The sequence below is a fragment of the Cylindrospermopsis sp. CR12 genome (genome assembly GCF_001432185.1).
Classification (GTDB): domain Bacteria; phylum Cyanobacteriota; class Cyanobacteriia; order Cyanobacteriales; family Nostocaceae; genus Raphidiopsis; species Raphidiopsis raciborskii.
This window is the reverse complement of the sequence record NZ_LMVE01000052.1, coordinates 1-55782: the sequence shown is the minus strand read 5'-3', so window position 1 is coordinate 55782 and position 55782 is coordinate 1. Positions and strand designations below refer to the sequence as shown.

Here is a 55782-nt window from a genome sequence, read left to right as displayed (position 1 = left end):
TTAATAGTGGCATCTTTGTTTCTTCCTCAAAGTTCTTCATATCATGTTTCATATGATTTTCATCAATTTCATCTAATGCTTTGGTTAGAGTTTCTCTAATCCACTTATTTCTATTCGCTCCGAAGGTATTGTTAAGCCTAGTCAAAAGAGATTTAGTAACCCACAAGCGAAGTTGAGCATTATTAGGTTCCCCTTCACTAGAAAATTGATATTTTTTGAGTTCAGGGTTTCCACCAGGTCTAGCCATATTTTTATCCTTGTTAGTTTTGGGATTAAATTGAAACTCCCCACTTCCCAATTATTTTAACTAGTTTGCTTCTCTAATGACAAACTTCTTAGCCTATCAATAAAGGTATTATATTCCTTATTGAGTTTTCACCTTATATATTGAGAATATATTGAGAGAAGTGGGTGATTGTTGATATGGAAATCGTTCTCAAGTAACTAGCGTCCTAATTAACTTGGCTACAGCTATATTATGCCTGGGGATCAAGAAAACGATTGTAGTAGACAAAACGATAATATTTTTCTTCTTTGACACCTGCTTTATTAAATGTGTATAAAGTCAATAAATAATTATGCCTTAGAGCAACTTGGCGATTGTGCCTGAGGGTAACCCCATTAACTGCGATCGCGTGGAAAAATTCACTATCAGGAATCAAGTTAGCAGCTCTTTTTTGTATTTCAATATCGGCAATGTGGGGAGGTAATCCAGGAATGGTAATATCTGTATTAATGCTATCAGATCCTATTCTGATTTTTCCTCTAGCAGGTAGTTGAATAGATAAACCTTCTTGAATCTCATTAGTTTCTTCCACATTGTTAACAAATGACAGTTGATGGCTATTAATCAATGGATAGGAAGGAACATCTTGGGTATCTTCTTTAAAGTCTTTATACTCAAAACCCTTACCTGCTCGTAAAGCTGCAATATAACTAGGAGAATTAGTCACACTAAAAACTGCACCCAATAATAAGCCTAAAATGCTGAAACCAATGATGTCTTCTATACTCTTCAAATCTGGTGGCATTTTACCGATAGTCAAACGAAGTATTTCAAATAAAACTGCTGCCATTAAACTTGCTCCACTTGCAGCAATAACACTAATTTTCAGTCTTTGTTGCAGGCGTTTTTTTCCTGATGCTTCCATGCTGTGCCAACGCCAAGTTAAACCCTCCGCTAAACCGACGGAAACTCCAATTAATAACCATCCTAGAGTTCTAACAATAGGAGTAGGTACGCGAATCACTGGCCAAAACAGAATTTGCGATATAATGCCAGCCACTAAGCCAGAAATAATACCTAATCCGGTGGCAATTAATAGAGGTTGTTTAGCAGTCTCAAAACTGCGTTTCACTCTAGTAGGATTACTGATGAATATCTCGTTCATCACCATACTACAGGAAAGGGAAACCGCTATACAGGGAAACAGAATAATTTCTGGATATTGGGGAAACAAACCTAGGTCAGTGATGAAAAACTGTCCTATATTCCAACCCAGCAAAGCGGAACTGATACCAGCTAAAAGATAAAGGTAAAGTTTCATAATACATGTAATCGCAGGAGTTTACCGCTATTATTGCCTAAGCTTTTTGTGCTCATCATATAGACTACTCTAGTTTGCAGATCTATATGATGAGCAATTATATCACTACTCCTGGTTAATAATTTTGCCTCGAAATACTACGTAGTTATAAACGTTGTAAAATAAAACTACGGGGATAAGAAAACCGATAAATGTCAACATAAACACCAAAGAACTTGGTGCTGCTGCTGCTTGATAAATGGTCACACTGGGAGGAATGATGTTCGGAAAAATTACAAAACCTAGCCCAATAAAGGAAAGACAAAAAACTAGGAATGTGTATACCAAAGGAGTATTTTCTTGACGCTGGTATAGACTTCGCAATAGTAATCCTATGAATAGGATCCCCAAAACGGGTATTAAACCAAAGATGTAAATCAGGGGAGCTGCAAATAATTGGGTTCGTGCCTCCCCAGAAATTATAGGGGTGCTAATAGTAATAAATAGTGCACCCACTAAAGTTGTCCAGGTAGCTATGGTGGCAGTCTTGTAGTAAGTTTTCTGTAAATCTCCAGTGGTTTTCAAGATTAAATAAGTAGATCCAATGAGAACATACCCTTGAATTAGAGTTAGAGCAACCACTACTGATCGCCAGGTTAACCAGTCCCAAACGCCACCGGCAAAATGTCCAGCTTGGTCAACCTTGATACCCTCAAAAACACTTCCCAAGGCAAATCCTTGTCCTAGGGCGGCCAGAAAACTGCCTACACCAAAGGCAATATTCCAAACTAATTTGTTATCAGCGTTTTCTCTAAACTCAAAGGAAACTGCTCTGAGAATTAAACCTACAACCATTACTACCGCAGGTAGATAGAGGGCGTTTAAAATGGTGGCGTATGCCAAGGGAAAAGCTCCAAATAGAGAACCCCCCATTAAAATCAACCAAGTTTCGTTGGCATCCCAAACATTACCTAAACTGGTCATCAAAATACTACGACGTTCCTCGCTAGAAGCGGTTAGGGATAGAATGCCAACTCCTAAATCAAATCCATCTAATAAAATATAAAGGAACAAAAACAGACCTAAAATGAAAAACCAAACTTGAGGCAAAAAGTGTTGTAACGGCTCTAATGGTTCCATAAAATACCTTCTTACTAACTTATCCTCTTACTGTTGTGCTTCTGCTGGACGACGATCTACTCCATGTTGAGCAGGCTCAATATCAATAGCTGGTTTAATTATTGTACGCGGTGCTGGTAATTCTAAGTTGGGTCCCTTACGAATAATACGACTGCCAAAATAAAGGGCAGCAACGAAAAACACCGCATACATACTCATCAACCCTACTAGAGAGAATAAAACTTCTCCTGGGGGAATATGGGATGCAGCATCAACGGTTCTTAGTTCCCCATACACAATCCAAGGCTGTCTACCTACACAACGAACAATCCACCCGGTTTCAACCGCTATATAACCCAGAGGACCGGCAAAGATCCATGCTCTCATTAACCACTTTTGCTGGGTGATGGTTGTGGTGGATAGTTTGCCACTTAGCCATTGTATAACTGTAATCAGCATTAACCCAGCCAAAAATAGTCCAATCCCTACCATGATTCGGAAGGAATAGTAGATCAGTCCTACCATTTGGGGTCGATTTTTGGGTTCCCATTCTTTGAGCCCCTTAACCGGTTGGTCAAGTTTAGATTTGAGTTCTAATAGGTAGCTCAACGCCCCCGGAACTTTGATTTCCCACTCATTTTTCTCAACTTTATTGTTGGGTACAGCCAACAGACTCCAATCCGCAGGTTCTCCCGCAGGAACTGTTTCCCACTGAGCTTCCATTGCTGCAAGTTTCGCCGGTTGATAGTGGTAAACTTGTTCCGCACTCAGGTGTCCTATAAAGACTTGTAGAGGTGCAATTACAATGGCGATCGCCAGTATAACTTTGAAGGAACGGAGGAAGAATTCCGTGCGACGTTGATTGATAATATACCAGGCACTAATACCACCAATCACAAACAAGGAGGTTTCTAAAGTGGCAAAGAATGTATGGAGAAAACTATTCACCATAAATGGATTGGCGATCGCTTGGAAGTAGTCTTGAACAACAAACTTACCGGCGATAAATTCACCGCCTGCTGGGGTTTGTAGCCAAGAATTTGCTGATAGAATCCAGAAGGTGGAGAGATTAGCTCCAAAAGCCACTAGAATGGTGGATATCCAATGAATAACTGGTGGGACTCGATCCCAGCCAAATAGCATAATGCCCAGGAAACTAGCTTCTAGCATAAATGCCATTGTGCCTTCAAAACCCAGGACGGTACCAAAAAAATCTCCCACTGACTCGGAGAAGGGTGCCCAGTTCAGACCAAATTGGAATGCCATCGGTAACCCAGATGCAACACCAATGCCAAAGTTGAGAACATATAATTTAGACCAGAAGCGGGCGTGGTGGTAGTATTCTAGGTTGTGAGTTTTTAACCACAATCCCTCGATTACCACTAAGTATATGGCCATACCAGTTGTTAGCACTGGCCAGAGCATGTGGAATATTGCGGTTAGTGCAAACTGTATTCGTGACAATGTTACCGTGTTTGAGATGAGTTCTTCCATTGCTGTAGTTAAAATGATGTTAATTGCTGTCAGTTTGCATTGTTTAGTGTTATAGCTAAAGCTATAATTACAATTAGAACTATTACCACCATAGTTTTAGTTTATGCAAGCGACACTATGTCAAAATTCATAGAAATTACAGATTTTCTTTGGGATCGTCAGTTTTAACCTAATTTTGTGGGTATCACCATTTATGAATTTACTCTGGGAAAGATTTACACTATCCTCCTTACCCCTAAAAGAATATGTCAATACTAGCTATCTACATAGGTTGGTGGGTATTGTAAGTCCTTGGCGCCAAACCAGCTGGCTGATGCAATGGGGAGATATGCTCTCTGCTGCTTTAATCAGCCTAATTTACGGATTGTCACCCTTTGTGTCTAGCACTTTAACTGGAATATTGCTACTAGCAGCTGCAGCATTATGGTTAATATTAACTATATCAGATGACACTAATCTATCTAAAATTTCCTTTACCCCAATTCATCTGGTAGTTCTGCTCTATTGGTTTATTGCTGTGGTTTCAGCAGGCTTATCCCCTGTCAAAAAGGCAGCTTTTAGTGATTTGGTAACTTTAACACTCTATTTACTACTTTTTGCTCTGTGTGCTAGATCCCTGAGAATTCACCGCGTTCGCTCCTGGTTAATTACCCTGTACTTACATGTATCCCTCCTTGTTAGTGTATATGGCATTCGACAATGGTTTTTCGGGGCTAAGGCCTTGGCTACCTGGGTTGATCCAGAATCAACTCTATCTAAAACCACTAGGGTCTACAGTTATCTAGGTAATCCGAACTTATTGGCTGGGTATCTGATCCCCGCAGTGGCTTTAAGTTTAGTGGCTATTTTCGCCTGGCACGGTTGGATTAGAAAGTCTCTAGCTGTAATTATGTTAGCCGCAAACGCTTCTTGTTTGGTTTTAACTTTTAGTCGCGGTGGCTGGATTGGTATGCTAATCGCTATTTTGGCTGCTATGGTGTTGTTAGCTTATTGGTGGAGTGTACAACTGTCTCTATTTTGGCGCACTTGGTTATTGCCAATTATATTGGGAACTTTTATCGGCGCTCTTCTGCTAGCAGTAATTTTTGTTGAGCCAGTTAGATTGCGATTGGTTAGTATTTTTGCTGACCGTCAAGATAGTAGTAATAATTTTCGCCGTAATGTCTGGGATGCAGTTTTGGAAATGATTCGCGATCGCCCAATTATTGGTATTGGTCCAGGACATAATTCTTTTAATAAAATCTATCCCCTTTACCAACGTCCCCGCTATAGTGCTTTGAGTGCCTATTCAATTTTCCTAGAAACAGCTGTAGAAAGTGGTTTTGTTGGTTTGTCTTGTTTTATCTGGTTGATTATTGTCATTATCAACTCAGGACTGGTTCAAATGCGCCAGTTTCTCAAGGTGAGAAATCAGGATGGACTTTGGTTAATAGGAGCGATCGCGGCTATATTTGGTATGCTAGGTCATGGTACTGTAGATACTGTATGGTATCGTCCAGAAGTGAATACTCTTTGGTGGTTAATGGTGGCCATAGTGGCTAGCTACTGGAATCCCTTGACCGAAAACCGTGGAGAAATAAATTAGGACGGAGCATAACTACTTATGAACTCTGAAGTTCCTCCTAAATACGAACAAGACTTTTATGGTTGGATTCAATGGCAACTCAGAGCAATTTCCCAAAGACAAGTATCTCAACTGGACTGGGAAAATTTGCAGACGGAGTTAGAAGGGTTGGGAAGACAGGAATATCGGGAACTAGTTAGTCGTCTTACGGTTTTGTTGGGACACCTGCTCAAGTGGGAATACCAACCGGAGAATCGTTGTCGCAGTTGGTTTCTAACTATTAGAGAACAGCGCCGTGCTATCCATCGTCATTTTCAACGTAATCCCACCTTAGAATCCCGTATCCCCTACGCTTTGGAGGATGCTTTTGAAGGGGGAGTTGATTTAGCTCTACGAGAAACTAACCTACCATTGAGAACTTTTCCCCAAGTTTGTCCCTACCAGTTTGAACAAGCGATTTCCCATGGATTTATGTGCGATACTAGTCAAGATTGGCAATAAGAAAAACAAGGTGGAAAACTATCCACTCAATTAGTACAATTAGTAATTCTTCATCGCCCGCTGAATATCACGCTGATCTTGACGACGCTTTAAATCTTCCCGTTTATCATGGACTTTCTTCCCTCTGCATAAACCAATGCTGATCTTTACCCAGCCCCTTTTGAAGTACATTTTTAATGGAATCAAGGTTAAACCTTGTTGTTCCACTTTACCTATCAACTTACGAATTTCTAATCCGTGTAAAAGCAATTTTCGGGTGCGTCTGGGCTCATGATTGAAATATTGTCCACTGGCTGTGTAAGGGGAAATATGAGCGTTTATTAGCCATGCTTCTCCATCACGCAACAAAGCATAACCATCCTGTAAGTTGACTTTACCCGCTCGTATTGATTTCACTTCCGTACCAGTGAGCTGAATTCCTGCTTCGTAGGTTTCTAGGATTTCATATAAATAACGGGCTTGTCTATTATCACTAATAATCTTGTAACCTTCGTTTTTGTCACTCATTGAAAATTTTACTTTTGTACTGTAAACAAAATATACTTAGACAAATATGTGTAAATAATGGTCATTTTTTTAATTTTCATTTGCCTAATTTGCCTGGTAAGACCAATATGAGTTTAAACCACCAATATAACATAATGTTTCATTATATTTTCAAATGGTGTTGGCGTAAAGTAATTATATCTTTGAATATGCTATTACAGCGTCTTTCTCGAGAATGGCATTAATTTCCTAAAAGTGGTAAGTTTAGATATATATTACTGTTCAATTATTATTTTTAAATATTCCGTAATAAAAATACTGGGGATCTGGTTTTAATGCCCTTAAAAATCCTTGTGGTCGATGATGACATTGGCACTAGTCTCTCGATTAGTGATTATCTGGAACTGTGTGGTTATTCTGTACTGACAGCTGATGATGGTGAAAACGCCCTATCTATTATACAACAAGAACACCTGGATTTGATGGTGACGGACATTATTATGCCACGAATGAACGGTTATGAGTTGGTCCGTCGAGTACGTCAAAACATTGAGTTTCGCTTGCTACCTGTTATTCTCTTGACTGCTAGAACCAAAACTCAAGAGAGGATTCTCGGTTATCAGTCGGGATGTGATTTATATTTACCTAAGCCTTTTGAACTAGAGGAGTTATCCGCTGCTGTTCGTAACTTGTTAGAGCGATCGCAAATTATTCAATCGGAATATTGTTTATCCAGTCAGATCAGTGGCAGTTTTCCCCCTGATGACAAAACCAGACCTGTTTCCCCATCTATTCCTAGGACTGAGACTTTAAACCATCCCGACTCTCACATACTCATGTCCATAAGTACCAGAGAACGAGAGGTTCTGGAGTTGTTGACTCATGGGCTATCTAATGCAGAAATTGGCAGTAAATTATATTTGAGTCCACGTACAGTAGAGAAATATGTCAGTAGCTTATTGAGAAAAACTTCTAGTAATAACAGAGCTGAACTGGTAAGATTTGCTATAAAGCATGGTATAGTAGACTAGCTCGAGGAATAGTATTATTGATTTTTTATATGTTTTAACAGTCCATTACAAGCATCCATAAGTAAATCTATTACTTGATTAAATCCCTCCGGTCCTCCATAATAGGGATCAGGGACTTCCTGGAAACTGTGTTCAGAGCAAAAGTCGCACATAAGACGAACCTTGGGATGATACCTTCCTGAAGAGTCCAGAGAGAGAATATCTCGATAGTTATCCTTATCCATAGCCAAAATCAAGTCAAAATCCTCAAAGTCAGATATTTGGAACTGACGGGCTTTTCCAAGTAGGTCAATACCCAATTTAGCAGATGCGGCCGCGCTCATTCTTCTATCGGGTGGACTGCCAATGTGATAGTTGGAAGTACCAGCGGAATCGCAATGAATTTCATTACTTAAATTTGCTTTATCGATTAGATAATTCATAATATTCTCCGCTGATGGAGAACGACAAATATTGCCAAGACAGACAAAAAGTAACTTATATGACATGATTTAGGAATTTAGCAACAGCACCATAGTACCACCAGATGGGCAAATTTAGCAAAAAACTAGAGTAAGTAGCCAATAGCAGCACCAATAGTTTCCGCTAAAATGCTGATAAGACGATACAGTGCGATCGCGCTAATTAGGATAGCAGGTGGGAAAACATCGTCTAGAACCAGAATAGCAGTGGCTTCAAATACACCTATACCACCTGGAGCACCGGGGATGACTAGACCCAAAACCCAGGCCAGACTAAAAGCACCCATTAATATGGGGATTTGGTTGATATCCACATTACTAACAGCAGAAATAGTTAAAATAAACCCTGTTCCCCGTAAGTATACAAATATGAGTTCACCCACCAGAGGTAATAGGGGATAGTGGTCAAGAATTAAATTATTAATGGGCTGAATCGGGGAATTTACTGTAGGGGAGGTTTTTCCAGGGAACTTAACTTTGCTTTTTATCTGATATAGTATATCCAGCCCAGGATTTAGGACTGCTGGGTGCATGGCACTTAGCAGTAGACACAAACTGATGAATTGTAGAATTTGAGGAATGTACCTAAAGGTAAGAAATAATTGATTAGGGAGTAAAATAATATTAAATAAAGCTGCTGTAGCCATGAGTAGGGGTTCTAACAGGACACTCAAGGTGGCTACCAGTGTGGGAATATTGGTATTTTTAGCTGTTAGTATTCTTCCATAATAATGCCAAACATTTCCAGGCAAATATTTAGCGACATTAGTTTTTAAATACACTCGGATAAATAGACCAGTAGGTACAGACTGATTTAAATCTTTCAGAATCCATGTCCATACCCACCCCGCCCAAGTGTGTGCAAGTAATGTCACTATGGTGGCTAGAATCAAAGTTTTCCACTTAATTGTAACTAGACTCAGAGAGTTCACTTCCAACCAATGGTCTTGGAGAGTTTTGGCTAAAAAAAGCAAAGTCACTCCAAAAACAACCCAGCGCGAGAATTTCGCCATAATCCTAATATTATCTACAATCTTCTTTTGCAGTTACTTGTTAGTCAACGGAATTCAACTTAATGTCCTATACTATAAGGTACTTAGGTCAAGAAATTGAGTTAGATTTTATGGATGATTTAACCGCAAATTCAAAATCTCCCTCCGGAGGAGGAATACCTGTAATTCAATACTGGGTAGAAAAAACCCTCACCCCCCAAGGACCTAAATTATGGCAAACCCTGAATCATAAAAGTGCCTGTTTATCCTGCGCCTGGGGAACTGGTGGACAAAAAGGCGGATTTGTTAATGAGTCGGGAGAATACTTACAACGTTGTGCTAAAAGTGTAGAGGCGATCGCTGCTGAATTGCAACCGGGAATCAAACTAGAATTTTTTGAGCAGTACACTATTAACGAATTACAACAACTTACTTCCCAACAATGCGACAAATTGGGTAGATTAACCTATCCACTTATTCTCAGATCTGGAGCATCCCACTATCAACCTATCAGCTGGTCAGAGGTTTATCAAATTGCTCGAAAATCTTTCAGTATCACACCACAGAGAATTGCCAGTTACAGCTCTGGGCGTTCTTCTAACGAAGCAGCTTACCTGTTGCAATTATTCATGCGATCGCTGGGGAGTAATAATTTAGCTGACTGTTCAGATTTGTGTCACGCTCCTTCAACCGTGGGGTTAAAGCAAGTTTTTGGTTCTGGCACTTCCATGGTCAGTTTAGAGAGCTTAAAACACAGTGACTGCATAGTTTTAGTTGGATCTAATGCGCCTGCTAATCATCCAAGATTAATGAACGAGTTAATCAAATTACGGGACAGGGGAGGTAAGATAATTATTATCAATCCCCAGATAGAAGTTGGCTTGGTCAAATTTGGTTCTCCTGCTTTTCCCATCAAATTACTACTCACTGGTGGTTCGGATATATCAACTTTATATTTACAGCCTATTCCTGGTAGTGATGTTGCCCTATTTGTTGGTTTGCAAAAATCCCTAATTGAGCAAAATTTAATTCAAAATAACTACCTACAATCTCACACAAAAAATTGGCAAGAAATCCTAGATTATGCCCAACACACATCTTGGGAAGAAATTACTAAAACCTGCGGATTATCTCAGGAAGAAATTAGTGCAGCAGCTTATTTAATTGGTAAATCAAAAAACGTAGTTTTTGCCTGGGCAATGGGTATAACCCAACATAAGAACGCAGTCGAGAACATATTCAGCATTGCAAATACTGCCTTGATGACAGGTAATGCTGGTAAAATCGGAGCGGGAACAATGCCCATTCGGGGCCATTCCAATGTTCAAGGATTTGGCTCTATGGGTGTAACTGTAAACTTGCGGGAAGAAGTTAGGGAAGCACTATCCCAATTGCTGGGAAAACCCCTCAATAATACCCCTGGCTATCATACCCGTGATTTAATCACAGCAGCAGAAAAAGGTCGGGTAGATACCCTGTTTTGTTTGGGAGGCAATTTATATGCAGCTAATCCAGATTTACAACAGGCTAAAAAGGCATTATCTGAAATAGAAACTATATTTTATGTGGGGACAAAACCCAATCTAGGACATTTTCATGGATTGGCAAAGGTTAAGACCCTAATCTTACCAGTTTTTAACAGATTTGAAAATCCCCACCAGACCACTACGGAATCGGGAAACAATTTTGTGCGATTAAATGATGCAGGTAGAACACATCTATCTTCCCGGGAGTCTGATTTAATTTCAGAAGTAGAGTTAATTACAGAAATTGCCCATATTTCCCATCAAGAAGGTCCAATCAATTGGCGTAAATTGCAAGATCCAATCTATATCAGAGAACTTATCGCCAAAACCATTCCCGGTTATCAAAAAATTGGGCAGATTGACCAAACTCAAGAAGAATTTACCATTGATGGGCGAGTCTTTTCAGAACCAAAATTTAATACTCCCGATGGTAAAGCACAAATGTTTGTCACAACCCTACCACAATTATCTTTACCAAATAAATCCTATTTTGGAGTTCCAGAAAATCATCCGGGAACTGTTTTAATACTGGGAACTGGACGCAGTTATGGTCAGCATAATACCGTGGTATATCGTGATGAAGATAAGTATAGAAATATGCCCCATCGCCATTGTATTTTGATGAATGCTGAGGATATTGCCGCAGCAGGATTCAAAGAAAATGATCGGGTCACAGTTAAAGGTAATGCGGGGGAACTAAATAGCATTGAAGTTATTTGTGGTAGAATTCGTCAAGGCGTGGCATTTATGTTTTATCCAGAGGCAAATCTGTTATTTAAAGCAGAAATTGATATAAATAGCGGTACACCTGCATATAAAAGAGTGCCTGTGCTAGTTTATGGTGCTTATCGCTCTTAACAGATGGCTACGTCTACACGTAAGGTAAAATCAGGTAATAGTTAAGAAAAGATAAAATACCCTTGCTATCAGACCAAAGTTTGTAGTTTTATAAAGTATAATTAACAAAAAGATAAACTAACCTAGGTAATAAAAACCGCCCTATGATGGCTAATATTGCCTGGAAATGGGTGATTGGCAATTATTTTATGGGATATCTAAATCCCATGAAAAGGGGCAATATACCCACGTAAACAGTTAGTAAATAAAAGCTCAAATTCCCAGTTGTAGAGGCAAAGACGTGGGTCATTACCAACCTGCTCAATTAAAGCAGTACAATCCAGAAGCGATCGCAAGTTATTATCGTTACCGTCCCTGGTTAGCTTTAGCAAGACTGTTGAGAATCCTATTTTCTTTTGCGGTCTTTATATTCAGCCTTCAGTGGGATGAATGGCGAAATCAGGTTGAGCAAAATAGGGGAAAAAGAGCCACCCAGTTGCGAAAACTGTTAACCAACCTAGGTCCAACATTCATCAAAGTTGGTCAAGCTCTATCCACTCGACCAGACTTAATCCGTAAGGACTTTTTGGAGGAACTGGTAAAACTGCAAGACCAGTTACCACCGTTTGACCACGATATAGCCCTAAGTATTATAGAAACTGAGCTCAATAGGTCCATTGATGAGATATTTACCAAACTATCACCCCAACCAGTAGCAGCAGCTAGTTTGGGTCAGGTATATAGGGGAACTTTAGTGACAGGTGAAGAAATCGCTGTAAAAGTACAACGCCCTAACCTGAGACCAATCATCACAAAAGACCTGTACTTAATGCGATGGGCAGCTACTTGGTTAAGTCCCTGGTTACCTCTCAATCTTGGTCATGACCTAACACTAATTGTGGATGAATTTGGCACCAAATTATTTGAAGAAATAGACTACATGAATGAAGGGCGTAATGCAGAGAAATTCGCCCACAATTTTCGCAACAACCCCCAGGTAAAAGTACCAGTTATTTACTGGAGTTATAGTAGTCATCGAGTTTTAACCCTGGAATGGATCAATGGTTATAAACTCACGGATACCGAAAGGATTCGTCAAGCTGGTTTAAATCCTGAAGGTATGATTCAAATTGGGGTTACTTCTGGTTTACAACAGCTATTAGAATATGGCTTTTTCCATGCGGATCCCCATCCGGGTAATTTGTTTGCGGTGGATGATGGTCGCATGGCTTACATTGACTTTGGCATGATGGATCAGTTGGAGGAAACTACTAAGGAAACTTTAGTGGATGCGCTGGTGCATCTTGTGAATAAGGATTACGCCGATCTAGCGGAAGATTTTGTCAGTTTGGGTTTTTTAGCCCCCGGGACAAATATTAGTCCTATTATTCCAGCGTTAGAAGCGGTTTTAGGGAATGCCATTGGTAAGAATGTTGGGGATTTTAACTTTAAAACTATCACCGATGAATTTTCGGAATTAATGTATGATTACCCCTTCCGAGTTCCTGCCAAATTTGCTTTGATTATTCGCTCCCTGGTAACCCAGGAAGGGATTGCGTTGAGTCTTAACCGCAATTTTAAAATTGTGGAGGTTGGCTATCCATACATAGCACGTCGTCTACTCACTGGTGAATCACCTGCGTTAAGAAGACGGTTATTGAACGTGCTATTTAAAAATGGTAAGTTCCAATGGCAAAGGTTGGAAAATTTGATTTCCATTGCTCGTACAGATGGGGAGTTTGATATGGTTCCCACGGCGAAAATGGGTTTACAGTATTTACTTTCTGAAGAGGGTAAATTCTTGCGTCGTCAATTGGTTTTAGCGTTGACTGAAGACGACCGTTTGCATACTGATGAGGTACAAAGATTATGGGAGTTAGTCAAAGATGATTTACCCCCCAATCGTTTACTCAACGTAGCTCTCAATATGTTGACCGAGTTCTCTCGGGAAAGTGTAGCAGCTATTTTACCCAGAGCAGGTTCTTTTCTTTCCTCTGTTATAGCTGAATAATAGCCTATTTTGTTTTTGTTGGTTAGTTTTTTAAAATCAGGAGTTTTCATGTATTACTATCCTCTTCAACCACCTTATATTTTACTACTGGTAGGTTTTCTGGCCGCATTAACTTCTGGTTTTGCTTTGTCTGGTACCTTAAAGGTAATTGTGCAGAAGTGGCCAGCTAATCAGATAGAACCCATTAAATCATCCGGTTCTTTAAAACAATTGTTATTGCCATTTATAGGAATTACAGGGGGCGTTTGTTTATTTATGTCTTCTGGATTGGAAATATTTGGTTTTCCCTCCCCCCTCGCTTTGGGTATAGGTCTACCATTGAGTCTGGCAACTTGTTTGTTTGTCTGGTTCCAACTGGGTAGTTTACTAGAGTTTGTTAGTAATCGTGGGATGCAATCTCTTGATTTAGATTCTTGGTCTTGAAGGTAAGTAGGGAGGCACAATTATTTGTAGGATGGCTTAGTGGTAGGGTAACCCGTGGGGGCGTTGGGTTTCGTTCCTCAACCCAACCTACGTTCATCTTATGTTTAATTCCACTCACCCACTTACTCAAGAATCTTTGTTAAATCTCTCTTCTTAAAGTAGAGAGATTTGATAATTTTTATTTATATAAATGAGGTAAAAATAATGCAAATCATTCAATTATCAGCACTGTCTGATAACTATATATTTCTCCTATACGATTCATATCATAATATTGCTGCTGTTGTCGATCCCGCTCAACCAGAACCGGTTATGGAAAAACTTACAGAATTACAATGCAATTTGGTCGCTATTTTTAATACCCATCATCATCATGACCATGTGGGAGGTAATCAGAAATTAATTGAAAAATTTCCCCAGGTGACCATATATGCTGGTATTCAAGACCGAGGAAGAATTCCTGGACAGCAGGTGTTCCTACAAGCAAATGATATTGTTAAATTTGGCGATCGCCAGGCAATAGTATTATTTATACCTGGTCATACTCGTGCTCATATTGCCTATTATTTCCCCCCTGTCACACCCGGTGACACAGGAGAGTTATTTTGTGGTGACACTCTTTTTGCTGGTGGTTGTGGTCGTCTATTTGAAGGTACACCAGCACAAATGGTGGAGTCTTTGACTCAACTGAGAGCTTTACCTGATAACACCCGGGTTTGGTGCGCCCATGAGTACACCTGGAATAACCTACGCTTTGCGCTAACAGTAGATAGTGAAAACCAAGAATTACAAAAACGTTTGACAGAAGTAACAGCTCTTCGTCAACTTCAGCAACCTACAGTTCCCTCTCTCCTGGGTACAGAAAAATTAACAAATCCCTTTTTACGTTGGGATCAACCCTCATTACAATTAGCTGTCAACAGTAGTGACCCCATACAAACCTTCGCTAAAATTCGGGGAATGAAAGATAAATACTAAAGCAAGGACATTTTTCCTAAACACTGCTTTCTCCATTGAGCATCCCTTTTTCTGTTGGTGGGAATTTCTAAAACCCTAATTCCCTGACTGGGCAAAATTCTCAATCTTTCTTCTAACTGATGCCAAGAACTAATTAGTTCATAGTCAACACCATAGGTAACACACAAATCGGCAAAGTTAATATTTTGGGGGGTGGCAAAAAAATCTTCAAAGGGCGGATCAAAATTGGCAATGGGCAACATTTCAAAAATACCACCACCATTATTATTGATTAACACGATGGTCAAATGTCCTAGGAACTTATTTCTGAGCAAAAAACCATTGGTGTCATGTAATAGAGCTAGGTCTCCTGTGAGCATTACACCACCAAGACTTGTGTGATGTTGATGGACTATTCCCAAAGCGGTGGAAAGACTACCGTCAATACCATTAGCACCTCGATTAAAGTAGGGTTTGATTCTTAAACTGTTGGGTTTCCAAAAGAATTCTACATCCCGTACTGGCATACTATTAGCAATAAATAATGGAGTGTTTTCTGGGAGTAGCTGAGAAATCAACCAAGCAGCTTTACTTTCGGTTAACTCTTCAGTTTTTAAAAACATATCATCAATATTTTTTCTCACTGCTGCTTCCATGGCACACCATTGTTGTAAATACTGTTGTGAACATAAACTCGCCATGCTATGCCACACTCCCCCAAAGTCTAAATCCTCTACAGATATTTTCAGGTGTACCGTTTTTCCATGCAGGGGGTCTATATTTTCAAAAGAATTATCAATGACAAAACGCTGAGCATTGACATCCACTAACCAATGGCGTAATTCTTTGCTAGTGGGCATTTCCCCAATTTGAATTATTATTTGTGGAGTTAATTCCTGACGCAGTTGTGGATTACGTAAAATCAGATCGTATGTGGAAATTAAATAAGGACATAAATCCGCGTAATTCCTCACCGGAGAAAGTCCTTCTGCGAGAACTGGCCATTGTAAGGTTCGAGAAAGACAAGAAATGGCCTGACAATATTTTTCCGGGTCTTGAGGTTGTGCTACTCCTGCAATAATAATACCCCGTTCATATTTTTTCCATTCTAAGGGTAATGGGTAATTGACAGTTGGTAAGGGGGTGGGAATGATTCCCCTGAAAAATTCTTCTGTGTCCAATATAAAATCAGTTCCATCAGCAACTGGTGCAAGAGGATCACGAAAGGGTATATTCAAGTGTACAACTCCTCCCCTAGGAAACTGACAACGTTTCCAAGCATGAATTATGGTTTGTCGCAAATAACCTAACATTTGTATTTCAGCAAGGGGAGTTGCTAACTCCGTTTGCCAATTGGGATAATTACCATATAATTTGACCTGGTCAATAGTTTGTCCAGAATGACAATCTCGTAATTCTGGTGGTCTATCAGCAGTTAGGAGTAACAGGGGTACACAACTTTCCTTGGCTTCGATTACTGCAGGGTAAAAATTTGCCCCCGCTGTTCCAGAAGTGCACACTAGCACTACGGGTTTTCTCGTAGCTTTCGCCCTTCCCAGGGCAAAAAAAGCCCCTGAACGTTCGTCCAGAATTGGCATAGGTTCAATATCTGATCCTTCTTGACAAAATGCCAAAGTTAAGGGAGTGGAACGGGAACCAGGACATAAAACAGCAAAATCTAACCCCAAATGCTTTAGGGTGGAGACTACCACATAGGACCACAACTGATTGACATTTTTAAAAACCAAGTGCATTAAAGGAATTCTAGAACCGGAAGATTTTTATGGACTGTATTAATTTAACAGGTATTCGCAGTTATGGCTATATTGGGTACTTACCAGAAGAAAAGATTTTAGGACAATGGTTTGAGGTGGATTTAAAATTGTGGATGGATCTTTCCCAAGCTGCGGTTACTGATAATATACATCATACTGTGGACTACCGCAGTGTGATTGATTTGGTACAAAATTTGGTAAAAGCGTCTAGTTTTGATTTGTTGGAGCGTTTAGCGGGAGCTATTGCTCATGAGATTCTTGAGTACAATGATATGATTAGTCAGGTGCAAGTTACGGTTATTAAACCTACAGCACCTATTCCTGACTTTAGTGGTAGAATCAGCGTACAAATTACTAAGTGTAAGGACGAAAAAGGATTATAAATGACTATTCAAACCCTCTATGAAAAAGACTTTCATCTTTGGATAGAACAAACTATCAATTCCCTTCAAAATGGAGACCTAACCAACCTAGACCGAGAAAACTTAATCGAAGAAATCAAATCCATGGGGAATAGTGAAAAACGGGAAACGTTCAGTCGTTTGAAAATATTAGTCTTGCACCTATTAAAATGGAAATATCAGCCCCAAAAAAGAACTTCTAGCTGGTTGAATACTATTGATGAACAAAGAGAACAATTGGAATTAATTCTGAAAGATAGTCCCAGTTTAAAACCTTACTTGCAAACAATTTTGTCCAATTGTTATCAAAAAGCTGTTCGGGCCACTGTTAATGAAACTAATCTTTCCCATAACACTTTTCCCTGTGAATGTCCCTTTACCCCAGAACAAATCCTAGATGCTGACTATTTTCCCAATTAAGTAGGGAGGCACAATTATTTGTAGGATGGGTTAGTGGTGGCTTAACCCATGCAGGTGTTGGGTTTCATACTTCAACCCAACCTACGTTCATATTATGTTTAATTCCACCCACCCAATTAAAAGGTGACCCCAGCTATTCCTTCTGGTCTAGGACAAAATTCACCAGCTTACCGGGAACAACAATGACCTTTTTGACTTCTTTCCCCTCAATATAACGTTTTGCCACCTCTGATTCCCGCGCATATTTTTCCAAGGCCATTTTATCTATTTGGGAAGGAACTTGAATTGCACCACGGGTTTTCCCCATAATTTGAATTACTAGGGTAATTTCATCAGCTATCAAAGCTCCTGGGTCAAAACTTGGCCAACCTTGCTGATGTACTGAACCCTTATTCCCCAGTGAACTCCATAACTCATCAGCAATATGGGGTGCAAAAGGAGCTAACATAATCACTAAATTTTTAATCCCTTCTGCATAAATTGGTGAATTATGACATTTTCCATCAGTGAGAGCATTGCTCAATTTCATGAGTTCTGAAATTGCTGTGTTAAACTGATATTCGTCTTCTACATCTTCCGTAATTGCTTTAATAGCTAAGTGAGTTGTCCTTCTTAAATCTTTCTCTTCCTTTGTCAATTTCTCTAAATCAACTTTTTTTCCACAGACTCCCATATTGGCATAATCATTCACCAATCTCCAAACACGATTTAAAAATCGAAATTGTCCTTCAACATCAGCTTCATCCCATTCCAAATCTTTCTCAGGTGGTGCTTTGAATAAAATAAACATCCGCGCTGTGTCAACACCATACTTAGAAATTACGTCTTCTGGTGCTACCCCATTACCTTTTGATTTAGACATGGTTGCATAAACACGTTGTAAAGGTTCCCTTGTTTGAGGATCCACAGGATGATTAGCATCAACTAAATGGGAAGGAACCCATTTGTCTTTACCACTTTTGTTGGGGTTCATATATGTTAAACCCTGTACCATTCCCTGGGTTAATAACCTTTGAAATGGTTCATCAAAATTCAATAAACCCCTATCTCTTAACACCTTGGTGAAGAAACGAGAATACAACAAATGCAAAATGGCATGCTCAATACCACCCACATATTGATCCACTGGCATCCAATCATTTACCCGACTGCTATCAAAAATTTGTTGAGCATTTTTGGCATCAGTATAACGTAAGAAATACCAAGAAGAATCGATAAAAGTATCCATAGTGTCCGTCTCTCTTTTGGCTGGAGTACCACAATTAGGACAGGGTACATTCAACCAACTTTCTAACTGAGCTAAGGGCGATCCACCACGACCGGTAAATTCCACTTCTTCTGGTAATTCTACGGGTAAATCCGCTTCTGGTACTGGAACCATACCACATTCAGGACAATGAATCACTGGAATAGGCGCACCCCAATAACGTTGACGAGAAATTAACCAATCTCGTAGGCGATATTGAACTTTCTGGCTACCAAAACCCTGCTCTTGAGCATATTCAATAATTGCCTTTTTGCCGTCTGCTGAATTCATGCCATTAAACTGACCGGAGTTAACTAAAACTCCCCCTTCTGTATAGGCTTTAGTTAGGGTTTCCTGATTACCAATTTCTGGTACAATTACTACCTTAATCTCTAAATTTTGCTCCCGGGCAAATTTGAAATCCCGTGCATCATGAGCAGGTACACCCATCACCGCACCAGTCCCATACTCATAAAGTACGTAGTCGGCAATCCAGATGGGTACTTCCTGTTGGGTGAAAGGGTTGATAGCCTTCCCACCAGTAGGAATACCCCGCTTAGGTTTGTCCTCTGCAGTCCTTTCTAACTCACTTTGACTACTTACTTCTGCAATAAACGCTTCCACCGCTGCTTTTTGTTCCGCATTGGTTACCATTTTAGTTAAGGGGTGCTCGGGAGCTAATACAATATAACTCACTCCATAAACCGTATCGGGACGAGTGGTATAAACACCAATTTTTTCCCTTAACCCCACAATAGGAAATTCTAAATATGCACCTGTAGATTTGCCAATCCAGTTGGCCTGCATTATCTTTACCCGTTCGGGCCAACCGGGTAAATGTTCTAGATCATTTAATAGTTCCTCCGCATAGGCTGTAATTTTGAGAAACCATTGACGCAACATCTTACGTTCTACGATCGCACCACTACGCCAAGATCTTCCTTCAGCATCTACTTGTTCATTAGCTAATACAGTTTGGTCTATAGGATCCCAATTAACAGCCGCCTCTTTTTGATAGGCTAAACCAGCTGCTAAAAATTGCAGAAAAATCCATTGTGTCCAGCGATAATAATCGGATGAGCAAGTAGCAACTTCAGCTTCCCAGTCTAAGGATAAACCCAGACGTTTTAATTGTTGTCTCATCTGGTCAATATTTTGGTATGTCCACTTCGCTGGAGGAACACCCCTATCAATAGCTGCATTTTCTGCTGGCAATCCAAAGGCATCCCAACCCATTGGATGTAATACACGATACCCTTGCATTCTTTTCAGGCGAGCGATCACATCTGTAATCGTGTAGTTACGCACATGACCCATATGCAAGCTACCTGAAGGGTAGGGGAACATAGAAAGGGCGTAGAATTTTGGTTGGTTTTTGTCTTGAGGTGTTTTATCCAAACCTAGTTCTGACCATAACTGTTGCCATTTTTCTTCAATTGCTGCTGGGTCGTATAATGTTTTGGACTCCACAAATAAAACTCCTAATGTTTTTTTTCGCTATTGTGGCATAATCCAGACTTGTGCAATTTTACAGCTAATCAAAAGGATTAAAATTGATTAACCATCCCATCGGTCAATTCTGGTAAGCCAGAAAGCACGATTGTATCATAGCTTCCGGCAAAGCTACCGAAAGATGAAAGAAAATATCGTGCATATCTTAACACTAATTACTGTTGATTAGCTTTTAAGCTTACTATAAACATAACGACTAAAACTGCCCTCATTTAAATTGTTCCAAGCATAAACTCGATCCCTAAAAGGCTTCCACTCGTCATAAATGGCCTTGAAATCCGCATCTTTGGCAGCAAATTCATCATACAGGGCAAAAGATTCTTTTTCCGCAACTGCTAAAATCTCCTGACTGTAAGCACGAACCTCCGTACCACCCTTTAACAATCTTTCTAGTGCTTGATTATTTTTGGCATCGTAACGAGCCAACATTGTTAGGTTGGATTGATATGCTGCGGTTTCTAAAGCTGCTTGATATTGAGGTGGTAATTTCTTCCACTCATCTAAATTAATTTGCACTTCTAAAGTTGGACCTGGTTCCCACCAACCGGGATAATAGTAATACTTAGCAACTTTATTTAAACCCAACTTCTCGTCGTCGTAGGGTCCTACCCACTCAGCAGCATCAATAGCACCAGTTTGTAATGCCTGAAATATCTCCCCCCCAGGAACATTTTGTACTGTCACCCCCAGTTTAGCCATTACCTGTCCACCTAAACCAGGAATACGCATTTTCAATCCTTTTAGATCATTAATGGTTTTGATTTCTCGGCGAAACCACCCCCCCATCTGTGTACCTGTGTTACCAGCAGGAAATTGAATGACATTGAATTTACGGGCGTAAAGCTCTTGTAATTTAGCTAGACCGCCACCTTCGTATAACCAGGCATTTTGCTGTTGTGCATTCAATCCAAAAGGTACTGATGTACCAAAAGCTAGGGCTGGGGTTTTGCCAATATAGTAGTAGGATCCCGTATGTCCTGACTGTACCGCACCCTGGGAAACCACATTCAACACTTCCAAACCAGGAGCTATGTCTCCAGCGGGACGAGGTTCTATGATAAATTTCCCATTAGTAAGGGCTTTTACCCTATCAGCTAAAACCTGTGCTCCACCAAAAATAATTTCTAAGGACAAAGGCCAACTGGTGGCCATTTGCCACTTTACCGTTGGTAGTTTATCTGTATTAAATCCACTTGCTTCTTGGTTTTGAGCTTTTTGACAACCTCCAACAATTGCTACCCCTGTAGCGCCAATGGCACTTTGAGATAATCTCGTAACAAGGTCTCGACGTTTCATAAATAAAACCTGACTTGGATAATTTTTAAAAAGTATTTGCCATTGAGCTGAAAATACCACCACACTCTACCATATTGTTTAGGGAAAAAATATGAATAATTAAAAATAAGTATAAAGAAGTATAACGAAATTTCTATAATATCTTCTATCAGTCCTAGTTTAGTGTAGTGTGGGGAAATTATTTGTGAGTGAAATCATGATGCACGAATCCAGAAAATGGCTATTTATTAGCAGATTATTAAGGATTTCCGAGTTTATTGATAAATATACGGATAAATTGGGATGGTTTTGCAATTGGCTGGTTTTAATCACCATTGGAGTGGGTTTTTTTAACGTGTTTGCTCGCTATTTAGGACGCTTTTTAGGAGTACAATTATCTTCGAACGCGCTTTTAGAACTGCAATGGTATTTATTTTCTATGACATTTTTACTTGGCTTTGCCTATATTTTACGTCATGGAGACAATGTTCGAGTAGATTTTTTGTATACTAATATGAATGAGAAGAAAAGAGCATTGATTGATTTTTGGGGAACAGTATTATTTTTAATTCCCTTCTGTTTAATTGGTATTTGGGTCACATTTAATCCGGTCTTACAGTCCTGGGGGAGATTAAGTGATGGTAATTGGGGAAGTTGGGAAGTTTCTTCCGATGCTAATGGGTTACCTCGCGCACCCATTAAAACTATGCTTCCCCTGGGATTATTGTTTCTCCTTTTACAGAGTATTTCTCAAGCCATTAAATATTTGGCCATACTCCTAGGCTATGAACAGGTATCAGAAAAAGTTCGACTAGAAACTTCAGAAAATATCAAAATTGAATAGTCAATCTTCAATAATTCTTAAAGTGTTAGTAATTTATCAGGTGATTTATGGGTTTTGAATGGTTATCTATTTTGATGTTTCTGGGCTTTTTTATAATTTTAATGACTGGATACCCGGTTGCCTTTTCCTTTGCAGGAACAGCAGTTGTTTTTGGTATCATTGGTATGACAGTCGGAGCTTTTAACCCTGCACGTTTGTTATCATTGCCAAATATTTGGTTTGGCACCATGTCCAATTTCACCCTCCTGGCTATTCCCTTTTTTGTGTTTCTAGGTGCTATTTTAGAAAAGTCAGGTTTAGCCGAGGAATTATTAGAAACTGTAGGTATTTTATTCAGTCGTATACGAGGTGGTTTAGCCCTAGCAGTTGTCTTAGTAGGAACTATTCTAGCAGCGACGACAGGAGTTGTAGCTGCTACAGTAATTGTCATGGGAATGTTATCCTTACCGGTGATGATTCGCTATGGTTATGATAAGAAACTAGCTGCTGGAGTAATTATTGCATCGGGTACTTTGGCCCAGCTAATTCCCCCCAGTTTAGTACTCGTAATTCTCAGTGACCAAATTGGTGTGTCGGTAGGAGATTTATTTTTAGGGGCTTTAATTCCAGGTTTAATGTTATCTGGTTCTTATATTCTCTATATTCTGGCACTAGCTTTTTTTCAGCCAGACAAAGTTCCGAATATTCCTGCTAATGTGGAAATTCTTACAGGTACTAAGTTACTCAAAAAAGTCATCAAGGCTGTTATCCCCCCAATTTTATTGATTTTTGCTGTTTTAGGGAGTATTTTCTTTGGCATTGCTACGCCTACAGAAGCTGGTGCTGTTGGTGCTGTTGGTGCTTCTTTGCTGGCCGCTTTCAATAAACGGTTAACACCTCAATTAGTTCGTGATTCTGCTCACTCCACGGCAGTTATTACCGCTTTAGTGGTGATGATTTTATTTGCTTCATCCATGTTTAGTTTAGTATTTGATGCTCTGGGGGGTAAAACTTTAATTACTGAACTTTTGACAGGTTTACCCGGAGGTTATTGGGGATTTTTAATTGTCAGTAACTTGGCAATTTTTGCCCTGGGAGTTTTTCTGGAGTTCATGGAAATTTGCTTTATTGCCATGCCTTTATTTGTACCTGCAGCTCAAGCTTTAAATATTGATATGGTATGGTTTGGTGTGGTGATGGCAATTAATTTACAAACGGCCTTTATTTCTCCACCTGTGGGATTTTCTTTGTTTTATCTACAAAGTGTTGCACCTAAAGAAGTTAGCACTTTTGATATTCACAAAAGTGCTATTCCTTTTATGGTCTTACAGTTTATTGTGTTGTTAATTGTCATTATTTTCCCCCAGACAGTACGTTGGTTAATTGACATTTCTGCTGTTTGATTTCCATTTGATTTAATAGAGTGATCTAGATTTCTTACAGGAAACCCCTGATCACCCTACTACCATACCTTCCCCAACTAAGTAGGGAGGCACAATTATTTGTAGGACGTGGTGTTGGGTTTCATACTTCAACCCAACCTACGTTGATCTTATATCTAATTCCACTCACCCACTTAGAAGAATTCCATCTCATTTACATTTACTAACTCATATAATTTATCCTCAAATTTTTGACTGCAATTTGACCAATCAAATTGTAAAATTGAGGGGCGAGCTTGCCTAGACAATTGATTTTTAAGATCGGGATTTTGCAGGATTGTTACTATTTTGTCGGCAAAATCTTTGGGATTATTAGGTTGTGCAAGTAGTCCATTATAACCAATAATTACTTGTTCAGCAGTAGAGGGAGCCATAACTGCTACTACTGGTGTTCCAGAAGCTAAAGCTTCGTTATTAGTAGTGCAGAAGTTTTCTGTAACTGACGGGTTAATAAAAACATCTGCTCTAGCAAACCATCCTAAAAGTTCTGTGCCATGAGATTCACCCCAAATTGTCACACCATCAGCAAATTTTTGGGCGCGATGGCGAATTTCTTGATCTAAGGGACCACTACCAACTATGACTAAATGTACATCGGGAATTTTAGCTGCAATTAAGGGATAGGCTTCTAAAATTTGAGTCACATTCTTTTCAGCAGTGATCCGTCCTACAAATAAAATAGTTGGTCTTTTATCATTGGGGATTGGGTCATGACAAATGTTACGAGGATGAAATTTTTCACAGTTAATTCCCTGGTAAGGGACATATTCACATCTTTGGCATTGCAGTTTTTGGTACTTTTTCAGTTGCTCTCTAGAAGGAAATATGTTGAGGGTATATTGATCGCTAAATTGTCTGACTAGTAGAGGAATTATCGGACTCGTTAGTCTGAATAAAATGTCGCCTAAATAGTATTTAATATAGGCAACTATATCCGTGTGAAAAACGGAGATAATAGGGGTTTTAGTACGTTTGGCATAGTCAACTCCTACTGCTCTACCATAACCTTGTAGAAAAATAGAATATAGCCCTCTCATCTGGGCTGCTTCCTCCACAACAATAATATCAGGTTGAAAGTTTTCTAAAAGTTTAGTATCGTTCCAATGACGATAATTTAAAGGTTGTGGTAGGGATTTATAAAAAATTAGTGGTTGGGTAGGAAAAGCATAGGAAGAGAAGTTAGAAAAAATTTGCAGTTCTGATAATCCTAACATGGGACGATTGCCAACTTGTTGACTATATTGCTTATTAATTTGTGGATGAATCAGAAAAACTTCATGTCCTTGTTCTAGTAACCAATGAACGCGCTGGTGTACAGCAACAGATACTCCCGTTAAAAAAGGAGCATATAAACCGGTGAATAAGGCAATACGCAAGGGTTTCTTTTCCATGTTCAATTCCTCTGTTTGGGTAAGAAAGTTGAATTAATTAGGATTTACGCATTGACAGACCTCAGTTAATCCAGCGGATAATTAACACAATTACCCAACAAGGATACTAGAAATAAGAAAATCAATAAAATTAGAGAGACATTTTTGGATCGGTCGGTTGATCTAACCATTGATAAGGATGATATGCAACTAAGTTAATATTTCCCTTATCATTGATTTTATAAGTGATTCCACGCCAGGTTAGGGTTGATGTGGATATGGAAGATAGGATTGCTAAACCATAAACTAACTGGGTTAAAGGAATGGCAATCAACATTTTAATAATGGTGGTTAGTGAAATTTCAGTAATTGGTTGTTGCTGCTGATAAATTATTTTTTCAACCCTCCTCTGTGTGACTAAAATCAGCAGGAGCAGTCCCAGGATATAAAGGCTATAGGATTGCAGTAAAGACAATACTTTTTCTCCTTCAGTTACTAGTAACATTCCTAGAGTTAATAAAAGTGTCAGCCCAGGAAAAACTATGCTAGAAACAGCTTCACAGATTAATGCTAACCACTTGGGGTGATAAAGTCGAGAACAAAGTATTAGACGTTGTAGAGAGGGAAGTAACTCAGATAAGTTAATTTCTTCTCGGTTGATAATTAGCGCAGAAGGAATAAATTTAATTTTCCATCCCTGTTTTTGGAGGATTTTATGCATTGGTATGTCATCACCAAGTACTTGTCCCCACTTCTCTATTAGTTGGGTTTCTTGAATAACGCTTTTTTTGATTGCTAAACTACCACCCCAAGGAATTTGAAACAGAAACATTTGTATGACGGTAGAAATATTCCCTGTGTAACGTACTAGGGAACCCCAATATTTTCCTGTGGGTACATACCACCGGTTTCCTGTGGTTACTCCTGTTGTTCCATCCATCAGCGGAATGACCAATTCTTTTAACCAGTTACTATGAACTATGGTGTCAGCATCTACTAATGCCACTACCTGATATGATTCATCTAAATCTGAAACCCCCTGTATTAAAGCACTACATTTAAGACTACAGTTATGACGCACTGTCTTCAAAATGCTAACTTCAATATTTTTTGCCCCTGTTTCATTGATTACTTCTTGAACAATTTTAAACGCTGGATCTTCCCTACTATCTATAATTAACTTCAGGTCATACTCGGGATAGTTTTGATTCAATAGCGATCGCACGCAGTGAGGTAAAAAAGGATCAGCCCCACGTAAACATAAAATTACTGCCGTTTTTGGTAGTTCACTATCCGATGGTTGTTTGTAGGTTTCTAGATACCATAAAAATATTAGAGTTAAACCTACTTGAATGATTAACCAAACCATCAGGGACTCAGATAAAAATTTAGTCAGGTCTGACATGATTAGGTTACCACTTAGTACCGGTGATAAAAGGAAAAAAATTAGAATTCGTCATTTACTATCCCCACATCCCCATGACTATTTATTACTTAGGGATCTAAAGAATATTTCATAGTAATATCAATGGTGGTATTCTGGGTCATTTTAAAACTAGCGCGACGAAATTTTGGCATACCAGTTCGCATGGAAACTATGGGATCTCGAGAAATACCAAATCCTTCTGTGGGAATGCCAAAAAAGTCCTTGTTCAGTTTTCTATCTCCATTTTGATCGTCCATTACTGCTACTGCATAGGTTCCCGGTTTTAATCCAGAGAATACGGTTTTTACAGAACTACCAGTAATTTTTGTACAGCCACTTTTCACTTCACTAGAACCATTCGTAAGGAAGCCAACTTCTGAGTTATAAACTCTTAGACAAATATCACCAGTTTTGTTAAGTATTCCGTTCACTATTACGGTCAGTTCTGTGGTTGATGGGGTTGATACTGGAGGATTTATTTGCAATATTGTTCCAGGTGTTGCTCCTACTGGATGAGGAAAACTCAAACTTAATAGGGTGGTTACCAGTAAATGAGAAATTCTGAAAATCTTAGACATTGTTGAAATAAACTCCTGAATGATATTAGTTAGTTAACTGCTTGAATCCTTATTTAATAAGTTTTTGAATATCAGTTGTCTGTAACCATTGATGGGTATTATTCATACCTACTTCCAGACTAATTTTTGGTTGATAGTTCAATATACTCCTAGCCTTAGCAATTGAATAAGAATATGGACGGCTCATAAAATCAACAGATTCTGGGAGAATATCCACCTTCTTTCTAAACAATTTTTGTCCCTGATTACGTACCTTTAAAAATAACCTCATTTCTTCTTTAGGAAGAGACATAGGAATAGGTAAACCTTCCATAGCTGCTAGGTGGGTAAAATATTCTTTCCATGAAGTATTTTCCCCATCTGTAATATTAAAAACTTCTCCATAGGTTTGTTGTGCCATTGCTAAAAATATGGCATCAATTAAGTTATCAACATATAGGTGATTCATCACTCCCTTACCATCATTGGGATAGGCAAATAACTTTTGTCTCATCATCAGGACTGGGCGAACAATCCAAGGAACACTACCTGGTCCATACACATCTCCTGCACGAATAATAGTCACCCCAAAATCCGGAGGTGAGTTAAGTTTTAAAATCTCTATTTCTGCTTCTATTTTAGTTTGACAATAAGGATTATTATCCCCAGATAATGTTTCCGTTTCTGCCACATTAGGGGTGTAATTGAATCCATAAACTAAAGCACTGGAAAGGTGTATAAATGTTTTCACTTTTGCCTGCTTTGCTGCTTGGGCAATATTACAAGTTCCCCCAACATTAATTTCTCGGAACTTTTTTATGTCTCCCCCCTCCTCCGTCAGTTGACTAGTATGTAAAACTATATCTACTCCCTGGCAAACTTTTGTAGCTATCCCTGGATCATTAATGCTACCAATTATAATCTCTACTCCCAATTTTTCCAAACTTTCACCTGAAGTTTTATCTAAAAATGGGTCAGCTTGTAAAGCTCTTACCTTCAAACCCTGACCTACTGCTAATTCTGCTGCACGGGAGCCAATAAATTCATCTGTACCTGTAATGAGAATGGTTTTGTTATTGAGATTCATCATATTGATCTGGTAGGATTTAATATTATGGGAGTTAGGAGAATTATTGGAAATTAAATTTTCCAAATCAGTTAGTCATAAGTTAGAAAATATCCGCAGGGTCAGCAGATCGGAGTTTGTTAATTGCCAATGCTCCTGATGTCATGGAAATTAACACTGTAGAAATTAAAACAATTATGGCATTATTAGAGGTCATGAGAATTGGTAATTGGGTAGCTTTCATTGCAAAATCATATAGACCCACAGAAATTAAAAATCCAGGTATATATGCTAGTAATGCCAATATCAGGGCTTGTTGAAAAACCACATTCAATAAATAACCATTAGCGTAGCCAATGGCTTTTAATGTGGCATAGGCGATAAATTGGGTGGCAATATTACTATAGAGAATCTGATAGACAATCACCACACCTACTACCGAAGCCATAGTTAACATCAAATTGAGAATAAATCCAATGGGTGTTCTTGCTGCCCAATATTGCTTTTCAAAATCAATGAATTGTTGTTTGGTAAAAATCTGCACATCATTGGGTAAATTAACCCGTAAGTTTTTTAAAACTTGATTTGGGTCAGCTTCTGGTTTTAGTTTAATAATACCAACATCTATTTTTTCAGAAGGACGAAGTAGGGGATTAATTCTCACGAAGGTGGAGTCACTAACAATCAAGTTACCATCTACCCCAAAAGAGGGACCTAAACTAAATAACCCCCCCACTCTAACTCGATAGCCCTGCAGAGAATCAAAAGAGAAAATCTCAATTGTCTGTTCTGTTTTCCCTTGATCAAATCTTTTAGCGATCGGACCAAATTCCGGGCGAGAATCTCTGTCAAATAACATCATATCAGGAATTTTTAGTTTATCCAGATTCTCTTCAACCTCTGGAATATTCATTAGAGATTTTGCCGGATCAAATCCAATTACATAAATTGAGTATTTTTCTCCAGTTTCTGGGTTTTTTAACTTGGCAAATTGTAAATACATGGGATTGACTGATTCTACACCATTAAATCCCAAAGTTTGGTATAAACGACTGCGAGAAAAACTTTGATTTGAGGTCAAAGATTTATATTGGGAACTGACTATAAATAAATCTCCCTTGAGATTTTGATGTACTGCTGTTGCACTGGAATATAGTGCATCTTGAAAACCCAGTTGAATGAACATTAAAAGTACGATAAAAGCAATCCCAGCTATAGCTACAACAAAACGTAGTTTTTGCTGGGCTAACTGTAGCCACGCTAAAGGAATTTTTAGATTCATAAACTAAATTTCAATGGCAACATCTACCTGTAAATTGGTTAGTCGATATACTTTTTGGCTATCATCTGGAGAATCAATGACTAATCTAACATGAACAATTCTCCGATCTGTATCTGAACTTGGGTTAATACTAAAGATGCTTTGTTTGTCAACTTGCCAACCAATCTCTTTCACTGTTGCTCGTATTTTATCAGAAAATGCTCCACTGGTAATAACCGCTTTTTGTCCAATTTTCACTTTTTGAATATCGGTCTGATAAACTTCAGCGATGACATTCATTGGCGAAGTTTTTCCTAGCTCTGCAAATCCAGAAATACCTATAATTTCCCCATTTTTGGCATGAATTTTTAAAATTCTGGCATCTATGGGTGATTTAATATAAGTTAAATCATGATCTGCTTTTGCCTGCTGAATAGCAGTTTCTGCACTCTCAACCTCGCTCTGTGCTAAAGCTACATCTACATTTCTTACCTCTTTAATACTGTCTAGTCTGGCTTTAGCTTCTTGAATTTGATTCTCTAAAGTATTCTTACTGCTTTGTAGTGTGGCTTTAGCTTCCATTAACTTTTGTTGTGATGTCTTCAATTGTAGCAGTTTGGTATCTAAAATGGCAGCAGAAATTGCCCCATCTTGGTATAGTTTTTGATAGCGATCACTCTCTTTGGTAGCATTCTCCACTTCAGCTTGAATACGATTTATTGTCGCTGTTTGTGTGGTCACTTCACCTTCTAACTGTGAGTATAATCTGGTCACCACTGCTTTTTGAGAATTCACATCTCCTACTTTTGCTCCCGCTTTAACTTGCGCTAGTCTTGATTTAACAATTAATAATTTATTGAATGCCTGTTTGACTGCAGCCTTTGATCGTTCATAATTCTCTAGATATGCTAAAGTTTCCCCAGCTTGTACTTGCTTACCCTCTTCCACTAATAGCTTTTCTACACGTACACCATTAATAGAATTGGGAGCAGATAAATAGGTAATTTCTCCTTGTGGTTGTAGTCTCCCCAAAGCGGTGACATAAAATTTCACTTTGGGTGCTTTTTGGGTTTTTACTGGGGAAGAGTTGATAGGAAAATTGGGTTTTAGTTTTAACTGAGAAAAGCTAGAGAAAGATGCTAAACCAGCAGCTATAGCAAGGGAAGCAGCAATAATTATTTTCCACTTCTTAGCAGCATGTATTAATAATTGATTTTGTTTGCTCGTTACCATACTTGCTCCTGTTCTTTTCTACTTAGGTGTAATTCAATCTTTTCACAAACTCCTAATAAGCGAAAAATTTAATTGTAAATAGATGTTAAACCAACTTCTAATTACAGTTATTTCTATCTTGAATTAGAGTACAACAAAGTAACCATAAATACGAATCACTAAAAAATATCTAAGTTACCGAGATGACTAAAGCATGAGATTATTTTTTCATAGTCTCTCAAAAATAGTTGATCACACTAATTTAAAACAAAAACCCTACTTCTTATTCTGCCAAAGGCTCAGAATTTTGTCAATCTATAAAATTAAGTAAATTAACTCATTTATGATGATTTCTCCACATAATTGCCGAATGTTAACTAGAATCTATTTTTTTCAAAAATATAATCATTTCATCACAAATTCAGTATATTACTTTTAATAGTTAATTACATTCACAAGTTAAGATTTGCTCACTAAATAACTATGGAAAGCCAAGATATGAGTATATTATGAATTCATCAAATATCAAAGATAAATTATCATGTTTTTTTGATAAAATATGATAATTTATCTGGATTGGGAGTGTATTTGCTAATTTGTAAGTTAGATTACAGATATGATAAAAGCATTGATATCTCAATTTTCCATAGGAGAACAAGGGTGGAATTTACTCACATAATCAGATAGATTTTAGTTCAGGAGTATACTGCTAAATGCAACAGGGAAATACAAATCATTGCCTGAAGTAGAAATATTTGTCTCAATCTAGTGGAAGTAAACTATTGAATTTCTTTAAATTGTGCTATTCTTTAAATTAATTAAACAGGAGAAAGTAGGAAATGAATCATTCTCTTAATCTCTCTAAGTTCCGAGTTAGACCACCAGACAATAAATATTATTTCTGTAGCAGATGTAGCGGGTTATATTCCCAGAATACCATAAAATAGATTATCCCAACTTGCTTGCTAAATCAATGCCAGCATAAAGTTGAGAAAGCTAGGGTAATTATGAAATCCGCCAATTAATCACTGATAATGTTTCTAAACAAACAAGAAAAGGAAAGACAACAGTGTATAGTATTATTTCATGATTGTTTGATTAATATCCCCGCTATAGAAATTACTGTAGCTTAAAAGTTACCATTCCCCAAAATTACCATATGCCATGATGTCTGCTGATTCAATAAATACTGCCTTAGCAGAGTTAGAGAACCTAATTAACAGTTGTGAAAATGATTTGATTAGATTTATAGAGGCAAGAAAAATGAATTCAGGAAACGAAATCTCAACTAAGAAAGTTAACAGACAACTGCAACAGAACCCCATTGCTATTGTGGGGATGGCTTCTCTACTACCACAGTCAAGAAATTTAAGACAATATTGGCAAAATATTGTGAGTAAAGCTGATTGTATTACTGATGTTCCAGAGAGCCACTGGAGTGTTAAAGATTACTACGATCCCAATCCTAGAACACCGGAGGATAAAACCTATTGTAAGCGGGGTGGATTTATTCCTGAAGTTGATTTTAACCCCATGGAATTTGGCATTCCTCCTAGCATTTTAGAAGTTACTGATGTATCGCAACTCTTGAGCTTAGTAGTTGCCAAAGAAGCAATGGAAGATGCTGGTTATGGTGAAGCTCGTGAATTTAATCGAGAGAATGTGGGGGTAATCTTAGGGGTAGCAATGGCTAAACAATTAGGTATGCCATTATCAGCTAGATTAGAATATCCCGTATGGGAAAAAGTTCTGATAAGTAGTGGTTTATCACCAGAAGATACTCAAAAAATCGTCGAAAAAATCAAAAGTGCCTACATTAAATGGGATGAAAATGCTTTTCCTGGAATGCTAGCAAATGTCGTAGCAGGACGTATTGCCAACCGATTGAACTTTGGTGGTATGAACTGTGTTGTTGATGCTGCTTGTGCTAGTTCATTTGGTGCTTTAAAAATGGCTATTAGTGAACTGGTAGAATATCGGAGCGATATGATGTTAACCGGTGGTGTAGATACAGATAACACCATCATGGCTTACATTTCCTTTAGTAAAACTCCTGCGGTTTCTCCTGGTGAAAATGTTAAACCCTTTGATGCTAAATCCGATGGGATGATGTTGGGTGAAGGTATCGCCATGTTAGTTCTCAAAAGGCTAGAAGATGCACAAAAAGATGGTGATAGAATTTATGCTGTAATTAAGGGTATTGGAACTTCCAGTGATGGACGCTATAAGAGCATTTATGCTCCCAGAAAGGAAGGACAAGTGAAAGCTTTAGAACGGGCTTATAACGATGCTGGTTTTTCTCCTACGACATTAGGACTAATGGAAGCACATGGTACAGGAACTATGGCTGGAGATCCAACGGAGTTTGCTTCCTTACAAAGCTTCTTCAGTAAACATGATGAAAGAAAACAATATATTGCCCTAGGTAGTGTCAAATCTCAAATTGGGCATACGAAAGCAGCAGCAGGTGCAGCAAGTTTAGTGAAAACAGCTTTGGCGCTATATCATAAGATATTACCGCCAACTATCAATATTACTGAACCTAATCCTAAGTTAGATATTGAAAATTCCTGCTTTTATTTGAATACTGAAACTCGACCTTGGATACGTGGAGAGAGTGAATCACCCAGAAGAGCGGGAGTTAGCTCCTTTGGTTTTGGTGGTACCAATTATCATTTGGTTTTGGAAGAATATCAACAGGAACAACAACAACCTTATCGTCTACATGATGTGGCCAGTCAAATTTTATTTTCTGCTCCTAATCCCAGTGAGCTAATTAAAAATTTAGAGACAAGTTTAGAGAATTTACAAGCTGGAGATAGTAACAGATACTATTCTCAGTTAGTTGAGGAATGCAGGAATATTCAGATTCCTCAGAATGCAGCAAGAATTGGCTTTGTAGCTGGGAATAAAGCGGATGCTTGTAAACTATTAGCTCTGAGCATTGATCTATTAAAAAATAAACAATCTACCCTGAACTGGGAACATCCTCAAGGGATTTATTATCGAGCTTCTGGTATTAAATTAAGGGGGAAAGTAGTAGCCCTATTTTCAGGTCAAGGTTCTCAATATTTAGAGATGGGTAGAGAAGCTGTGATGAATTTCCCGGCTTTACGTCGCCTATATGGATTAATGGATAGCCTGTTAATTGAGGATAATTTACAGCCAATTTCCCAAGTAGTTTTTCCCCATCCTACCTTTAACCAAACAGAGAAAGCTGACCAAATTGCCACTTTACAAAGAACCGAATATGCACAACCTGCTATAGGTGTTTTTAGTGCTGGTTTGTATTCTATTTTTCAGCAAGCTGGGTTTAAATCTGATTTCACTGCTGGTCATAGTTTTGGAGAATTGACTGCTTTACTAGCAGCAGGAGTTTTGAGTGAATCAGATTATTTATACTTAGTAAAAGCTCGAGGAAAGGCAATGGCTGCGCCCAAAGATCCTGACCATGATGCAGGTAGTATGTTAGCAGTCAAGGAAGAAATTAGCAAGGTAGAATTAGTACTGAAAAATTTCCCAAAAATTACGATTGCTAATTTTAATTCTCCTAGCCAAGTAGTTTTAGCTGGTCCTAGCCATGAAATTCAGAAAATTCATCAGAAATTTCAAGATTTAGGCTATGGTGCTGTACTCTTACCTGTTGCTGCTGCTTTCCATACCCCCCTAATTGCATTTGCCCAAAAATCCTTTGCTATTGCCACTAAATCTGTCAAATTACTCAATCCTAAAATTCCCGTTTTTAGCAATGTTACAGCTCAACAGTATCCTCAAGAATCGGATAAGATTCAACGGATATTAGAAAGTCATCTGGCCAGTTCAGTTAATTTTACACAGCAAATAGAAAATATCTATGCTGCTGGTGGTTATTGCTTTGTGGAATTTGGACCAAAACGGATTCTGACCAACCTAGTTAAGGATATTTTGGGAGAACGTCCACATATTACTATATCTTTGAATCCTAGCACTCAAAAAAGTAGTGATATTTCCCTTAGAGAAGCAGCGGTACAACTACAGGTTCTGGGTATGGAATTAGGTAATATTGACCCATACCAATTACCAGAAATATTCTCTAAAGAAATCAGCCAAAAAAGTTTAAATGTTAAACTCAAAGGTATTAATTACGTTTCAGAAAAAACTAAAAATGCCTTTGAAAAAGCACTAAATGATGGGTTTAAAATTCAGGGTGTTCCACAAATTCAACCGGTTTCAGTAATTGATAAACCTTCTGAACTTATACCAGAAAAAGAAGTAGTTGAAATAGTACATACTACTAATGGCAATGGTAACAGAGATCAACAAACATCAATTATCAGTTCTTTATCAACAGACCCCCAAATGAATTCTGCTAATCCTATTAATTCCAGCCTTCGAGCTGAGGAACAGTTACCCATATTAACTTACCCAATGGTACAGGTTTTAGGAGGGAAAATGACAATATCAGATAAAAATACTGAGTTTCAACAGGTTTTAGCTAGTCTAGAAAATCTCCTTAGCCAATTCCAAAATAGTCAAAGTGATAACTTACAGATTCATGACACTTACCTCCAGCATCAAATCGAATATGCCAAGACTTTTTTTCAATTAGTTCAGCAACAGAATACCTTGTTTATGAATAATAAATCTCCTGAAACTGGGGAAACTAAAAAATCAATCATGGACAGCTTTGAGCGCAGCATGATGCAATTTCATCATCAGCAAGCGGAAACCCTGCGCATTCATGAACAATACTTACGGGAACAGTTAGAACATACCAAGAATTTTTTCCACCTCATCCAACAGGAATATTCACTGCTAATTGACGGTGCAGAAGAACTAACACCTGTAATTCCCCTCCAACTTACGGATATACACACGGAAAATCTGCGGGAGATTTCGCCACAAAATTCCCAACTAACTGTGTCAGAAATGGTTGTTAGCTCTACTAGTAAAACATTGGAAGTAGAAATTCCACAACCAACAATTATAGAAACTCAGCCAGTTATAACACCCATCCCGGAGACCAGGGTTGAACAACCACCTGTACCAGTTACGGAAATTGCTATAAGTTCCCAAACGAAAAAATCCGCAATTGATATTCAAGACATAGGTAAAAGTCTTCTATCTATCACCAGCGAAAAAACTGGTTATCCCATAGAAATGTTAGAATTTGACATGGATATGGAAGCTGACTTAGGAATTGACTCTATCAAACGGGTGGAAATATTAGGTGGGTTACAAGAATTATATCCCGATTTACCCAAGCCTAATTTGGAAGAACTAGCGGAAAAACGCACCATTGGTCAAATAGTTGAATATCTAGAAAAACAAGTCCTAACCAACCCGACTACTAACCAGGTGAATCATTCTGAGCATATAGTTAAGAATGTGGATCCCAAAGTAACATCTGAATTGATCATTCCTTCTCCAGTTGACATTCCCCATTCCCCCCCTACCAGTGATGAATACAGCAGTATAGCTGAAACCTTGTTAAAAATTACCAGTGAAAAAACTGGTTATCCAGTAGAGATGTTAGAACTGGATATGGACATGGAAGCTGACCTGGGGATAGATTCCATAAAAAGGGTAGAAATATTAGGGGGAATGCAAGAAGTATACCCAGATTTACCTAAACCTAACTTAGAGGAATTAGGAGACCTGAGGACAATTAGACAGATAGTTAACTACCTCCAAAGTCTGGTGGTGGTTGAAAAAAAAAATCTTGATTTTGAGCAAATAAAAGCCACGGTGGTGGATTTAACCCCACCACCTACTATTGACCCTAATCTTCCCCGTCGTCCAGTTAAATTGAAAATCTTACCGGAACCCGATTTTTGGGAATGCCAATTACCTGGAGGACATATAGGACTAATTACTGACGATGGTTCTCTAACTACCACAAAATTAGTTCATGGGTTGATAGATAAAGGTTGGAAGGTAGTAGTTTTAAGTTTTCCCCAATCAATTGTTCCAGAACGGTCACCATTACCAGTAGGAGTCACTCGCATCAATCTGGCAAATATGAGCGAAGAACATCTACAATTACTACTGCAAAGTATTAGTGTTCAATATGGTAAAATTGGAGCATTTATTCATCTTCATCCGTACTTCTCAACTACCAATCTTGCCTATTTAGAAACCGAAAAGGTAATTGTTAAACATATCTTTTTGATAGCTAAACACTTGAAACAATCACTGAATAATGCTGCCAATCTGGAAGGAAGAGTTAGTTTTTGCACAGTTGTTCATCTTGACGGTACATTTGGTTTAGATCATACAGAAAACTTCGGAATTATTGGGGGAGGATTATTTGGATTGACCAAGAGTTTGAGATGGGAATGGCCAAAGGTATTTTTGAAAGCGATTGATTTAAGTCCTAAGTTAGAACCACACCAGTCAGCAGAATATATTGTAGCCGAACTATATGATTCTAACCGATATATTGGTGAGGTTGGTTATGGTTCTAAGGGAAGAGTGACTCTTGTAGCAACAGCTGATTAGTAGGTGGGTGGAATTAAATATAAGATGAATGTAGGTTAGGTTTCGTTCCTCAACCCATCTTATATAGGGAACCAGGAATTATAAGTTTAGCCAGAAAATATATATTCCCTGTTCCCTGTCTCCTAAGTTCAATAATAGAGTGAGAAATATATGATAACAACTTTTCAAATTCCTCCATCATCGGTGTTTGTAGTTAGTGGTGGAGCTAAGGGAATCACTGCCCAGTGTACGGTTAAATTGGCACAAAGTCAAATTGGTAATTTTGGTAGTTCGAGTAATTCTGGCATTTTTATTCTTTTAGGTCGTTCAGAAATTACTCCAGAACCTGGTTACGCTCATGATTGCTTAGAAGACTCCGTTTTAAAAAAACGCATCATGGAAAATTTAATCTCCCAAGGTGAAAAACCCACACCCATGATGGTACAGAAAATATTCAATCAAATTAATTCTGTTCGGGAAATTAAAAAGACTTTAGCAGCAATCGAACAAACAGGAGCAAAAGCTGAATATATTAATGTTGATGTTACTGATGGGAAAGTTTTACAGGATAAACTCCGTGATGTTTGTCAAAAATTTGGTAAAATTACAGGTATTATCCACGGAGCTGGAAATTTGGCAGATAAATTAATTGAAAAGAAAACCGCTGACGATTTTGAAAAAGTTTATAATGCCAAAGTTCAGGGTTTACAAAACATACTTAACTCTTGTGATCCTCAGCATTTAAAGCATTTAGTCCTCTTCTCTTCCGTGAGTGGTTTTTATGGCAATATTGGTCAGACTGATTATGCTATAGCTAATGAAATTCTGAATAAATCGGCTCATCAATTTAAAAAACATTATCCTCAAACTCATGTAGTTGCTATTAACTGGGGTGGTTGGGATAGTGGTATGGTAACACCGCAATTAAAGAAGGCATTTACCGAACGAGGAATTGATATTATTCCTGTGGAAACTGGTACTCAAATGCTAGTTAATGAGCTGCATCCAGTGTTTAAAAATCAATCCCAAGTTGTCATTGGTAGTCCAATGAACCTACCTCCCACACCCCTGGATAGTGAATTGAAAAGCTACCGTATCTATCGCAGGATGACCTTGGAGCAAAATCCCTTTTTATATGATCATACTATTGCAGGTGTACAGGTATTACCAGCTACTTGTGCTATGTCTTGGATGGTTCATGCTTGTGAAGAAATTTATCCGGGATATCGCTACTTACACTGTCGGGAATTTAAGGTGCTAAAAGGTATCTCTTTCAACTCTAAATTAGGATCAGAGTACATTCTAGAAATTCAAGAAATCTCCAAAGTAGATGGTGAGTTAATTGAATTTCAAACCAAAATTTTGAGTAAAAATTCTCAAGGTAAAACCCATTTTCATTTCTCTGCTATTGTCACAGTGGTAGGGAAAATACCAAAAGCACCAATTTATGAGTCCCTGAATCTAAAGGAGGACAATGTTATCACTACTAGGGGCAAACAATTTTATCAAAATGGTGATTCTTCCTTGTTTCACGGTCCAGCATTCCAGGAAATTAGTAGGGTTCTAAATGTAAACCCACAGAAAATCACTGTGGAGTGTTGTTGGCAAACAATTTCCGAAACCGATCAGGGGCAATTTCCGGTCAAATGGCATAATCCCTACACCACAGATATTAGTACTCAATCATTGTGGATTTGGTTAAATCATTTTCATCAGCAGGTCTGTCTACCAGGACAGTTGACTTATTGGGAACAATTTCTAACTATTCCTTGTAATTCACCATTTTATGTTTCCTGTGAAGTGGAAAATAAAACTGATACAGGGGTAACAGCTAACTTTATTTTGCATAGTGAATCAGGAGAAATCTACTCCCGAATTTTGGGAGCAAAAGCGGTTATTTGGCCTATGAAAATGTTGAGCAAGAAGTAACAGATAATGTAGATATAGAAATCTAGTAATCACGTTTGGGGAATCGCGTAAATCCTAATCAAAAACCCAAACGAGGATTTAACTGTGGAAAAAATAGCCATTATTGGATTATCATGTCTCTTTCCGGATGCGAATAATCCTGACCAATTCTGGCATAATCTCAGCCAAGAAAAGGATGCAACTGCCAATATTAGTATTGATGAATTGGGAGTAGATCCCTCAATATTTTATGATGCTAATAAAGGTACACCGGAGAAATTCTACTTTTTAAAAGGTGGATTTATCCGCAATTTAGATTTTAATCCCCATGAGTATAATCTACCCGGGGAATTTATTGAAAGTCTAGATGATACTTTCAAATGGTCACTGTATGCAGCTAAACAGGCAATTATTCATAGTGGCTATTGGGGAAATCAATCTGCTCTGTCGGAATGTGGGGTAATTTTAGGAACTCTAGCTTTACCTACTAAAGCATCTAATCAATTATTTGCCCCCATTTATCATCAAACAATTGAACCCGCAATTCAAGAACTTTTACAGGAGAAACACTTCCATCTAGGTGGTAAATTAACCCTACCTAAAACATCACCATATAATGCTATGGTTTCTGGGTTACCTGCTGGTATGGTTTCCCGTGCTTTCAATCTTTCTGAAATTCATTGCTGTATAGATGCAGCCTGTTCATCATCATTTTATGCCATCAAATTAGCATCCTATTATCTACAATCTGGTAAAGCAGATTTAATGTTAGCTGGCGCTATTAGTGCTTCCGATCCTCTATTTGTCAGAATGTTATTTTCCGGTCTACAAGCATACCCAGAAAATGGTAGTAGTTTTCCTCTTGATAAAACATCACGGGGGTTAATTACCTCTGAAGGTATCGGTATGGTAATGCTCAAAAGATATGACAAAGCTGTCAGAGATGGAGATAAAATTCTGGCTACAATTTGTGGTAATGGTTTATCTAATGATGGTAAGGGTAAACATCTTTTAAGCCCTAATCTCCAAGGACAACATACTGCTTATCAAAGAGCATATCAAGAAGCAAAACTTGACCCACAAGAAATTCAATATTTGGAGTGTCATGCCACGGGTACTCCTTTGGGAGATACTACCGAATCTAAATCTATTCAAGGCTTTTTTGGGGGAAAAAATTCCCAGCCATTAGTGGGATCTACTAAAAATAATGTTGGTCACTTATTGGTCGCAGCTGGCATGGTGGGAATCACTAAAACTATTTTAGGAATGTCCCATAACCTAATTCCAGCAACTATTAATGTCAGCGAACCTATAGGTTGTGAAAATAGTGTGGTATCGCCACAGAACATTGTCACAACAACTAGACCTTGGCCAACTAAAGAAACTAAATACGCAGCTTTGAGTGCATTTGGATTTGGTGGAACTAACTCTCATTTAATTCTTGAACAAGGGGAAGTAAACAAATGAATATGCCAGCAAATAACACTATAAAAATGGCAATTGTAGGCATGGATGCCTTTTTTGGGGAATGTGATGGATTGGATGCTTTTGAAAGTAGTATTTATGATGGAAAACAACATTTTATTACTCTACCACAAACTAGATGGTTGGGAATTAATGAACACCAAGAATTACTGCAACAATATGGTTTAGAAACCGGAACACCACCTCAAGGCGCATACATTCAAGATTTTGAAATTGACACATTATCCCATAAAATTCCTCCCAATGAGGTGACTAAAATTAACCCCCAACACACCTTATTATTAAAGGTGTGCGATCGCGCATTAAAAGATAGTAATATACAGCCCAATAGTAATGTTGCTGTAATTATCGCTGCGGAAACAGAATTATCAGTCCACCAACTAGAACAAAGATGGAATTTATCTTGGCAAATTAAAGATGGGGTAAATGGAGCTGAAATTCCCCTAAGTCCAGAAAAAATCTCCCATTTAGAAACTATAGTCCAGGATAGTATTCACCATCCAGTTGAGATTGCAGAGTATATCAGTTACGTGGGTAATACCATGGCCAGTCGGGTTTCTTCCCTATGGAATTTCTCTGGACCATCTTTTACCATTAGTGCGGTAGAAACTGCTACTTTTAAGGCTTTAGAATTAGCGGAAATGCTATTAGCTACTGAGGAGGTAACAGCAGTAGTTGTAGGTGCAGTTGACCTAGCTGGTGGGGTAGAAAATGTCCTCTTGAGAAGTCAATTTGGCAAAATAAATACGGGTGTAAATACCCTAAGTTTTGATCAAAATGCTAATGGTTGGAACGTGGGGGAAGGTGCAGGTGCAGTAGTTTTGCAAAGACAGGATACGGCATTAAAAAATAAACAACGTATTTACGCAGTAGTTGAAGCTTTAAGTATTGGACAGTCCCCTTCCATGGCTATAGATAGCAGAACTATTAGCGATGTTTGTAAAAAAGCATTTACACAAGCTGGAATTAAACCCGAAGAAATTAACTACTTAGAGGTTTCTGGTAGTGGAATACCCCAGGAAGACACAGCAGAAATTGAGGGAATATTAGCAGCTTATCCTTATGTTGGTAATGGTCTACACTGTGCCCTAGGTAGCATCAAAGCAAACATAGGTCATACCTTTGTTGCTTCCGGTATTGCTAGTTTGATTAAAACTGCTTTAAGTCTCTATTATAAATATATACCTGGAACTCCCAAATGGTCAGGCGTGAAAAACCCTCAGATGTGGGAAGGGAGTCCCTTCTATGTTGCAACAGAATCTCGACCTTGGTTCTTACAAAAAGAAGTAAAATGTCGAATTTCTGCCATTAATAGTATGGGTTGTGATGGTTCCTTTGCTCATATTTTGCTGTCGGAAGAAATCCAACAGGAACCACGTCCTAGTAAATATTTAGAATCCCGACCCTATCATCTCTTTCCTATTTCTGGAGACAGTGAAACCAGTCTAATTACCGCCTTAAATAACCTAGAAAAAACCCTTGAGAATGGCGAGTGCTTGTCAAAGGTAGCCAGTGAAACATTTAGCGGTTTTCAAAAACAATCTTCCGCCAATTATACCCTATCCATCACTGGACGCAACCAAAAAGAAGTACTCAAAGAAATCAACTCTGCCAAAAAGGGTATAACAGACGCCTTCATAAATAAAAAAGATTGGGCAACACCAATAGGTAGTTACTTCACACCTAAACCCTTGGGAAAAAATGGTGAAGTTGCCTTTGTTTACCCTGCTGCTGTCAACACTTATGTAGGAATTGGTAGAACCTTATTTCGATTATTTCCCAAAGCCTTTGATGACACAGTTATCAAAACTCTATACCGACGAGCAGCGGATGTTGAGAAACTAGTGTTTCCTAGAAGTTTGAGGAAACTGGAAATTAGGGAATTAGAAAACCTAGAAAAGAAATTGCTGGATGATTCCCTGGCAATGTTGGAAGCAGAAATTCTGTTTACTAGATTTATCACCAACATTCTCACAGAAGACTTTCAAATCACACCCAAATATATGTTTGGCTATAGTTTGGGGGAAACCAGTATGATGGTTGCCCAGGGGATTTGGAGTGATTGCTATAAAGCAAGTAATACATTCAACTCATCATCATTATTTGGTGATAGACTATCAGGACCGAAGAACGCAGTGCGAGAGTATTGGGGAATAAACAAAAACTCTCCAGAACATGAGAAATTATGGGCTAATTATGTTTTAATGACCACTGCTGATCAAGTCAGGGAAGTTTTAAAAACAGAAAATCGGGTTTACCTCACTCAAATCAACACCTCGCAAGAAGTATTAATAGCTGGCGAACCCCTAGCTTGTGAAAGAGTGATTAGTAAACTGGGTTGTAACGCCTTTTTAGCACCATTTGATCATGTGATTCATGCGCCGACTATGGAGTCAGAATACCCGGAGCTATATCGAATTCATAACTTACCAGCTCAGGCAATTTCTGGGATTATCTGCTACTCAGCAGCAGAATATCAACCCATAGCATTAGAGAGCGAAACTATTGCCCATAGTATTGCCAAAGGATTATGTCAACAACTTGATTTTCCTCGCTTGGTAAATCGAGTTTATGAAGATGGAGCAAAAGTATTTATCGAAGCTGGAGCTGGTGGTATTTGTTCACGGTGGATAGATAAAGTATTAGACAAACGGGAACATATTACCATATCTTTAAACCGCCGTGGGATAGATGATCACACATCCTTAGTTAAAGCCTTGGCAAAACTGATTAGTCATGGGGTAAAATTAGATCTTTCTTCCCTGTATGATCTTTCTTTAGATACTCAACAAACCAACAAATCAGCACTCAAGAAAATTACTCTGGGTGGTAAATCCATTACCGATCAAATTTTACAGACAGATCATCGTCAACTGTTCTCAAAATATAATCAGCAAGATCTGCAACTCTTTACCAAGGACTTGGATGTTAAAATTATCAACTCTCTCCAACCAGCATATCAAATCTCCCCCCAGGAAATTTATGGTAAACCGGAAAAAAATTCTGTGAAAACTATCATAGATGACCATTTAAATCATGAAGAGCAACTAAACTTTTCACAACTACCTTGCAAAGAAACCCCCAAAGTAACCTCTAAACAAGTGAAGCATATAATTCCCATGAATGATTTCAAGATAGCCCAGTATGAAAAATTCACGAGTAACAACACCAAATTGATAAAAGCACACAGTGATTTTCTAGAAGCTAGAAAAGATTTCAGCCAGCAAATGAGCGAAATAATTAAAATGCAATTAGCTTGTGCTGAAAAATTGTTGATAGATCAAGAAAAATAATTTTTTCAGTATATAGTCTGGATTATAACCCAGACTATGAACTATCCCCATCTATATGTCATAAATTGCCCATTAATTAAGGAAAAAATTACCGTGACAACATTTAATACGGTACTGAACAAACCAAACAACGGACTAGCATTTTTAAAAACCGCTCCCCATCATAACCACAACTGGAAAGGTTCAACAGACTGCGTTGAATTTGAGCAAACTGCCATCAAGCAAAAATTGCTAACCCTAGAAAAACCCTGTCATATTCTTAAAGTAGCAGGTGAAATAGGTGTTAGTAATGATGGCTATATAACCTCAAATTATAATATTCCATCGGAACCCAACCAGCTATTAGTATCATTGCCACCATTAACAGTAGAACAATTTGGTGATCCCACTTTTTTGAAAATCCACAATGTTAAATGTGCCTATATGACAGGTGCTATGGCGGGGGGAATAGCATCAGAAGAGATGATAATTGCTTTAGGCCAGCAAAGACTTTTGGGTTCCTTTGGTTCGGGCGGACTGTCACCAGAAAGACTGGAAATAGCTATTCAAAAAATACAAGCTGCTCTACCTAACGGTCCCTATTGTTTCAACCTAATTCACAGTCCTAACGAACCAAAAATAGAAAGACGGGCTGTAGAATTATACTTAAAATATGCAGTTCACACGGTTGAAGCTTCGGCATTTTTAGATCTAACTCCCAATATTGTTTATTATCGAATTGCTGGTTTAAGTTTAGATGCTAATCACCAAATTCAAATCAAAAATAAAGTAATTGCCAAAATTTCTCGCCGAGAAGTTGCCACCAAATTTATGCAACCACCTCCTGAAAGAATTATCAAGGAATTACTAGCACAAAATCTAATTACGGAACTACAAGCTCACTTAGCAAGTAAAGTTCCTATGGCTGATGATATTACTGTGGAAGCAGATTCTGGAGGTCATACAGATAATCGTCCCCTGGTATGTCTACTCCCTTCTATTATTAGTTTAAGGAATGAAATTCAAGCTAAATATAATTATGATAAAATAATTAGAATCGGGGTAGCTGGGGGAATTGGTACGCCGGAATCAGCCTTGGCAGCTTTTGTCATGGGAGCTGGATATATTGTTACTGGTTCTATTAATCAATCCTGTGTTGAATCAGGAGCTTGTGAATACACAAAAAAATTGTTGGCCCAAGCAGAAATGGCGGATGTGATGATGGCTCCTGCTGCGGATATGTTTGAAATGGGAGTCAAATTACAGGTCTTAAAACGGGGGACGATGTTTCCCATGCGGGCACAAAAACTCTATGAATTATACCGTAATTACGAATCCATTGAAGATATTCCTTTAGCCGAAAGGGAGAAATTAGAAAAACAAATCTTTCGTAAAAGTATTGCTGAAGTTTGGGAGGGAACCGCTGCCTATTTATCTCAAAAAAATCCCGAAAAACTGGGCAAGGCTGTCAATAATTCTAAGTTAAAAATGGCATTGATTTTCCGCTGGTATTTGGGTTTATCTTCTCGATGGTCTAGTAGTGGAGAGAAGGGAAGAGAAACAGATTATCAAATTTGGTGTGGTCCAGCTATGGGTAGTTTTAATGACTGGGTAAAGGCTACTTATTTAGCTGAACCTGACAACCGCCATGTGGTAGATATTGCTCATCACATCATGGTAGGAACTGCCTTTTTATATCGAATTCAGTCCTTGAGGTTTCAAGGTTTACACCTTTCTAGTTTTTACAGTCAATATCAACCTGTTCAACCCATATTGGAGATGAAAAAATGAGTTTAACAAACACGCTAACTACCTATAGTTCAGAGGAAATTCAATCTTTTATGGTGCATAACTTGGCAGAGTTACTAGGGAAAACATCTCAAGAAATTGATGTGGATGAACATTTGGAAAATTATGGCTTGGATTCTGCTCAAGCTATGGTTATAATTAGTAAGTTGGAAGATTTACTTGGTTTTAAACCATCTCCAGTTTTATTATGGCACTACCCGACTATTGCCACACTGGCTCAACGTTTATCAGAAGAAAAAGCTGGAGGTTCTCAACCAGATAATCAGGGTAATAATGTGGATATTCCCATCCCATTTTTGGATTTAGGCGCGGAAGCAGTTCTGGACTCTACCATTCAACCGGTGGGTAGCTATATGGTTCCTCTCGCTAATCCAAAAAATATCTTGATAACCGGAGCAACTGGTTATTTAGGGGCTTTTATTATTAAGGAATTATTAGCAGAAACCCAAGCCAATATTTACTGTTTGGTACGGGCTAAAAATGTGAATGAAGCACAAGATAAACTCATCCATAATCTCCAACAATATGGAATTTGGGAGGATCAATATCAGGAGCAGTACCTGAAGCGACTTGTCCCAGTTGTTGGTGATTTGTCCCTACCACTTTTAGGAATTACCAAGGAAGAATTTGACCAGTTAGCTGCTAACGTAGATACTATTTATCACAGTGGGGCATTACTAAATTATGTCTATCCCTATTCTGCTCTAAAGTCAGCAAATGTTTTAGGTACTCAGGAAGTGCTAAGACTGGCTTGTCAAACTAAAGTTAAACCTGTACACTATGTTTCCAGCGTCGCTGTATTTGAATCAAGTGTTTATGCAGGTAAAGTAGTAAGTGAACAAGATAGCTTTGACGATTGGCAAGGTATTTTCTTGGGTTATTCTCAAACAAAATGGGTAGCAGAAAAACTAGTCAAAATTGCCCGCGATCGCGGACTACCAGTAACGATTTATAGACCACCCTTAATTGCTGGGGATAGTAAGACAGGGATTTGTAACACCCACGATTTCATCAACCTAATGATTAAAGGTTGTTTACAGATGGGGTGTTTTCCAGATGTGGACTATATGTTAGACATGTCTCCTGTAGACTACGTAAGCAAAGCTGTTGTTTACCTATCAAGAGAAGAAACATCTATTGGTAAGGCTTTCCATTTACAACATCCCCAACCTGCTTCTTTAAAATCTTTAGTGGAATGGATTCGCACCTTTGGCTTTAAGCTAGAAATGATTAGTTATGAAGAGTGGCAGAACAAACTAGCTAACATAACAGATCAAGAAAATCCACTCTATACTCTTAAACCATTTTTATTAGAGCGGTGGTCTAAAGAGAAAATTACCATTCCTGATTTGTATTTGCAGTCAAGAAGACCAGTAATTAGTTGCGAGGAAACCCTAGCTGCACTAAAGGGAAGCTCAATTATTTGTCCTCAAATCGATTCTCAATTGTTAATAACTTATACCTCCTATTTAATGCAAACGGGGTTCTTGAGTCTTATTTAACGCCTGAATGCCCGTTTGATTGTGGACAAAACTAGAATTTTCTACCACATCTCATCTTAACGACAATGTGCGGGCAAAATGCCCGCTTTTTTACTGATATTTTTTTCTTTCCGTATTTTCAGACAGAATGATAAAATGGTATATAATAACAATAGCTACCTTAACCACCTTAAAAATTCTCCCTTTTGGCACCTCTAGCAATTACTCTAATTGCTGTGATATTATAGGTGACTGATGCATACACTTGAAAAAATAAAAGTTTAATCAATCATGGCTCTGACGCAACTGCGCAAACAAGAACTGATCTCTGGATTCCAAGTACACGAAACTGACACCGGATCTGCCGATGTTCAGGTTGCTATGCTCACTGAACGAATTAATCGTCTTAGTCAGCACCTGCAAGCAAACAAAAAAGACCACTCATCTCGTAGGGGACTATTAAAGATGATTGGTGAACGTAAAAGACTTTTGAATTATATCCAAAAGAACAACTCGGATAAATATCAATCCCTGATTTCACGTCTTGGTATTCGTGGTTAGGAACTACCAATTATGTCTGCTCAAGAATCAGAACCCAGTCGTCTACCATTTGAACCGAACAAAAAGCGTCAAAAACCTTCAAAGGTCTTTAGCAAACCAGTAGTAAAGACAGAGGAATCGCCACAAAAATTGCCCGACCAACCCCCCTTTACTAAAGAGGAAATGGCGATTCCCCAAGTAGTAAGCCAAAGAATGATTCGCAGAGTGGCAACCTTTTCTGGCATACCTACAGGTTTAGGTATTGGCACCCTGGTGGTCAGCTATTTGTTGGTTAGTTATGCTCACGTTCAACTACCCCCCATTGCGGTGTTACTGGTAAATATGGGACTGTTCGGGTTGGGAGTGTTGGGAATAACTTACGGTGTGCTTTCTGCTTCCTGGGATGAGGATAATCCGGGTACTTTACTGGGTGTAGGTGAATTTGGCACCAATTGGAGTAGAATGGTTGAAGTCTGGCGCGAAACTCGAAAAAAGAAGGGTTAGACCAACCGCGATCAGGTATCTGGACGGTGCCTGACGCAACAATGCTCCCATTCGCCTGCGCCTAAATGGTATTAATACCAAATGTATAAGTCAATAATAGTTGAAATACGGGGCTGTTAAAATGATCATTGTCATGAAAGTAGGTTCCCCAAAGGTGGAAATAGACCGTTTAAGTTCAGATCTAACTGGATGGGGTTTAACACCAGAAAAAATCATTGGTAAACACAAGGTAGTAATAGGTCTAGTAGGAGAAACAGCAGATTTAGACCCGTTACAAATTCAAGAACTTAGTCCATGGATAGAACAGGTTTTAAGGGTAGAAGTACCTTATAAAAGAGCTAGTAGGCAATTTCGTCATGGTGAAGCTTCAGAAGTGGTAGTCACCACTCCCAACGGAAATGTGGTGTTTGGTGAACATCATCCCATAGTAGTAGTAGCAGGACCATGTTCTGTGGAAAATGAAGCTATGATTGTGGAAACTGCTTTGAGAGTGAAAGTTGGCGGTGCCAAGTTTTTGCGGGGTGGAGCATATAAACCCCGTACCTCACCATACGCTTTTCAAGGACATGGTGAAAGTGCTTTAGAGTTATTGGCAAAAGCACGGGAGGTCAGTGGATTAGGAATTATTACTGAGGTAATGGATGGTGCAGATTTGGAGAAAATCGCCCAAGTTGCTGATGTGATTCAGGTTGGAGCCAGAAATATGCAGAATTTCTCCCTACTCAAACAAGTGGGAGCTCAGTCAAAACCAGTGTTACTAAAACGTGGTATGGCCGCAACTATTGAAGACTGGCTCATGGCCGCCGAGTATATATTGGCAGCAGGTAACCCTAATGTAATCTTGTGTGAGCGGGGAATTAGAACCTTTGATCGTCAATATACACGGAACACTCTGGATTTATCCGTAGTCCCAGTATTAAGAAAACTCACCCATCTACCAATAATGATTGATCCCAGCCATGGTGTGGGTTGGGCAGAATTTGTACCTTCCATGGCTATGGCAGCAATTGCTGCTGGTACTGATTCTTTAATGATAGAAGTCCATCCTAACCCAGCTAAGGCTCTTTCTGATGGACCTCAATCCATTACACCAGATAGGTTCGACCAGTTAATGCAAGAACTTTCCGTAATTGGTCAAGCTGTGGGCCGTTGGCATCAGCCAGTTCTTTCACCAGTTTAACTGGTTTAATTACAGGGGGGATTTATCCCCCCTATTTTTTAACTAGCTATAGTCACATCAATACCTAATTTACCACCCAGCTTGAGCAACTGACGGTATTGTGCAGCTTCCCCTGAGTCCTTGAGTTGATTGAGATATTGAGGGATAATTTGACTGTGTAAACAGCTAAAGTACAGTTCCTGGGATTTATCCAAAGAGATACCCAAATTTAAGTCATTACCAACATCAATTAACTTTTCTAGTCTGGCAATATCCATGTATCCCGTAGATCCATGTAATAATTGCCACAACAGACGCATAATTAATTGTTCTAAAATTTGTTTCCCTTCCGGAATTTTTAATTGACAACGTAAATGTTTTGCCTCCGTGGCGATCGCCTGTAACTGTAGGACATGAGAATAACTCAACTGAGGTTCATTAATATCCTGTTCGAGAGAGCGCAAGATAGTCAAACAACGATAACCGAGAGCAATTTCAGCAGCTACTTGTAATTCTTGGGGAACTGTTAAACCATCTCGATGAAAAGCCATAATTACGCCATAATTTTCCCGATAGGTTTGGGTGTAGAGTTGGTCTAACCTAGTTAAGGTTTCCTGACTGAGCAAGCGCATAATCCGGTGGCGTTCCTCTGCAAAAAGATTTTGTAAACTAAACGCCTGTTCGCCAAACATCTTAGTCATCACAACAATAGCATGAGCTGCACTTGCTTGTTGTAGCGATGCCAAAAGATTTTCCTTGAGGTGACCATAATCTCGTCTTCCGGTAAACTGCTGTATACAGCAGTGGAAATCCCAACCGCCCAAATGCAAAACTGCAAACACCAGATTTTCACTTTCCCATGTAATTTCCGACACTAACTTTAAGTGACCAACTGCCATGGTTAAGGATCCCATCCGCTGCATTTGATAATCTAACTGATCAGCTGTGTAGCAATAAACACGTTTTTGATGACCTTCCAAGTGTTTTCTAGACTCTTGGGTAGGGACAGCACCATTGTGATGATTAAACAAAGAAGTAATAGCATAGTGAGCGGCAACTTGTTTGAATCCGATTTGAGCGGTCAGTACGCACTGACGATAAACTTCACCACCATGTTTAAACTGTTCCACATTACTAGGAGCTAGACTCAAGCGTTTAAGGAAACCCTTTTCCAGCTGTACACCCGCAATATCACCAGCCAACTCCAGAGCGCGAGCAGCATAACGAAGGATCTGAGTTCCTTCCGGTCTAGATAACTCCTCAAAAAACCAACCGCAGCTGGTAAACATAAATAGGGAGTGACGCTGCATTTCCAATAAACGCAAAGCATCCACCTGTTCACTGGGAGTAAGTTTGTGAGTTTGATGACGGGAGAGAAAACGATGAACATTAGCAGTAGAGCGGTCTCGGAGAATATCTATATATTCATCTCGTGCCAACCAGGGGTCATGAAATAACCTTCTACCATGATCCTCATAGACTGCAGTTAACTCATCTCGCAACCAATTAAGAGCTTGACGTAGAGGTCGACGCCATTTTTGATGCCATACACCCCCTTCACCACCGCAACCACAATCATCTTGCCAGCGGTCCACACCATGGGCGCAACTCCAAGCTGTGACAGGTTTTAACTCCACTTCCCAGGTGGGGGGATATAAACTTAAATAGTGAGCGAAATTAGTCACAGTCCAACCATGACGGGGGAACTCACCAATAAAAGCGTATGCCAAAGTTTTCTCAGTTCCCTTTTTGTGGTGTCCAAAAGTTTCCCCATCAGTAGCCACAGATATTAACTGAGCAAGACGATGATCGCCACGGATAGCAGCGCCCACCCGCCCGGCAAAATGACTAGAACTATAAACCACATCAGTAAAACCCATATCCCGTGATATAGGTCCATCGTAGAAAAAGATATCAATATAGGGCAACTCATCCGTACTCTGTAGGGAGGTTATTTTACTCACACTTAAAGGTGAAGAAGTGTTTTGGAAACCTGGTTTTAAATAACAACGATAGGGACGGGTAGGATCAATTTGACTACCACCCACCTCATGCCATTCTGGATGGGGATCATGGTCTGTAGGGAAAGGACGACAGCGTTGAGCTTGGGAAGGAGCAAGAATAATAAACTTAATTCCTTCGGAGATCAAAGCTGCTATGGTTGCATAATCTATAGCCGTTTCCGCCAACCAAATACCTTCTGGATCCCGACCAAACCTAGATTTAAAGTCCGCCTTACCCCAGCGAATTTGAGTGTATTTATCCCTTTCATTTGCCAAAGGCATAATTATGTGATTATAGACTTGGGCAATAGCATTGCCATGACCATTAAGCCTCTGACTACTCCTAATATCAGCCTCTAATATTCTTTGATAAACTTCCATGTCATAGCGTTCCAACCAAGACATAAGAGTTGGACCGATATTAAAACTCATGTACTCATAATTATTGACGATCCCCAATAATTCACCCCGGTCATTTAAGACTCTAGCAAAGGCATTAGGACGATAACATTCCCAATGAATACGCTCATTCCAGTCATGGAAAGGACTAGCACTAGGTTGACGTTCAATAGCATCCAAATAGGGATTTTCCCTTGGTGGTTGATAGAAGTGACCATGGACAGTCACATACACACCATGGGGTTTAGTCAGGGGATCATAACTAACTGTGGATTGGTCATTCTCATCCACCTGGAAAGTGAGAGTTGATGCAAGATTTACTGAAGATTCAGCAGCGGATGTCATATATTCTTAACCTAGAGAAAAATTGTGGTTGTAGGGAAAATCTTTGATATCGACTCGATATTTACCTTGATATTTACATTTTTACACCTGTTTGCTACCAAAATCCGGTATAAACAATGTGAGAAACAATCTTAAAAAAACTTAAAGAACAATGGGATTTTACATGGCATAAATAAGATTGTATGATAATTGTGTGACGATTGAAACCAACCAACTAACGACTAGAATAATGTCAACTAAAAATATCATCTTCCTGACTTTGCTAGTTTTCATCCCTATTTCCCTAGCCGCACACTTCTTAGAGTGGGGAGAATTGGTAGTATTTATCACTGCTGGATTAGCAATTTTACCATTAGCCGCTTGGATGGGCACAGCCACCGAAGAAATAGCAGTGGTTGTGGGTCCAGTGTTAGGAGGTTTATTAAATGCCACTTTTGGCAATGCCACAGAATTAATTATAGCTCTAGTCGCGCTAAATGCTGGACTAATAGATGTGGTGAAAGCCAGTATTACGGGATCAATTATCGGTAACCTGCTTCTGGTTATGGGGCTTTCAATGTTTTTAGGTGGAATACGTTATAAAGAGCAGAGTTTTGAATCTGTAGTTGCAAGAGTTAATGCTTCTTCAATGAATTTAGCGGTAATAGCCATTTTACTGCCAACTGCAGTGAATTATACTTCTATAGGAATTAGTGAGAACGTGCTACAAAATCTTTCTATTGCTGTAGCGGTAGTGCTCATTTTAGTTTATGGACTAACACTGCTTTTTTCTATGAAAACCCACGCTTACCTATATGATGTAGGTTTAGCAGATACAGAAGAGGAAAATAACCATCAAAAACCAAATATTGCATTGTGGACTGGTGTCTTATTAGTTTGTACCTTATTGGTAGCGTTGGAATCAGAACTATTAGTGGACTCACTAGAAGTAGCTACATCTAAACTAGGACTGACAGCATTATTTACAGGGGTGATATTAGTACCAATTATAGGTAACGCGGCGGAACATGCCACAGCAGTAACTGTAGCCATGAAAAATAAAATGGATCTTTCACTGTCAGTAGCTGTTGGATCAAGCATGCAGATAGCCTTATTTGTAGCACCCGTACTAGTAATATCCGGATGGGTCATGAAACAACCAATGGATTTAGACTTTAATCCTTTTGAACTAGTAGCAGTAGCTGTGTCAGTCTTAATTGCTAATAGCATTAGTTCCGATGGCAAATCCAATTGGTTAGAAGGCACTTTATTATTGGCAGCATATACGGTTTTAGGCTTTGCATTTTATTTCCATCCATAAATTTGGTTAACCCAAAAAAAGTCTCATGGATGGAGAATGCACAGTTACTTGTCCTGTAAACTATCTGTTAAGTCATTTTTTCAGTTCAAAAGTTCCTTAATATGAGATAAACAGAAATGACCGAAATTGGAATGCTGATTATGGGGGAATTCAACTATAAACAGACGAATTTACCCCATTTACTAGATGAACAGCTATTAAAAGCGGAAAATGCCCAATATAAGACAAAAAATAGCCATTTTTCCCAATTACCTCATGGCATTACATCCAAGATTACAGCTCCCGAATTCATGACAGTGGGAGTCACGGAAAAAATAGCTATATCCAGAACCATTAGGACAGGGTTGATGGACAAAAATGAGGGACGCGTGGCTATTCCGGATCGCTATAGATGGCAGCAAGCATCTAAACGGACAAAAAAGCGCCAATTACCCCCACAATTTCAATTGGCTGACAGGTCAAATCTACCCAAACGAAGACCCACCCCAACAGACTACTTGGCATACAATAGACCTCAAATGCCAACCCTCCGATTTGGTGATTCTGGTCTATCCATTAGAGTCTTACAGCGTTTGTTAATATCCAATGGCTATAATGTGCGAGTTGATGGCGTATTTGGGGCGCTGACTGAAACAGCTATTAAGGCTTTTCAAAGTCAGCGTAATTTATCAGTAGATGGTGTTGTAGGTCCTAAGACTTGGTCTCAACTATGCAGCATTTAAATGCCTTTCGCCAAAACGCTATAGATAAATTTAATAGTGTGACCAGTATGTAGCTTCACCATTACGGATAGCTATAAACTAATAGCTAATTTGCAGAGTTACAGATGCTTCTACTTGTTGTTCACCACCAACTATAGGAGTAACTGCATCCGAAGCGGAAGCCTTAACCATTTGGGATCTTTGTAGCATAGGTGGAGGGGGTGCACTAGCATTGTTAATTTGAATGCTAATTATTTCTTTGGTCTGGAAACCTAAACTGCTGAGAACTGCTTCGGCTTGCTTTTTAGCCTCCTGGGTTGCTTTTCTTAGAGCTTGTTTTTGTGCTTCATTAATAGCCTCATCCGTAGCAACAAAACTAATACCATTAATTTCGCTTGCTCCAGTTTTGATCGCTTCATCTAACAAGGAACCAACCTTGTCAGTAGAAAAGCGAAAACTCACCGTGTTACTAGCAGCATAGCCAGTAATTCTTTGTATATTGTTCGTATAACTATAGACTGGATTAAGCCTGACACCGGTAGTTTCCAACTTTTCAACTTTACGGGACTTGAGTAAATTCACCACCGCAGAGGATCTGCGAGCAGCTTCCTGTTGGACCTCTTGAGCAGTTTTTCCCTGAACTTCTACGCCCAAACTCACTCTTGTTAAAGTGGTGGCTATGGTTTCTACCCCGCTACCACTAACAGTTAATGTGCGCCATAATTGAGCTTTTTCCTGAGCTGATGCTGGTAAGGTAAATATGCTGGAAATTAGTAAACTGAAATAGGCAATTTTCCCCAGTTGCTTAAACTGAAACCCAGATGGTAGTGAAATATTTCTATATATCCTAGACATTGGACGTGCACTCCTCGGCTACTGGTACATTAATACGTTAATTTGTGAATCAAACCACAAAACATTTTGGGATCTGGATAATTAACAATTTGCCATGATCTGGAGAAAAATTTTCTTTGGTTACACTTTTAGCAACAAAGTCAACCGGTTCAACTTTGTATCTCAAGAATGAGGATGATCCCGCTAGAAACTTGTACAACAAGGATAATAAAAAACATTATACATGTAGCTGAATACACAGAAAATCCAAGGATTTAGTCACAAGAAAATCGCCGAAAGGCACGGAAGCCACTTGGCTTTAGACAGGAAGTGCCAACGGCGAATTTATTCGCCTTGATATTTAACCGTGATGCGGATCTTCAATATACCTTTTAATAACATCTGCTGAAACCTGTCCAGCAGTGGAATAAAAATAACTATTAGTCCATAGGCTAGGAAGTTTAAGTAATTCAGGAAATTTTCGTCTTAACAAGCAAGATGACCGTCCTTTAAAAGCTTTAACCACTTGATTTATAGCATGGTTGATGTTCTACAAATAAATGAACATGGTGCAACCTCAAGAGCGAGGATATCCCAGTCTTTTTCTTTGGCTAGTTCGTAAATTATCTGTCGAAGGCGTTTAGGTATCCATACAAGATGCACTACTGCATTACCTTTTGAGTGATTTCCTATTCTGTATTCCAGTGTTGTCTTCATATTGTTTCGTGGCTGCTATTGACAAGTAAATCATATCTCAACTATACTTTTGAAATCAACAAACATTGAAGGTCGAACAATGTACGGATGCCAACAAGTTCTTATCAAATCCGATAAATCAATAACAGCCATATTGGAGTACCTCTGCACAG

The 55782-nt window shown here is 38.8% G+C and carries 41 protein-coding genes and 1 pseudogene; 23 read left to right on the top strand and 19 right to left on the bottom strand.

Annotation, left to right across the window (positions count from 1 at the left end):
* The 4 genes from ASL19_RS17835 to ASL19_RS07555 all read right to left on the bottom strand — a co-directional run.
* Positions 1 to 247, bottom strand: a 247-nt coding sequence (locus tag ASL19_RS17835; RefSeq protein WP_161808584.1) for a hypothetical protein, incomplete at its 3' end; no start/stop codon positions are given.
* 229 nt (positions 248 to 476) lie between these two features.
* A complete protein-coding gene (locus ASL19_RS07565) occupies positions 477 to 1547 on the bottom strand; it encodes a hypothetical protein (protein ID WP_057177867.1) in 1071 nt (356 codons plus the stop codon).
* 105 nt (positions 1548 to 1652) lie between these two features.
* Positions 1653 to 2666, bottom strand: coding sequence for a cytochrome d ubiquinol oxidase subunit II (gene cydB, locus ASL19_RS07560; RefSeq protein ID WP_057177866.1), 1014 nt, complete (start codon positions 2664 to 2666; stop codon positions 1653 to 1655).
* Positions 2667 to 2693: 27 nt separating this feature from the next.
* The gene (locus tag ASL19_RS07555; RefSeq protein ID WP_006277746.1) at positions 2694 to 4070 is read right to left on the bottom strand and encodes a cytochrome ubiquinol oxidase subunit I; all 1377 of its coding nucleotides are present in this window, start codon (positions 4068 to 4070) and stop codon (positions 2694 to 2696) included.
* Here ASL19_RS07555 and ASL19_RS18540 point away from each other — a divergent pair.
* The 3 genes from ASL19_RS18540 (at position 4036) to ASL19_RS07545 (ending at position 6204) form a co-directional block, all read left to right on the top strand.
* A complete protein-coding gene (locus ASL19_RS18540) occupies positions 4036 to 4194 on the top strand; it encodes a hypothetical protein (RefSeq protein WP_235528947.1) in 159 nt (52 codons plus the stop codon). The genes ASL19_RS07555 and ASL19_RS18540 overlap by 35 nt on opposite strands.
* Before the next feature lie 138 nt (positions 4195 to 4332).
* Positions 4333 to 5724, top strand: coding sequence for an IctB family putative bicarbonate transporter (locus ASL19_RS07550; protein ID WP_057177865.1), 1392 nt, complete (start codon positions 4333 to 4335; stop codon positions 5722 to 5724).
* 18 nt (positions 5725 to 5742) lie between these two features.
* Positions 5743 to 6204: a DUF29 domain-containing protein gene (locus ASL19_RS07545; RefSeq protein ID WP_057177864.1), complete on the top strand. Its 462-nt coding sequence runs from the start codon at positions 5743 to 5745 to the stop codon at positions 6202 to 6204.
* A gap of 39 nt (positions 6205 to 6243) precedes the next feature.
* Here ASL19_RS07545 and smpB read toward each other — a convergent pair whose 3' ends face one another.
* Positions 6244 to 6711 (bottom strand): SsrA-binding protein SmpB, encoded by a 468-nt coding sequence (gene smpB, locus ASL19_RS07540; protein WP_006277749.1) that lies wholly within the window; start codon positions 6709 to 6711, stop codon positions 6244 to 6246.
* 314 nt (positions 6712 to 7025) lie between these two features.
* Here smpB and ASL19_RS07535 point away from each other — a divergent pair, with 314 nt between their 5' ends.
* A complete protein-coding gene (locus tag ASL19_RS07535; protein WP_057177863.1) occupies positions 7026 to 7721 on the top strand; it encodes a response regulator transcription factor in 696 nt (231 codons plus the stop codon).
* A gap of 14 nt (positions 7722 to 7735) precedes the next feature.
* Here the strand turns inward: ASL19_RS07535 and ASL19_RS07530 are convergent, their stop codons facing one another.
* Both ASL19_RS07530 and ASL19_RS07525 read right to left on the bottom strand, forming a co-directional pair.
* Positions 7736 to 8209 carry a low molecular weight protein-tyrosine-phosphatase gene (locus tag ASL19_RS07530; protein WP_072149104.1) on the bottom strand — a complete coding sequence of 158 codons (474 nt, stop codon included), beginning with the start codon at positions 8207 to 8209 and terminating at the stop codon, positions 7736 to 7738.
* A gap of 59 nt (positions 8210 to 8268) precedes the next feature.
* A complete protein-coding gene (locus tag ASL19_RS07525) occupies positions 8269 to 9195 on the bottom strand; it encodes a lysylphosphatidylglycerol synthase domain-containing protein (protein ID WP_057177861.1) in 927 nt (308 codons plus the stop codon).
* A gap of 110 nt (positions 9196 to 9305) precedes the next feature.
* Between ASL19_RS07525 and ASL19_RS07520 the strand changes: the two genes are divergently transcribed.
* The 4 genes from ASL19_RS07520 to gloB all read left to right on the top strand — a co-directional run bounded on the left by ASL19_RS07520 (position 9306) and on the right by gloB (position 14949).
* Complete coding sequence (locus ASL19_RS07520; RefSeq protein ID WP_057177873.1) at positions 9306 to 11558, top strand: FdhF/YdeP family oxidoreductase; 2253 nt, start codon at positions 9306 to 9308, stop codon at positions 11556 to 11558.
* Between the two features lie 280 nt (positions 11559 to 11838).
* Positions 11839 to 13548: an AarF/ABC1/UbiB kinase family protein gene (locus ASL19_RS07515; protein WP_057177860.1), complete on the top strand. Its 1710-nt coding sequence runs from the start codon at positions 11839 to 11841 to the stop codon at positions 13546 to 13548.
* Between the two features lie 48 nt (positions 13549 to 13596).
* Positions 13597 to 13971: a hypothetical protein gene (locus ASL19_RS07510; RefSeq protein ID WP_006277756.1), complete on the top strand. Its 375-nt coding sequence runs from the start codon at positions 13597 to 13599 to the stop codon at positions 13969 to 13971.
* A 204-nt stretch (positions 13972 to 14175) separates the two neighbouring features.
* Positions 14176 to 14949, top strand: a complete 774-nt coding sequence (gene gloB / locus ASL19_RS07505; RefSeq protein ID WP_057177859.1) for a hydroxyacylglutathione hydrolase — start codon at positions 14176 to 14178, stop codon at positions 14947 to 14949.
* Here gloB and menD read toward each other — a convergent pair.
* Positions 14946 to 16682, bottom strand: coding sequence for a 2-succinyl-5-enolpyruvyl-6-hydroxy-3-cyclohexene-1-carboxylic-acid synthase (gene menD, locus ASL19_RS07500; RefSeq protein WP_057177858.1), 1737 nt, complete (start codon positions 16680 to 16682; stop codon positions 14946 to 14948). The genes gloB and menD overlap by 4 nt on opposite strands.
* Positions 16683 to 16711: 29 nt before the next feature.
* On the opposite strand from menD, the gene folB reads away from it, so the two are divergent.
* Positions 16712 to 17086 (top strand): dihydroneopterin aldolase, encoded by a 375-nt coding sequence (gene folB, locus ASL19_RS07495; protein ID WP_057177857.1) that lies wholly within the window; start codon positions 16712 to 16714, stop codon positions 17084 to 17086.
* Positions 17087 to 17524 (top strand): DUF29 domain-containing protein, encoded by a 438-nt coding sequence (locus tag ASL19_RS07490; RefSeq protein ID WP_057177856.1) that lies wholly within the window; start codon positions 17087 to 17089, stop codon positions 17522 to 17524. It abuts the gene before it with no gap.
* Between the two features lie 133 nt (positions 17525 to 17657).
* On the opposite strand, the gene leuS is transcribed toward ASL19_RS07490, so the two are convergent.
* Both leuS and ASL19_RS07480 read right to left on the bottom strand, forming a co-directional pair.
* Positions 17658 to 20240, bottom strand: a complete 2583-nt coding sequence (leuS, locus tag ASL19_RS07485) for a leucine--tRNA ligase (protein WP_057177855.1) — start codon at positions 20238 to 20240, stop codon at positions 17658 to 17660.
* Positions 20241 to 20447: 207 nt separating this feature from the next.
* Positions 20448 to 21578 carry a TRAP transporter substrate-binding protein gene (locus ASL19_RS07480; RefSeq protein ID WP_057177872.1) on the bottom strand — a complete coding sequence of 377 codons (1131 nt, stop codon included), beginning with the start codon at positions 21576 to 21578 and terminating at the stop codon, positions 20448 to 20450.
* Positions 21579 to 21774: 196 nt separating this feature from the next.
* Between ASL19_RS07480 and ASL19_RS07475 the strand changes: the two genes are divergently transcribed.
* Together ASL19_RS07475 and ASL19_RS07470 are read left to right on the top strand one after the other, a co-directional pair.
* Positions 21775 to 22401, top strand: a complete 627-nt coding sequence (locus tag ASL19_RS07475) for a TRAP transporter small permease subunit (protein ID WP_082604665.1) — start codon at positions 21775 to 21777, stop codon at positions 22399 to 22401.
* A gap of 47 nt (positions 22402 to 22448) precedes the next feature.
* Positions 22449 to 23783 (top strand): TRAP transporter large permease subunit, encoded by a 1335-nt coding sequence (locus tag ASL19_RS07470; RefSeq protein WP_057177853.1) that lies wholly within the window; start codon positions 22449 to 22451, stop codon positions 23781 to 23783.
* A 173-nt stretch (positions 23784 to 23956) separates the two neighbouring features.
* On the opposite strand, the gene ASL19_RS07465 is transcribed toward ASL19_RS07470, so the two are convergent.
* The 6 genes from ASL19_RS07465 to ASL19_RS07440 form a co-directional block, all read right to left on the bottom strand.
* Positions 23957 to 25213, bottom strand: a complete 1257-nt coding sequence (locus ASL19_RS07465; protein ID WP_057177852.1) for a glycosyltransferase family 4 protein — start codon at positions 25211 to 25213, stop codon at positions 23957 to 23959.
* A 130-nt stretch (positions 25214 to 25343) separates the two neighbouring features.
* The gene (locus ASL19_RS07460; protein ID WP_057177851.1) at positions 25344 to 26597 is read right to left on the bottom strand and encodes a glycosyltransferase family 2 protein; all 1254 of its coding nucleotides are present in this window, start codon (positions 26595 to 26597) and stop codon (positions 25344 to 25346) included.
* Between the two features lie 89 nt (positions 26598 to 26686).
* Complete coding sequence (locus ASL19_RS07455; protein WP_057177850.1) at positions 26687 to 27196, bottom strand: DUF2141 domain-containing protein; 510 nt, start codon at positions 27194 to 27196, stop codon at positions 26687 to 26689.
* Positions 27197 to 27245: 49 nt separating this feature from the next.
* Complete coding sequence (locus ASL19_RS07450) at positions 27246 to 28262, bottom strand: NAD(P)-dependent oxidoreductase (RefSeq protein ID WP_057177871.1); 1017 nt, start codon at positions 28260 to 28262, stop codon at positions 27246 to 27248.
* A gap of 82 nt (positions 28263 to 28344) precedes the next feature.
* Positions 28345 to 29523 (bottom strand): ABC transporter permease DevC, encoded by a 1179-nt coding sequence (devC, locus tag ASL19_RS07445; protein WP_006277769.1) that lies wholly within the window; start codon positions 29521 to 29523, stop codon positions 28345 to 28347.
* Between the two features lie 3 nt (positions 29524 to 29526).
* Positions 29527 to 30735: an ABC exporter membrane fusion protein gene (locus ASL19_RS07440; RefSeq protein WP_006277770.1), complete on the bottom strand. Its 1209-nt coding sequence runs from the start codon at positions 30733 to 30735 to the stop codon at positions 29527 to 29529.
* Positions 30736 to 31881: 1146 nt separating this feature from the next.
* On the opposite strand from ASL19_RS07440, the gene ASL19_RS07435 reads away from it, so the two are divergent.
* The 9 genes from ASL19_RS07435 to aroF all read left to right on the top strand — a co-directional run bounded on the left by ASL19_RS07435 (position 31882) and on the right by aroF (position 49352).
* Positions 31882 to 37194: a type I polyketide synthase gene (locus tag ASL19_RS07435; RefSeq protein ID WP_057177870.1), complete on the top strand. Its 5313-nt coding sequence runs from the start codon at positions 31882 to 31884 to the stop codon at positions 37192 to 37194.
* Positions 37195 to 37344: 150 nt separating this feature from the next.
* Positions 37345 to 39102 (top strand): SDR family NAD(P)-dependent oxidoreductase, encoded by a 1758-nt coding sequence (locus tag ASL19_RS07430; RefSeq protein ID WP_057177849.1) that lies wholly within the window; start codon positions 37345 to 37347, stop codon positions 39100 to 39102.
* Between the two features lie 84 nt (positions 39103 to 39186).
* On the top strand, positions 39187 to 40548 hold the full coding sequence (locus tag ASL19_RS07425; protein ID WP_006277774.1) for a polyketide synthase: 1362 nt from the start codon (positions 39187 to 39189) through the stop codon (positions 40546 to 40548).
* Entirely contained in the window at positions 40545 to 43859 is a 3315-nt protein-coding gene (locus ASL19_RS07420) for a type I polyketide synthase (protein WP_057177848.1), read from the top strand. Before ASL19_RS07425 ends, ASL19_RS07420 begins: the two co-directional genes overlap by 4 nt.
* A 93-nt stretch (positions 43860 to 43952) precedes the next feature.
* Positions 43953 to 45629 carry a PfaD family polyunsaturated fatty acid/polyketide biosynthesis protein gene (locus ASL19_RS07415; protein ID WP_057177847.1) on the top strand — a complete coding sequence of 559 codons (1677 nt, stop codon included), beginning with the start codon at positions 43953 to 43955 and terminating at the stop codon, positions 45627 to 45629.
* Entirely contained in the window at positions 45626 to 47149 is a 1524-nt protein-coding gene (locus ASL19_RS07410; protein WP_057177846.1) for a thioester reductase domain-containing protein, read from the top strand. The genes ASL19_RS07415 and ASL19_RS07410 overlap by 4 nt, the downstream gene beginning before the upstream one ends.
* 270 nt (positions 47150 to 47419) lie before the next feature.
* Positions 47420 to 47689: a 30S ribosomal protein S15 gene (gene rpsO / locus ASL19_RS07405; protein ID WP_006277779.1), complete on the top strand. Its 270-nt coding sequence runs from the start codon at positions 47420 to 47422 to the stop codon at positions 47687 to 47689.
* A 12-nt stretch (positions 47690 to 47701) separates the two neighbouring features.
* Positions 47702 to 48172, top strand: a complete 471-nt coding sequence (locus ASL19_RS07400) for a PAM68 family protein (protein WP_006277781.1) — start codon at positions 47702 to 47704, stop codon at positions 48170 to 48172.
* Positions 48173 to 48293: 121 nt separating this feature from the next.
* Positions 48294 to 49352 carry a 3-deoxy-7-phosphoheptulonate synthase gene (gene aroF, locus ASL19_RS07395; RefSeq protein WP_006277782.1) on the top strand — a complete coding sequence of 353 codons (1059 nt, stop codon included), beginning with the start codon at positions 48294 to 48296 and terminating at the stop codon, positions 49350 to 49352.
* Positions 49353 to 49390: 38 nt separating this feature from the next.
* On the opposite strand, the gene ASL19_RS07390 is transcribed toward aroF, so the two are convergent.
* On the bottom strand, positions 49391 to 52078 hold the full coding sequence (locus tag ASL19_RS07390) for a DUF3536 domain-containing protein (RefSeq protein ID WP_057177845.1): 2688 nt from the start codon (positions 52076 to 52078) through the stop codon (positions 49391 to 49393).
* A 229-nt stretch (positions 52079 to 52307) separates the two neighbouring features.
* Here ASL19_RS07390 and cax point away from each other — a divergent pair, with 229 nt between their 5' ends.
* Together cax and ASL19_RS07380 are read left to right on the top strand one after the other, a co-directional pair.
* A complete protein-coding gene (gene cax, locus ASL19_RS07385; protein WP_006277785.1) occupies positions 52308 to 53378 on the top strand; it encodes a calcium/proton exchanger in 1071 nt (356 codons plus the stop codon).
* Between the two features lie 116 nt (positions 53379 to 53494).
* The gene (locus ASL19_RS07380; RefSeq protein WP_057177844.1) at positions 53495 to 54100 is read left to right on the top strand and encodes a peptidoglycan-binding protein; all 606 of its coding nucleotides are present in this window, start codon (positions 53495 to 53497) and stop codon (positions 54098 to 54100) included.
* A 78-nt stretch (positions 54101 to 54178) separates the two neighbouring features.
* Here the strand turns inward: ASL19_RS07380 and ASL19_RS07375 are convergent, their stop codons facing one another.
* Both ASL19_RS07375 and tnpA read right to left on the bottom strand, forming a co-directional pair.
* A complete protein-coding gene (locus tag ASL19_RS07375; protein ID WP_006277788.1) occupies positions 54179 to 54934 on the bottom strand; it encodes an SIMPL domain-containing protein in 756 nt (251 codons plus the stop codon).
* A gap of 340 nt (positions 54935 to 55274) precedes the next feature.
* A pseudogene (gene tnpA / locus ASL19_RS16675) lies at positions 55275 to 55630 on the bottom strand (IS200/IS605 family transposase).
* Positions 55631 to 55782: the final 152 nt, after the last annotated feature.

What these genes read in the sequence shown, in the direction of transcription:
- ASL19_RS07565 (WP_057177867.1), bottom strand. Translation starts at nt 1,547, where the DNA reads ATGAAACTTTACCTTTATCTTTTAGCTGGTATCAGTTCCGCTTTGCTG.
- cydB (WP_057177866.1), bottom strand. Translation starts at nt 2,666, where the DNA reads ATGGAACCATTAGAGCCGTTACAACACTTTTTGCCTCAAGTTTGGTTT.
- ASL19_RS18540 (WP_235528947.1), top strand. Translation starts at nt 4,036, where the DNA reads ATGGCCATACCAGTTGTTAGCACTGGCCAGAGCATGTGGAATATTGCG.
- ASL19_RS07555 (WP_006277746.1), bottom strand. Translation starts at nt 4,070, where the DNA reads ATGCTCTGGCCAGTGCTAACAACTGGTATGGCCATATACTTAGTGGTA.
- ASL19_RS07550 (WP_057177865.1), top strand. Translation starts at nt 4,333, where the DNA reads ATGAATTTACTCTGGGAAAGATTTACACTATCCTCCTTACCCCTAAAA.
- ASL19_RS07545 (WP_057177864.1), top strand. Translation starts at nt 5,743, where the DNA reads ATGAACTCTGAAGTTCCTCCTAAATACGAACAAGACTTTTATGGTTGG.
- smpB (WP_006277749.1), bottom strand. Translation starts at nt 6,711, where the DNA reads ATGAGTGACAAAAACGAAGGTTACAAGATTATTAGTGATAATAGACAA.
- ASL19_RS07535 (WP_057177863.1), top strand. Translation starts at nt 7,026, where the DNA reads ATGCCCTTAAAAATCCTTGTGGTCGATGATGACATTGGCACTAGTCTC.
- ASL19_RS07530 (WP_072149104.1), bottom strand. Translation starts at nt 8,209, where the DNA reads ATGTCATATAAGTTACTTTTTGTCTGTCTTGGCAATATTTGTCGTTCT.
- ASL19_RS07525 (WP_057177861.1), bottom strand. Translation starts at nt 9,195, where the DNA reads ATGGCGAAATTCTCGCGCTGGGTTGTTTTTGGAGTGACTTTGCTTTTT.
- ASL19_RS07520 (WP_057177873.1), top strand. Translation starts at nt 9,306, where the DNA reads ATGGATGATTTAACCGCAAATTCAAAATCTCCCTCCGGAGGAGGAATA.
- ASL19_RS07510 (WP_006277756.1), top strand. Translation starts at nt 13,597, where the DNA reads ATGTATTACTATCCTCTTCAACCACCTTATATTTTACTACTGGTAGGT.
- gloB (WP_057177859.1), top strand. Translation starts at nt 14,176, where the DNA reads ATGCAAATCATTCAATTATCAGCACTGTCTGATAACTATATATTTCTC.
- menD (WP_057177858.1), bottom strand. Translation starts at nt 16,682, where the DNA reads ATGCACTTGGTTTTTAAAAATGTCAATCAGTTGTGGTCCTATGTGGTA.
- folB (WP_057177857.1), top strand. Translation starts at nt 16,712, where the DNA reads ATGGACTGTATTAATTTAACAGGTATTCGCAGTTATGGCTATATTGGG.
- ASL19_RS07490 (WP_057177856.1), top strand. Translation starts at nt 17,087, where the DNA reads ATGACTATTCAAACCCTCTATGAAAAAGACTTTCATCTTTGGATAGAA.
- ASL19_RS07480 (WP_057177872.1), bottom strand. Translation starts at nt 21,578, where the DNA reads ATGAAACGTCGAGACCTTGTTACGAGATTATCTCAAAGTGCCATTGGC.
- ASL19_RS07475 (WP_082604665.1), top strand. Translation starts at nt 21,775, where the DNA reads ATGATGCACGAATCCAGAAAATGGCTATTTATTAGCAGATTATTAAGG.
- ASL19_RS07470 (WP_057177853.1), top strand. Translation starts at nt 22,449, where the DNA reads ATGGGTTTTGAATGGTTATCTATTTTGATGTTTCTGGGCTTTTTTATA.
- ASL19_RS07465 (WP_057177852.1), bottom strand. Translation starts at nt 25,213, where the DNA reads ATGGAAAAGAAACCCTTGCGTATTGCCTTATTCACCGGTTTATATGCT.
- ASL19_RS07460 (WP_057177851.1), bottom strand. Translation starts at nt 26,597, where the DNA reads ATGTCAGACCTGACTAAATTTTTATCTGAGTCCCTGATGGTTTGGTTA.
- ASL19_RS07455 (WP_057177850.1), bottom strand. Translation starts at nt 27,196, where the DNA reads ATGTCTAAGATTTTCAGAATTTCTCATTTACTGGTAACCACCCTATTA.
- ASL19_RS07450 (WP_057177871.1), bottom strand. Translation starts at nt 28,262, where the DNA reads ATGAATCTCAATAACAAAACCATTCTCATTACAGGTACAGATGAATTT.
- devC (WP_006277769.1), bottom strand. Translation starts at nt 29,523, where the DNA reads ATGAATCTAAAAATTCCTTTAGCGTGGCTACAGTTAGCCCAGCAAAAA.
- ASL19_RS07440 (WP_006277770.1), bottom strand. Translation starts at nt 30,735, where the DNA reads ATGGTAACGAGCAAACAAAATCAATTATTAATACATGCTGCTAAGAAG.
- ASL19_RS07435 (WP_057177870.1), top strand. Translation starts at nt 31,882, where the DNA reads ATGTCTGCTGATTCAATAAATACTGCCTTAGCAGAGTTAGAGAACCTA.
- ASL19_RS07430 (WP_057177849.1), top strand. Translation starts at nt 37,345, where the DNA reads ATGATAACAACTTTTCAAATTCCTCCATCATCGGTGTTTGTAGTTAGT.
- ASL19_RS07420 (WP_057177848.1), top strand. Translation starts at nt 40,545, where the DNA reads ATGAATATGCCAGCAAATAACACTATAAAAATGGCAATTGTAGGCATG.
- ASL19_RS07410 (WP_057177846.1), top strand. Translation starts at nt 45,626, where the DNA reads ATGAGTTTAACAAACACGCTAACTACCTATAGTTCAGAGGAAATTCAA.
- rpsO (WP_006277779.1), top strand. Translation starts at nt 47,420, where the DNA reads ATGGCTCTGACGCAACTGCGCAAACAAGAACTGATCTCTGGATTCCAA.
- ASL19_RS07400 (WP_006277781.1), top strand. Translation starts at nt 47,702, where the DNA reads ATGTCTGCTCAAGAATCAGAACCCAGTCGTCTACCATTTGAACCGAAC.
- aroF (WP_006277782.1), top strand. Translation starts at nt 48,294, where the DNA reads ATGATCATTGTCATGAAAGTAGGTTCCCCAAAGGTGGAAATAGACCGT.
- ASL19_RS07390 (WP_057177845.1), bottom strand. Translation starts at nt 52,078, where the DNA reads ATGACATCCGCTGCTGAATCTTCAGTAAATCTTGCATCAACTCTCACT.
- cax (WP_006277785.1), top strand. Translation starts at nt 52,308, where the DNA reads ATGTCAACTAAAAATATCATCTTCCTGACTTTGCTAGTTTTCATCCCT.
- ASL19_RS07380 (WP_057177844.1), top strand. Translation starts at nt 53,495, where the DNA reads ATGACCGAAATTGGAATGCTGATTATGGGGGAATTCAACTATAAACAG.
- ASL19_RS07375 (WP_006277788.1), bottom strand. Translation starts at nt 54,934, where the DNA reads ATGTCTAGGATATATAGAAATATTTCACTACCATCTGGGTTTCAGTTT.